We start from the raw sequence: 53359 nt of genomic DNA, 5'->3' as shown, positions 1-53359 counted from the left end.
GGTCGATCTGCCCTCGGCCAGCATGACCGTGGCCTCCGCGAGCACCGGGTTCTGCCGGACATGCAGGCCCTGCTGCTCGATGTAGGCAATGGCGCAGGTCAGGGCGGTTCGTTTGTTCGCATCGTTGAAGACATGCCCTCGGGCGATGGCCTCGGCGTAAAGAGAGGCCATGCCGATCACGTCGCGATCACGTCGTCCAGACCGGCGTACAGGGCGTGGCTCGCTACGCGCTGCAACGCGGACTCTACTGCTCCCCTGCCACCACCGGCGAACCCGGCCAAGCCGCCGAATTCCAGAATGATCTCGTCGTGGACCGTGATGACGAAATCGACATCCAGCAAATCAGCGGTCCTTCAGGATCAGCGGTCTTTCAGGGCCAGCAGCACGGCGTGGTGTTCGCTGATCACCCGGCGGACGACCTCGGTCACGATGCGCTTTTGCTCTGGCGTCCTGGCTTGCACGGCCACCTTCGGGCGAATCATGGTGCGCTGATGCGTTGCGGCTTGCTGTTCCAACGTAAGCATGTGATTTTCCTGGGGGTCATTCTGTCAACGATGACAGGGTGGTCGATCCCCGCAATTGTGCCCTGAAATGGGTTTTCCAAAAGACGGGGCCTTGTCTGGACTTGTTGCCGAACCCGGGCGCTGTCACAGCTTGCGCAGCCGCTCCAATGCCGCTCGCAGCGTCTCGTCCTTTTTCGCAAAGCACAGGCGCACCACGCGCTGATCGAACCCGTCGCCATAGAACGCCGACAGCGGGATCGCGGCCACCCCCACTTCGCGCGTGAGCCATTGGCAGAAGTCGGATTCGTTCAGTGCGCTCACGGAGGAGATGTCGACGCACTGAAAATAACTGCCCGCGCTGGGCAGCAGTTTCAGGCGTGTGTCTGCCAGTCCTTGGCGAAAGAGGTCGCGCTTGGCCTGGTAGAAAGCGGGCAGTCGCAGGTAGGGTGCGGGGTCTTTCAGGTAGCTCGCCAGGCCATGCTGCATCGGGGTGTTGACGGTGAACACGTTGAACTGGTGCACCTTGCGGAATTCGGCCGTCAAAGCGGCGGGGGCGGCCATGGTGCCGACCTTCCAGCCGGTGACGTGGAAGGTCTTGCCAAAGCTCGACACGATGAACGCGCGTGCCGCCAAGCCCGCAAAGCGCGCTGCGCTCTGGTGCTCGGCGCCGTCGAACACCATGTGCTCGTACACCTCATCGCTGATCAGCAGGATGTCGGTGGGCGCCAACAGCGCTTGCAGTTGGCGCATTTCGGCAGCGCTCCAGATGGTGGCGCTGGGGTTGTGCGGGCTGTTGATGATGAGCGCGCGCGTGCGCGCCGTGATGGCGGCGCCGATTCTGGCGAAGTCCGGGCGGAAACTGCCGGGCGTCAGGGGCACGCGCACGGCGCGGCCGCCGGCCAGGACGATATTGGGCACATAGCTGTCATAGCAGGGGTCGAGCACGATGACTTCGTCGCCGGGGTGCACGCAGGCCAGGATGGCGGTGATGATGGCCTGCGTTGCACCCGCAGTGATGGTGATCTCGGTGTCGGCGTCGTACTGGCGGCCATGGAGTGCCTCGATCTTGGCCGCTACTGCGGCGCGCAATGGGCGGATGCCGGGCATCGGCGGGTATTGGTTGTGGCCCGCCCGCATGGCCTCGGTCACGGTGTCCAGCAAAGCGGGGTCGCAGGCAAAGTCAGGAAAGCCCTGGCCCAGGTTGACGGCGTCGTGCTCGGCGGCCAAGGCCGACATGACGGTGAAGATGGTGGTGCCCACCTGCGGCAGCTTGTTCGGCAAGGCCGGTGTGCGGGCGGTCGGGCTGGCTTGGGTGGCTTCAGTCATGGGGCGTGGCGGCGTGGAAGTCAGAGTTCGTAGTCATTGGCCTGCCCGCTCATCGCCTGGGCGATGAGTTCGCGGCTCAGGCGCTCACTGATCAGTTCGGCGAATTTATAGACGAAGTTGCGCAGATAGGCCCCGCGCTTGAAGGCCACGCGCGTGACGTTCTGGCCGAACAGGTGCCCCACGGGTCGCACCGCCAGATCCCCCACCGGGTCTTCGCGCATGGCCATTTCGGCCACGATGCCGATGCCCAGGCCCAGGCGCACATAGGTCTTGATCACGTCGGAGTCTATGGCTTCGAGCACGATGCGCGGTTGCAGCTTGCGGGCGCCGAAGCTGTGGTCGATCTTGCCGCGACCGGTGAACGACGGGTGGTAGGTGATCAGCGCTTCGTGGGCCAGGTCGTCCAGGCCAATGCGCTCCTTGTGGGCCAGCGGGTGATCGCCAGGGAGCACCAACACATGCTGCCATTCGTAGCAGGGCAGCGTGACCAGTTCGGGGTAATCGGCCAGCGACTCGGTGGCCATGCCGATGTCTGCCACTTCGTCGATGACCATGCGCGCCACTTCCTGCGGCGTGGCCTGGTGCAGGCTGATGTTGACCTTGGGGTAGGCGTCACGCAAACGGGCCACGGGGATGGGCAGCACGTAGCGGGCCTGGGTGTGGGTGGTGGCGATGCTCAGGGTGCCGCTGTCTTGCGCGCTGAACTGCTCGCCAATGCGTTTGAGGTTGCCCAACTCGCGCATGATGACTTCTATGCTCTTGAGAACATGCTGGCCGGGCTCGGTGATGCGCTTGAGGCGTTTGCCATGGCGCGCAAAGATGTCCACGCCCAGTTCTTCTTCCAGATCCAGGATGGCTTTGGAGACGCCCGGCTGCGATGTGTGCAGGGCCTTGGCGGCCTCGGTCAGGTTCAGGTTGCGGCGCGCAGCCTCTTGGACGAAGCGAAATTGGTGCAGGTTCATGGCAGTTCAGAAAGGTTTCGACTCCGGCGGGGCCTCGCACGCGATGTCCGCCATCAATGCGGTGACGCGCGGGTCTGCGCCAATGGCCGCCTGCACGTCAAATTGCACGCCCGGGTGGGCGCCGCGCAGTTGCTGCACGAGCAGCGGCAAATCCTCGCGGACATGCCGGCCGGCACCGAGGAACATCGGCACCACGGTGACCTGTGTCGCACCCCGGGCCACGAGTTGGCCGGCGGCGTCGGCCAGGGACGGGGCGCACAGTTCCAGATAGGCGCAGCGCACCTGGCGGCCGGGCTTTTGCGCGGCAATCCGGGCCGCCACGGCCTGCACCGGGGCGCGCCACAGCGGATCACGGGAGCCGTGGGACAACAAGACGATGGCGTGGTTCATGGGTTGGGTGGGGCAGGGGTCAGCGCCTGAGCACCAGCCAGCCAAAGGCCGCCAACGAGAGCAGCGAATAGATCAGTCCCGGCGCCGCAGCGGTCAGCCAGGGCGACCAATTTTGCAGGTTGCCGGCGTAGCCGAAGACATTGTTCAGCAGAAAGAAACTGATGCCGGCCATCACCCCGCCAAACACGTAACCCGCCGTGCCGCCGGAGCGCAGATGCAGATAGGCAAACGGCAGCGCGAGCACCACCATCACCAGGCAGCTCAACGGATAAAACAGCTTGCGCCAGAACTCGATCGCATAGCGCTGGGTCGATTGGCCGTTGGCGTTCAGGTGCCTGATGAACTGAAACAGGTCCAGCGTGGCCATGCGGTCGGGCTTGAGCAGTGATGCGGCCACCATGTCGGCGCTGATGCGGGTGGGCCAGCGCAGGGCGGGGGCATCCAGGTGCTCCACGCGCGCATCGTCCTGGCCGTCGCCGCGTGCAAAACGGCTGCGCCGCACCTGCGCCAATTCCCAGGCGCCATCGGTGGCGAACCGGCCTACCGTCGCCCGGGTCTGCGTGACAAGGCGGCCTTGGTCGTCAAACTCGAAGATGCGCACGTCCCGCATGCCGCCATTGGGCGTCAGGGCGCGCACATTCACGGCGAAAGAATGCCGGTCCTGGCGCTCCTTGAGCCAGGCGCCGGTGGCGCCCGAAGTCAGGCCCCCGAGCGCATGCGCCTTGATGCGCTGGGCCGTGCGGTCGGTCCATGGCGCCAGGTAGTCGCCCACCGCAAAAGTGAGCAACACGAAGAACCCGCCCAGCGTCAGCAAGGTGCGCAGCGCGCGCCAGGGGCCCATGCCGCTGGTGCGCATGATGGTGAACTCGGAGCTTTGCGCCAGACGCGCCATCACGAAGATGGTGCCGATGAGCACCGTGATCGGGAGCAGCTCATACAGGTGACTGGGAATGCCCAAAGCCACGAACAGCAGCGCGTGCGACAGATGGTAGCCCTCGCGCCCGGCCAAGCCGACCCAGCGCAGTTCATCGATCAGATCGAAAAAGAAGAACAACGCCAGAAAACCGGCCGTGACGAAGCAAACGGCCGACAGGGCCTCGCGATGGATCAGGCGGCGAATGGTTTTCATGCACGGCCCCGGCCTGCTTGCCACAGGTTTGGCAGGCGCCATTGGTGATGCCGCACCGCCAGAACCAGCAGTGCCAGCATCAGCATGCCGCCATGCAGTAGCAGCATGAAACTGCCCAGACCGAGCCGACCCACGCCAACCCAGCTCTGGCCCAGGGTCATCAGGTTGTAGTAGACGATGAAGGCGAACAGCGCAAACAACATGCTGGTGCTGCGCGCTGCGCGCGGGTTGACACTGGTCACGGCCAGCCCGAGCAGCACGAAATTGAGCGCGGCCAAAACCAGCCCCAGGCGCCAGCCCAGTTCGGCGCGGTAGGCCGGCAGGGACTTGAGCAGCAACTCGTGGGTCGCGCGGGTCTTGACCGCCAAATCTTCGGCCGCGCCTGGCGGGGCAGAACCGATGTGCATCACATATTCCGAGAACTCGCTGATCTTGAGCCCGGGCCGGTCGTGCGAAGTTTCCAGCCGCTGCCCGTCGCTGAGCACGGCCATGCGCTGCCCATCTTGCAGTTGCAAACGCGCGCTGCGGGCCGATGTCACCGATTCCTGCCGGCCATCGCTGGCGGCGATGAAGATGTTGCTGCCCGTCTGCGCGGCGTCATTGCCCGCCAGCGGGGCGGGGTTGCCCTTGTCGATGAAGAACACCCGGTTGCCATTGGACGACTCCTGGAATTCGCCTGGCGCGATCCGGTCGATGTCGCTGCGCTGCTCGTACCGGGTCTTGAGCTGCTGGATCTGCGCGTTGGCCCAGGGCCAGACCAGCAGCGACAACACGGCAATCACCAGCATCACCGGCCAGGCAAAGCGCAGCAAGGGCCTGACCAGGCTGGCCAGGCCCCGGCCGCTGGCAAACCAGATCACCATCTCGCTGTCGCGGTACATGCGCGACAACGTGCCCACCACGGCAATGAACAAACTCAGGCTGGCAATGGTGGGCAATTGGCCCACCACGGTAAAGCCCATGACCAGCATCACGTCCGAGGGGCTGACGCTGCCCCGCGCGGCCTGGCCCAGAGTGCGGATGAGCATCATGGTCATGACCACGGTCACCAGCACCACCAGCGTCGCACCGAAGCTGCGCGCCAATTCCTTGCGGATCGATGAATCGAATAACATTGGCTGAATGAAACACCCCGAGTCGCCTGCGGCGCCCGCCCGTCGAGGAGGTTGCGCCAGCGGCCGGGCGTGGGCCGCGCCCGTCTCATGGGTGACGCATCGCCTCATGGAAAAAGGAAAGCGCCGATTATGAACTTCGATCTCAAAACCCTTGAACTGGCCGCAGCGGCAGCCGAGAAATGCGACCTGCTGCTCGTGCTGATCCCCGAGGGTTTTACGCCCGGCCAGGATGCACTGTCCACGCTGGCCGCGCTGGCGCTCAAGAACGGCGACCTGCTGCTGAAAGCGGGCAAGCACTTGCAGTTGTACCAGGTGCCGGCGGTGGCTGCGCGCCGGGTGATTCTGCTCGGTGTTGGCGACGGCACGGCCCGCGCGGTGCGCCAGGCCCTGCTGGCGCTGGGAGCCGAGATCAAAAAACCCCAGACCAAGCGCCTGGTGCTGTGCTTTGCGGCTGCGCTCAAGGCCGGCGTCGCCAGCGCCGCCGTGCAGGCGGTGGCCGAAGCCAGCTACGTCTACACCACCACCAAGTCCAAGGCCGAGGCGCGCAGCCTGAGCCGCTGCGTGCTGGGGGTGCCCGATGCCGCCGGGGCGCGCCCAGGGTTCGACTGCGGCGTGGCCCTGGTGGCGGGTGTGGAATTCGCGCGCGAATGGAGCAACCGGCCGGCCAACCATGCCACCCCCAGTTTGTTGGCCGATGCCGCCAAAACGCTGGGCCGGCTGCCTCATATCCAGTGCAAAGTCCATGGCCCGGCCCAGGTCAGGCGCCTTGGCATGGGCGCATTCGTGGCCGTGGCGCGCGGCTCCGAGCAGCCGCTGCGCTTCATCGAATTGCGCTACAGCGCAGCGGCAAAAGACCAGGCGCCTATCGTGCTGGTGGGCAAAGGCATCACCTTCGATAGCGGCGGCATCTCGATCAAACCCGCGCCCGAAATGGACGAAATGAAGTTCGACATGTGCGGCGCGGCCAGCGTGCTGGGGGTGTTCCGGGCCTTGGGCGAACTCCAGCCGGCGATCAATGTGCTGGGGTTGATCCCCGCGTGCGAGAACCTGCCCGATGGGCGTGCCATCAAGCCCGGCGACGTGGTCACCAGCATGAGCGGGCAGACCATAGAGATCCTCAACACCGATGCCGAAGGGCGGCTGATCCTGTGCGACGCGCTGACCTATGCCGCCCGCTTCAAGCCCGCCGCCGTGATCGACATTGCCACGCTGACCGGCGCCTGCGTGGTGGCGCTGGCAGGCGTGCGCAGTGGACTGTTTGCCAATGACGATGACCTGGCCGTCAGCCTGTATGAAGCGGGCGAAGCGGCGCTCGATCCTTGCTGGCGCATGCCTTTGGACGACGACTATGCCGATGGCCTGAAGAGCCATTTTGCCGACATGGGCAATACCGCCGGCCGTTCCGGCGGCGCGATCACCGCCGCCAAGTTTTTGCAGAAATTTGTCGCTGGCATGCGCTGGGCGCATCTGGACATTGCCGGCATTGCGTACAAGAGCGGCCCCGCCAAAGGAGCCACGGGGCGCCCGGTGGGCCTGCTGGTGCACTACCTGCTGGCCCAGGCCGAGGCCATGGCCCAGCAGGCACCCGTTGCACCTGCCGCACCTGCTGCACCTGCTGCACCGGCCGCCAGGCCCGCAGCCAAGCGCACGGGCCGCAGCCAAGGCGGCCTGAAGCGCACAGCGCCATGACCGAGGTCGCTTTCCACTTCAACGCACCGGACAAACTGGCCTACGCCTGCCGCTTTGCGCGCAAGGTGCAGCGCAGCGACGCCCGCCTGGTCATCGCTGCGCCCGCGCAGATGCTGGCGGCCCTGGACCGCATGCTGTGGGCGCTGGAGCCCCAGGACTTCGTGGCCCATTGCCGCGACGACGCAGACCAGGAACTGCTGGCGGCCTCAGCGGTGCTGCTGGCGCAGGATGCGCGCAGCACGGCGCACCACGAGGTGCTGCTGAACCTGCAACCCCAAGTCCCGCAAGGCTTTGAACGGTTTGACCGGCTGGTCGAAGTGGTCAGTGCCCAAGACCCGGCCGACCGCACCGAGGCGCGCGCCCGTTGGCGCCACTATGCATCATTGGGGCTGGCCATCACGCGCCATGACCTGGTGCCGAAAGCTCTTTGATGGTGCTGCCGCCCAAAACGCCGCCGCGCTTCGTGCCCACACTCACCGAAGTGGTGCCGCAGACCGACGCTGCGCCGGCCGCAGCCCCGGCCCGCCCATTGCCCGAGGACAGGCAAGAGCAGCTGTTGCAGCGCGTGCTGCAGCATGTGGACAAACTGCTGGAACAGCGCCTGCGCGAAACGCTCGCCGACACGGTGCTACCCGGGCTGCGCGCAGAGATCGAAGCCATGGTCCGCGAGGCGGTGGCCGATGGGCGGGCCGCTGGCGCCGCAGGACTCAGTGGCGCCAGCGGCGCCATGGGCACCCGTGGTGCATCCCCTGATGCCAAGGGGTGACAAAGGCAGACAGGGCGGTGGTGCGCCCCTGTCGTCGGGTTTTGACGATCGGGCTTGCAAATTGCGATACGTCCGCTTCCCGTTCAGACACGGGATGGATACTCAGCGTTTTTTTTCACTGGAGGTTTGATGATGCAATTGAAGTTGAAACTGATCGTGCTGGCCGCCGCCGTGGCGGCAACTGCAGGCGTGGCCTTGGCACAGGAGCAGGTGGTCAAGATCGGCCATGTGGCTCCGCTTTCCGGCCCCCAAGCCCACTACGGAAAGGACAACGAAAACGGCGCCCGCATGGCCATCGAAGAACTCAACACCCAGGGCATCAGCATCGGGGGCAAGAAAATCAAATTCGAGTTGCAGGCCGAAGATGACGCGGCCGACCCCAAGCAGGGCGCAGCCGTGGCGCAAAAACTGTGCGACTCCCATGTCGCTGGCGTTATCGGTCACCTGAACTCCGGCACCACCATTCCGGCGTCCAAGATCTACAACGACTGCGGCATTCCGATGGTGACAGGCTCGGCGACCAACCCCAACCTGACCAAGCCGGGCTACAAAACCACCTTTCGCATCATCGCCAGCGACAGCACCCTGGGGGCAGGTCTGGCAGACTACGCGGCCGAGCAGCTCAAGCTCAAGACCGTCGCCGTCATCGACGACCGCACCGCTTACGGCCAAGGTGTGGCCGAGGTGTTCAAAAAGACCGCCATCGCCAAGGGCATCAAGGTGGTCGACGAGCAGTTCACGACCGACAAGGCCACCGACTTCATGGCCATACTGACCGCCATCAAGGCGAAAAATCCCGACGCCGTGTTCTACGGCGGCATGGACCCCCAGGCCGGCCCGATGCTGCGCCAAATGGAACAGTTGGGCATGGTCCGCATGAAGTTCTTCGGTGGCGACGGCGCCTGCACGATCGAACTCATCAGGCTGTCGGGCAATGCCAAGACCCTGGACAACGTGATCTGCGCCGAAGGCGGTGCTTCGCTGGCCAAGATGCCTGGCGGCCTGGCCTGGAAGGCCAAATACGACGCCAAGTACCCCGGCCAGTACCAGATTTACGCCCCCTACGTTTATGACGCCACGATGTTGATGGTCGACGCGATGAAGCGCGCCAACTCCGCCGACCCCAAGGTCTACCTGAACGAGTTGGCCAAGTCCAACTTCAAGGGCGTGACGACGACGATCGTTTTCGAACCCAATGGCGAGATGAAGAACCCTCCCTTCACGCTGTACTCGTTCAAGGGCGGCAAGAAGACCCCGCTGTAATTGCCGGGGGCGCGCACAAGGCTTCCGACGGGAAGCCTTTTTTGTTGCCGCATGTTCTCCGCGCTGCTGGCGCGCAGCGGTGCCCGACGGGCCGCGTAGCGGGGCCCGTGGCGCGATTTCTGCTGCCAAGGGCTGGCTCTGCATGTGCTCTTCGCCGCCGGTTCGCGCAGCGGTCCTTTGCAGCACGCTATATTCTGAAGGATATGACGGCAGCGGCGGGCACGCAGTCACCCCCATGGGCCTGGGTAGAGAAAACCGTCGAGCAGTGGGCAAGGAGACATGAAACAAGACCATGAACCCCGGGATGCCATCGATCTGCCGGGCAACGAGAAGCCGACCCCGGAGGATGGCGCGCTGTCCTCAAGCCCGGGGCCATCTTCCACGGCGTTGCAGACTGCGGGCAGCAAGGGCGGGGACGGCTTTGCCCTGTCGCTTGTCCGGTAGCCCGGAACGCAGGCCATGTTCATCAGACAATTGAATTACGTGGTGGCGCTGGCGCGGGAGCAGCATTTTGGCCGCGCTGCCGCTGCCTGCAATGTCTCGCAGCCGGCATTGTCCGGCGCCATTCGCAGCATCGAGCAGGAATTGGGCATCGTCATCGTTCAGCGCGGCCGGCGCTTCCAGGGCTTTACCCGGGATGGCGAGCGGGTGCTGGCGTGGGCCAGACGGGTGCTGGCCGATTGCGAAGGGCTGCGCCAGGATGCGCGGGCCGGGGAGAATGACCCGGTTGGCATTTTGCGCATGGGCGCCATCCCCGCTTCGCTGCCCCTGGTCCCGATGCTTACGCAAGCCTGCCTGCAACGCTTTCCCCGCATGCGGCACGCGATTCACACGCTATCGGCGGCACAGACCTTGCGCAAGATCGCAAACTTCGAGCTGGATTTGGGGCTGAGCTATCTGGATGATGAACGCCTGGGCGAGTTTGACAGCGTGCCCGTCTTTCGTGAGCGCTATATGCTGGTTGCCGCAGATGCGGCGATGTTCGAGGGCATGACATTCATGCCGTGGACGCAGGCGGCCACTTTGCCCCTGTGCCTGTTCACCGACAACTTGCAATGTCGCCGCGGCATGAACGCCGCATTTGCCGCCGCAGGTGCCGAGGCGGCCCCGGTTGTCGAAACCGACTCGATGACTGCGTTATGTGCCCATGTGCGGCATGCCGGCCTCTACAGCATCCTGCCGCACAGCGTGCTGTGTCTGGATGATTCAGAAAAGAGACTTTTTGCGCTACCGATGACCCCCCAGTTGCAACGGGACATCGGCCTCGTGCTGCTCAAACAGCAGGCGCACGGGCCTTTGCTGGATGCGGCGATGCGCAGCTTTCGCGAGCTTGATTTGCAGGGGTGGGTCGATGGCTTTCTGCCTTGATTTCAAACTGAATTTCAAACTGAATATGACACGGCACTGGCAATTTGGTCAGCGCTTCGGTACGATATCCCAAAACAGGATTGAACAGGATGCACCCATGACCGACACGCTTGTTGAACCGAAGAAGAACACGCCGACCAGCACGGTGGGCCGTGGCAGGTGGTCACGCTGGCCACGGCACCCAAGATAACGCGCTGGACTGACGGTGACGTTACTCTTTGCCTCGGCGACAGCCTTGAGCACTGCATGTAGATCACTTGACGACGGGGCGTCCCTCGTCACGAATATTGAATTGAATTTCCAACCCGCGCCTTATCGCGTCCTCATCGCCGTGCGCCAGCAGCCGTTTCCATGCTCCGATGGTATGCCCGTGGAATTCAGTCGCATAGACACGTTCCTTGAATGCTTCAATGTCCGCGTGAGCAATGCGGTCCATTTTGGCGAAGTTGGTATCCAGCCGGTACGGGAAGCGGTTCATCAACTCGCGCAGCAGTTTTTGATGCGCTGGCGCAGGAAGATAGGCAGCGCCGTTGCCCGCCCAGGATGGCACCAAGGCTTGCGCCTCGCGCAATGGCTCCGGCGTCCCCTGAAATTTGTATCTGTTCGTATTTGTCTGCTGCGGGTTGCTCGTGCGTGTCGTGGTATCGCCAGGCTCAAGCACGAGATAGTCCGGCGGATTGTGATTCCTGATCGTTTAAATACTCGCAGCTATTGAACTCAATCAAATTTCCTACTAGCGGAGAGAGCTTGGAAATAATCTTTGCCAAGTTGACAGCCACTGCCGGCGAGACCGGTTTGACGACTTCCAGAATGTCGAACCGATGACCAACCAAACCGCGCAAGTGTTCACGGGCGAGAGCGATGACTTCTTGCGTGTTCATTCGCCTACCTTGCTTTGCAGCTTGGCCAAAACGACATGCGGATCGACATCCAGAGCCTTGCAGACTTCAATGAACTCAAGCACATCCAATCGGCGTTCGCCTCCTTCATATTTGGCGACGAAGGACTGAGGGCGAGACAGGCGATTCGAAACTTCCGACGGGGTTAGCCTGGCTTTTTCGCGAACAGCGACCAAGAGCGTTCGGAAATATTCATATTCTGGAGTGTGGAGGGACTTGACCATCCGGGCATGATATATCCCGAAACGGGTTATCCCGATTCGAGATTATCATCCCGCACACGCCTTGGTGTAGAAATCGTGCAAGACGCAGGAAGCACCGAAGGAGCCGAGCACCCATGCGCCGCCGGTCGATAGGGCCAGCACGCCGATGCTGGTCAGCGCCAGGAACACGCCCAAACCGGCCAGCAGGATGCTGGCGATCTGGGTTGCACCGCGACACGCCGACCCGCTTGAGGGGCGTCGCGGATGAGACTGGCACGGAGCCTACTTCCTGAAGCGGGCGGCTTCTTCCGACCCCTTGGTCGCGTTGCCGGCGCTGTACGAGTGCGCGCCAACGCCAGCCAGCTTGCCACCTTGCACGATCAGGTATTCATCACGGATTGGCCGGTTCTCGAAGTAGCACTCCAGGATTTCGCGCGTGCCAGCGGCGTAGCGTGCTTGCGCCGACAGGCTGGTGCCGGAGATGTGCGGCGTCATGCCGTGGTGCGGCATGCTGCGCCACGGGTGGTCTTTCGGCGCGGGTTGCGGGAACCACACGTCGCCCGCATAGCCAGCGAGCTGGCCGCTCTCCAGCGCCGCCGCCACCGCATCGCGGTCGCACAGCTTGCCGCGTGCCGTGTTGATCAGGTAGGCGCCGCGTTTGAAGTTCTTCAGCGACTGCGCGTTGATCATGTGCTCGGTTTCGGGGTGCAGCGGGCAATTCAGCGAGACCACGTCACACACCTTGGTCAGACTTTCCAGGCTGCTGTGGTGCGTCAGATGGAGCTCTTTTTCGATGGCTTCCGGCAGGCGATGGCGATCCAGGTAATGCAGCTTGACATCGAAGGGCTTGAGCAGGCGCAACACGCGCAGACCAATGCGGCCCGCCGCAACGCTGCCGACCTGCATGCCTTCGAGGTCGTAGGAGCGCTGCACACAGTCGGCGATGTTCCAGCCGCCTTTGACGACCCGGTTGTACGAGGGGATGTAGTTGCGCACCAGGCTCAAGGTCATCATCACGACATGCTCGGCCACGCTGTTGCTGTTGCAGTAAGTGACTTCGGCCACGGTCACGCCACGCTCCATCGCGGCTTGCAGGTCGGTGTGGTCGGAGCCGATGCCTGCCGTCACGATCATCTTCAGCCTGGGCGCCCTGGCGATGCGCTCGGCGGTCATGTAGGCGGGCCAGAAGGGCTGGGAAATCACGATCTCGGCATCGTGCAGTTCGCGGTCCAGCACGCTATCGGCGCCGTCCTTGCTCGATGTCACGACCAGTTTGTGGCCGTTGGATTCCAGATACTTGCGCAGCCCCAACTCGCCAGACACGCTGCCGAGCAGGGTGCCCGGCTGGAAGTCGATGGCCCTGGGGGTGGGCAGGGTCTGGCCATCGGGGTAACGCTCCAGCCTGGGCAGGCTGTCACGGGCGTAGGTCTTGGGGTCGCCGGTTACGGGGTCGTCATACAGCACGCAAACGATCTTCGCCATGTTTTGTCTCCGGAAATAGTGATTCGAACGCTGCGGCGCCGGGCGGCGCCTGGCAGGAACGGCGCGGGCCGTTCGGGTGCCAATGGTTCGCCTTCGGGCAGATCAGTGCAAATCGTTTGATCCGATGTTTCGATCGGCATGGCTTATCACGCCTGCGGCAGGGGGCCTCTGAACGCCATTGGAGCGGTAGAACTAGTGTCGCGTCACCGGTCAGATGTCGTAGGCTGCGCGCAGCCATCGGAGCGCAGCGCAAGGCGCATCGCGCAGCCCATACCGAGCTGTATTGGCAAGCGATGCAACGCCGCGATGCGCTTCGATGGCCAGCGCAGACCGACAGATGATCGGTGACGCGACACTAGGCCCGTGCCAGGGCTTTGCCGAGGCCGGCCGGGCTTTTCACCGCCACGGCCATCCTGCCGTTTGCTGGTCTGTCCAATCGGCTCATTCAGGACTGGGCGGGCGATGCGACCTGTTGGGTGGGCCTGCAACAAGCAGGCGCCCATCTTTTGGATGCGCTCGACCGCGCCTTGCGTCAGCGGTGCCATTGGAGTCAATGGCACCGGCGCGCCTTCTGCTGCCAAGCACTGATCAGGGTATTCCCTTTGTGGTTTACCCTTGAAATCAAATGTTTTTCTTGATCATCCGGTCTGCAAACTGCGTTATGTTCACTTTTCATGGAGGCACGGAACGGATTCCCGATGTCTCTTTTCACCAAAGTTGGAGGGTTTATGCAATTGAAACTGAAACATCTGATGCTGGCCGCTGCGACGACCGTGGTTGGCACGGCCCTGGCACAAGAGCAGGTGGTCAAGATTGGCCATGTGGCTCCGATCTCCGGCCCCCAAGCCCATTCCGGCAAGGACAACGAAAACGGCGCCCGCATGGCCATCGAAGAACTCAACACCCAGGGCATCAGCATCGGGGGCAAGAAAATCAAGTTCGAGTTGCAGGCCGAAGATGACGCGGCCGACCCCAAGCAAGGCGCAGCCGTGGCACAAAAACTGTGCGACTCCCATGTTGCTGGCGTTATCGGTCACCTGAACTCCGGCACCACCATTCCGGCGTCCAAGATCTACAACGATTGCGGCATTCCGATGGTGACAGGCGCTGCGACCAACCCCAACCTGACCAAGCCGGGCTACAAAACCACCTTTCGCATCATCGCCAACGACAACACCCTGGGTGCGGGTCTGGCGTCCTACGCGGTGGACCATCTCAAGCTCAAGACCGTCGCTGTCATCGACGACCGCACCGCTTACGGCCAAGGTGTGGCCGAGGTGTTCAAAAAGACCGCCATCGCCAAGGGCATGCAGGTGGTCGACGAGCAGTTCACGACCGACAAGGCCACCGACTTCATGGCCATACTGACCGCCATCAAGGCGAAAAATCCCGACGCCGTGTTCTACGGCGGCATGGACCCCCAGGCCGGCCCGATGCTGCGCCAAATGGAACAGTTGGGCATGGTCCGCATGAAGTTTTTCGGTGGCGACGGCGCTTGCACGAACGAAATCGCCAAGCTGTCGGGCGGTGCCAAGACCCTGGACAACGTGATCTGCGCCGAAGGCGGTGCTTCGCTGGACAAGATGCCTGGCGGCCTGGCCTGGAAGGCCAGGTACGACGCCAAGTACCCTGGACAGTTTCAGGTGTACAGCCCCTACATCTATGACGCCACGATGTTGCTGGTCGACGCGATGAAGCGCGCCAACTCCGTCGACCCCAAGGTCTACCTGAATGAGTTGGCCAAGTCCAACTTCAGGGGCGTGACGACGACGATCGTTTTCGAGCCCAATGGCGAAATGAAGGACCCTCCCTTCACGCTGTACTCGTTCAAGGACGGCAAGAAAACCCCGCTGTGATTGCCGCAGGTGGCAGCGCCTGGGCGGGTCACGCGTGCGCGTCTGCGCCCGATGACCGCTGCATCAGAATCGCCGTCACCATCCCCCCGATGGACCCAAGAACCCGGGCGCCGCGCCGAAGGTGAAGGTGCTTCGGGGGCTTCAACGCCGCACCTGCAGCGCGCCCGGGTTCACGATATTGGTCGGGGTGCCCTTGATGAAGTTCACCACGTTGTCGAATGCCGCGCCAAAGTACAGTTCGTAGCTGTCTTGCTCGACATAGCCGATGTGCGGCGTGCAGATGCAGTTTTCGAGCCGCAAGAGGGCATGGCCTTGCATGATGGGCTCGCTCTCGAACACGTCAACGGCGGCCATGCCGGGGCGGCCGCGATTCAGTGCGGCGATCAGTACGTCGGGCTTGATCAGTTCGGCGCGCGATGTATTGATCAGCAACGATGTGGTTTTCATGCACGAAAGATCCTCCAGCGAGATGATGCCCTGCGTCTCGTCGCTCAGCCGCAGGTGCAGCGAGATGACATCGCACTGGGAGAAGAACTCCTCGCGTGTGCTGGCCGCCTGGTAGCCATCCGTCAACGCTTGCGCGCGTGAGGGCTCACGGCCCCAGATACGCACATTCATGCCAAACGCCCGGCCATAACCGGCCACGATCTGACCAACGCGGCCGTAGCCCCAGATTCCCAGCGTCTTGCCGCGCAGCACGCTGCCAATGCCGAAGTTGGTGGGCATGGACGCGCTCTTCAGGCCCGACTGCTGCCAGGCGCCATGCTTGAGATTGGCGATGTACTGCGGTAGCCTGCGCATGGCCGCCATGACCAGGGTCCAGGTCAGTTCTGCCGGGGCCACCGGGGAGCCCACGCCTTCTGCCACGGCAATGCCGCGCTCGGTGCAGGCAGCGACATCGACATGGCCTGCGATCTTGCCGGTTTGCGCAATGAGCTTGAGCCGTGGGAGCTTTTCGACCAGTTGGCGCGTGATCTGGGAGCGTTCCCTGATCAGCACGATGATGTCGGCATCCCTCAGGCGCACGGAGAGCTGGCCCAGCCCTTTGACCGTGTTGGTGTAGACCTTGGCGGTGTACGCATCGAGCCGGGAGGCGCAATGCAGTTTGCGCACCGCGTCCTGGTAGTCGTCGAGAATCACAATATTCATCCCGCCATTGTGCCTTGGCGCGGCCAGCCGTAGCGCGTCAGAGGCCCGCTTGGCGCGGCCGACATCGAGCCTGTAGCGCCTGGGCAGCGGCCAGCCGGCCCCGTTGCGCGCACACATCGGCCATGCGCCCGGTGATGACCAGGCGGTCCGGTGCCGGGGTCTGCCCTGTGGCGCAGTTCCCGGGCTGGCCGGGCGGTGGGAGCGGATGGTTGCGCCGGCGCTTCGGGGATATGGTCTGCCGGGGTCTGCCGGCCGGACCATGAAGGGCCAGTGGCTGCGCGCGGGTTGTAGTGGACGCTGTAATGGCGGCTGCGACGGCTGTTGGGGTGGGCGCAACCCCGCTACCAGGGCGTTGCGCTCATCGGTATGACCGTCTGCTTGCAGACAAACACGCCGACGAGCAGCGCGTGGCGGAACAAAAGCGCAAGACGGCGTTGGAGATCCAGCGGATGCGAGCAGGCGCGGGCGCGCCAGCACGGCTTTGACCTTCATGATTATGGCTTTCTCCAAGAACCGTTGATTTTCAAAGCGACAGGATTAATGATAAAACCACGTTCGAGGCACATGCAAAACCCAGTTAAATCATTTGACTGGTCATTGCAAAAATACCAATTGCGGTCTATGGATTCAGGAAGGCATCGAATGAACCTGAATTGGCAAAAAAACTTGCCGATAATGGGAAACTTGACGAATACGACATCAAAACTTGTCTGACACCGAATGACTGCCTGGTACGCCCAACAAAGTCAACACCGCCCGGGGTCTGCTGGTCGATGCCTTGGACGGCGAGGACGAAGACGAATACACGAAAAAGGCAAGAAGGAAACTTTCCCTCTTGCCTTCGGATTAGTCGCCTTCCATTATTGATTGCGGCTATGGTAAACTCCAGAAACCCATATTAACGGCCAGCGGGCTTGCCGTCCTGCTGCGGATCCTTCAGATGCTGCTGCTGCAAATTCTTCAGATGCTGCGCATTCAGCCGTTGCTGCAGCTCCATCTCCTGCCGCTCACTCTGCCAATTCTGCCACTGCCACCGCTCCTGCCGCAGATGCGGCGGCTGCTGCTGCTGTTGGCACTGCCAAAGTCGCTCACTCACTTCGTTGTACAGTTCTTCAGGAACATGGGTCTGTTCGAGGTCCTTCTTCATGTGTTCATTGAAGAATTGCCAGCCAGAAGTGTGGCCATTTTGCCAAGTTAGATTAAATGCCAACAAAACAGCCGCCGCGATGATGATGTAGATGATGATTTTTTTCACGATTTGCCCCTGCCATTGAAATCGGTTCCCAAATGAACCCCATTGAAAACACAGAATCAGCCGGCGCATTCGCAGCCAAGGTAAACCTGCCCGCCAGTGTTTTCGGTGGCGACCGTCTTTGGCATCGAACTATCGGATTTCGTCCTGATTCTTACGGCTATCTACACTTTCATGCTGATAGCGCTTAAGGCAGCGGTGTGGCCTTGCCTTGGGTTTACATCAGCATGGTGTTGCGGATCAGCCCGACGGCCAGGCCTTCGATTTCGAAAGGCTCGCCGGGCTGGACCACGATCACCGGGTAATCGGGGTTTTCGGGCAGCAGTTCGATGGTGCTGGCGGTGCGGCGCAGGCGCTTGACGGTGACATCGTCCCCCAGGCGGGCGACGATGATTTGGCCGTTGCGCGCCTCACGGGTGGCTTGCACGGCGAGCAGGTCGCCGTCGATGATGCCGGCGTCGCGCATCGACATGCCGCGCACTTTGAGCAGGTAGTCCGGCTTGTGCTGGAACAGGCCGTTTTCCACGCTGTAGGTCTGCTCTACATGCTCTTGCGCGAGAATGGGCGAGCCGGCTGCCACGCGCCCGATCAGCGGCAGCACCCATGGCGACGAACCGGGGTTGCCTGCGCCGGATGGGCCGGAGCGGGCGGCATGGATGGAGCGCAGCGTTTCGCTATGCAGGCGGATGCCGCGTGAGGTGCCGCTGACCAGTTCGATCGCGCCTTTGCGGGCCAGGGCTTGCAGATGCTCTTCGGCGGCGTTGGCTGACTTGAAGCCCAGTTCGGCTGCGATTTCTGCGCGGGTAGGAGGGGCGCCGGTGCGTGCCATGGTGTTCTGGATCAGGTCCAGGACTTGTTGCTGGCGGGCGGTGAGTTTCGGGTTGTCGAGCATGGGGGGCCTCCGGTGGTGTCGGTGACAGTGGCGTACAACTGTTTTTCAATCCAGTAGCTGTATTTTTAACCAGTTTTTCGGACACAGGGGATGAAACATGAATGATTTGTTGCTGCCAGGCCACGCCGAGATAGAACAAGCCGCCAAGCTCGTGTATGCCGCCATGCCGGCGACGCCGCAATATTCCTGGCCCTTGCTCAATGCCGCGCTCGGCACCGAGACCTGGGTCAAGCACGAGAACCATACGCCGACTGGCGCCTTCAAGGTGCGCGGCGGCCTGGTCTATCTGCAAGAGCGGCGTGCCAGCGGTGTGATTTCGGCCACCCGCGGCAATCACGGGCAGTCGGTCGGTTTTGCGGCGCGCCGCTATGGCATCGCCGCCACCATCGTGGTCCCGCACGGCAACAGCAAGGAAAAGAATGCCGCCATGCGCGCTCTCGGCGTGACCTTGGTCGAGCATGGCAAGGAATTTCAGGAAAGCCGCGAGCATGCCGTGATGCTGGCGCAGCGCGATGCCTTGCATATGATCCCCTCCTTTCACCGCGATCTGGTCTGCGGCGTGGCGACTTGCTGGATGGAGTTGCTGCGCGCGCAGCCTGATCTGGATGTGTTGTTCGTGCCGATTGGGCAGGGTTCGGAAATATGCGCTGCCGTGGCTGCCCGGCGCGCATTGAATCTGCGCACGCGCATCATCGGTGTGGTGTCGGCCCATGCGCTGGCGTACAAGCTATCGTTTGAGAGTCGCAGCAAGGTGGAGTCGCCGGTGACGACGCTCATCGCCGATGGCGTGGCCTGCCGCGTGCCGGACGAATCCTCGCTGGCAGTGATTTCCGATCAGGTTGAGGAAATCATGGCGGTGAGCGACGACGAAGTGGCCGCCGCCATGAAACTCTATTTCACCGCCACCCACAACGTCGCCGAAGGTGCTGGCGCGGCGGCGCTGGCAGCGGCCATGCAGATTCGCCCGCGCCTGGCGGGACTGCGCGTCGGCCTGGCATTATCGGGCGGCAATGTCGATCACGACATGTTTGCGCAGATACTCAGCCGCCCGGCTGTCAGGACGACATGACGACATGACGACATTGGCGCAAACACACCGCCTGCGCCTGGCTGCTGGTGCTGGTGCTGGTGCCGGACAAGCTGGCGCGCTGCCGTCGGTTGCCGGGTATGCAAGCGAGAGTCGCATCCGCCGGGGAATACGCTGGGGTCGGGCCGGAGTCGGGTCGGAGTCGGGCCGAAAATGGCGATGGCCTGGCTGGGCGGCAACCGGGCAGCGCGACGGGCCGATCGTCAGCGCATCGAGCGCCTTATGTACATATTTTGCACTTTAGACAACTAGGGAAAACGCTTATATTCATGCCGGGCTGAATTGAGAAGAATCCGCCCCAACGAGCAATCGTTACCAGTCATACGACACCCGCTGCCAATGCTGCCAGCGAGGCGTCGGGCAATAAAGCCCGAATCGGTTTCAACACCGGTTCGGGCTTTTTTGTTTTCTCGGTCGCATCGAAGCCCTTGCCAAACGGATGCGCGTCATCCAGTGGCGCAGCTTTGCCCGAAGAAAACCGGTGGCGTTCCAGGCTCGTTTGCAGCGGCCATGCGGCGGGAGAAGGCGCCCGATGCGCGGCTTCGAAGATCGGATGTTCCCGATGACCAGCGCCCACACAGAGCAAAGGAATTTGACATGACGAACCCCTTCAACCGCCGCCAGATCGTCAAGACCGGCGGCTCGATGATCGTGCTGGGCGCCGCAGGCGGTGTCGCCAGGCTGGCCGCCGCGCAGGACGGTGCCACCGTCAAGCTCGGGCTGCTGCATTCGCTGTCGGGCACCATCGCCATCGCCGAGGCTGCGCTGGTCGATGCCGAGAAACTGGCCATCGAACAGATCAACGCCGCCGGCGGCGTGCTGGGCAAGAAGATCGAGGCCGTGGTGGAAGACGGCGCCAGCGAGAACCCGGTGTTCGCCGAAAAGGCGCGCAAGCTGCTCGAGCGCGACAAGGTCGCGGCCATCATCGGCTGCTACACCTCGGCCTCGCGCAAGGCGCTGCTGCCGGTGCTGAGCCAGGCCAAGGGCTTGTTGTTCTACCCGACCTACTACGAGGGCCAGGAGCAGGACAAGCGCGTGTTCTACCCCTCGCAGGAGGCCACGCAGTCGGTGATCGCGGCGGTCCAATGGATGGCGCGCGAGAAGGGCAAGAGCTTCTTCCTCGTCGGCTCCGACTACATCTATCCGCGCACCTGCAACAAAATTGCCAAGCCGGCCATCACCAAGGCCGGCGGCAAGGTGGTGGGTGAGGAATATGCGCCGCTGGGCCACACCGAGTTCTCGTCGATCATCAACAAGATCAAGGCCGCCAGGCCCGACTGCATCTACAGCACGGTGGTGGGCGGCTCCAACGTGGCCTTCTACAAGCAACTGCGCGCAGCGGGACTCGATGGCGCCAGGCAGGTGCTGCTGTCGACCGTGGTGTCGGAAAACGAGATCGAAGGCATCGGCAAAGACAACGCCGCCGGCTACTACGCCTGCATGGGCTACTTTCAGAGCATCGAGTCGCCGGCCAACGAGAAGTTTGTGCAAGCCTTCAAGGCCAAGTATGGGTCGGAGCGCGTGATCGGCGACCCGATGGAGGTGGCCTACAACTGCGTGTATCTGTGGAAACTGGCGGCCGAGAAGGCCAAGTCGTTCGATGTCGACAAGGTCACGGCCGCCGCGGCCGGCGTGGAGATCGAAGCGCCCGAAGGCACGGTGCGCGTGCACGCCAGCAACCACCATGTATGGAAGAAGGTGCGCGTGGGCCGTGCGCGGCCCGATGGCCAGTTCGACATCGTGTGGGAATCGTCCGGACTGATCGAGCCCAACCCCTTCCCCAAGGTCTGACGGCCCAGCGCAAACCGGCAACCAGCGGCAGGCGACATGAACTTCGACATTGCGGTGATGCAGATGTTCAACGGCGTGAGCCTGTTCACCATCTTGCTGCTGATGGCCATCGGGCTGGCCATCGTGTTCGGCCTGATGGGCGTCATCAACATGGCGCACGGCGAGCTGATGGCGCTGGGCGCGTACATGACCTACCTGGCGGCGCGTTTCTTCGGGCACTTCGCGCCGGGCTGGATGGATCTGTACCTGTTCGCCGCGATCCCGTTCGCGTTTGCCGTGACCTTCGCGTTCGGCTATCTGCTCGAGCGCGGCTTCATCCGCTTTTTCTACGACCGGCCGCTGGACACGCTGCTGGCCACCTGGGGCCTGAGCCTGATGTTGCAGCAGTCCTACCGCTCCATCTTCGGCGCGCAGGAGGTGAGCGTGCCGCTGGCCTCGTGGCTCGCGGGGGCGTGGGAGCCGACGGCGGGCATACAGTTGCCGCTGACGCGCATCTTCATCGCCGGGCTGACGGCCGTCGTCGCCATCGGCGTGTACCTGCTGCTATACCGCACGCCGTGGGGGCTGAAGGTGCGCGCGGTGACGCAAAATCGCGCCATCGCCGGCGCGGTGGGCATCGACACCCGCCGCGTCGATGCGATGACCTTCGCGCTCGGTTGCGGCCTGGCGGGCATCGCGGGCGCGGTGTTCACGATGATCGGCTCGACCAACCCCGGCACCGGCCAGCTCTACATCGTCGACGCGTTCATCGTGGTGGTGTTCGGCGGCGTGCAAAGCCTGATCGGCACGGCCCTTTCGGGCTTTGCCATCGCGCAGGCGCAGACCTGGCTGGAGTACCTGATGAGCGGCTCGATGGCCAGGGCCACGATTTTGCTGCTGGCGATTGCGGTGCTGTGCCTGCGGCCCAACGGGCTGTTCGCGATACGGTCGCGGGGTTGACGGCATGCGCAACCGGCTTTGTGCTGAACGCAAGGGCGATCTCGCCGGCATGGCCGCCGTGCTGCTGCTACTGGCCGTCGTGCTGCCGGCCACGCTCGACCCCTTCCGGCTGAACCTCGTGAGCAAGTACCTGGCTTTCGCGTTCGTCGCGGTCGGCGTGGTGCTGACCTGGGGCTACGGCGGCGTGCTGAGCCTGGGCCAGGGCATGTTCTTCGGCCTCGGCGGCTACATGATGGCCATGTTCCTCAAGCTCGAAGCCTCGGCGCCCGAACTGCCGGACTTCATGGTGTGGAGCAGCGTCGAGCAGTTGCCCTGGTGGTGGATTCCATTTCACTCGCTGGGCTGGACTGTCGCGGGCATCCTTGCGATTCCGGCCGTGCTGGCGTATCTGTTTTCCTACGCGATTTTCAAGCGGCGCGTGAGCGGCGTGTACTTCGCGATCGTCACGCTGTCTCTGGCGCTGGCGCTCACCGTGGTGGTGGTCGGCCAGCAGGGCGAGACCGGCGGCGCCAACGGCATCACCGATTTCCGCACGCTGCTGGGCCGGGACATTACCGGCGACGATGCCAAGCGCGTCATGTACTTCGTCGAGGTGCTGGCCATCGCGCTGGTGATGGCCGTGTCGCTGGTGATCGTGCGCAGCCGCTTCGGCAAGATCCTGATCGCGATTCGCGACAAGGAAGACCGCGTGCGCTTCAGCGGCTACGACACGGCGCACATGAAGGCCTTCGTGTTCGCGCTGGCCGCCGTGCTGTCGGCCATCGGGGGCGCCTTCTACAGCCTGCAGGTGGGGTTGATCGCGCCGGGCGTGATCGGCGTGGTCGCTTCGGTGGAGATGGTGATCTATGCGGCGGTCGGCGGGCGGCTGTCGATTCCGGGCGCGGTGATCGGCGCGCTGCTGATCGGTTTTCTCAAGTCGTACCTGTCGGAGACTTTTCCCGAAGGCTGGCTGTACTTCCTGGGTGCCGTCTTCATCCTCGTGGTCTGGGCCATGCCGAACGGCCTTGCCGGCCTGGGCCGGACGTTGCTGCGTAGATGCAGCGCGCAGGCCGCGCCATGAGCATCGCGCTGGCCATGCCCGGCGGCAGCTTGCCGCAGGCGGCTGCGGGGTTCGCCGATGCGAACGAGCAGATTCTGCGTGTCGAGGGGCTCACGGTCTCCTTCGACGGGTTCAAGGCCGTGGACGGCCTGAGCCTCTCGGTCGAGCGCAACGAGCTGCGCGTGATCATCGGCCCGAACGGCGCGGGCAAGACCACGCTGCTGGACATGATCTGCGGCAAGACCCGGCCGAGCGCGGGCCGGGTGCTGTTCAACGGCCAGGACCTCGGCCGCCTGAACGAGTATGAGATCGTGCGCACCGGCGTGGGCCGCAAGTTCCAGACGCCCTCGGTCTATGAGGACCTCACGGTGTTGGAGAACTTCGAGCTCTCGCTGCCGCGCATGCACGGCCTGCTGCAGTCGCTGGGCTTTCGCCGCACGCCGGCACTGCGCGCGCGCATCGATGCGATGGCCGGGCAGGTCTTTCTGAGCGAGCGCATCGGCGACCGCGCCGGACAACTCAGCCATGGCCAAAAGCAATGGCTGGAGATCGGAATGCTGCTGATGCAGGAGCCGGAACTACTGCTGCTCGACGAACCGGTCGCCGGCATGAGCGCGCGCGAGCGCGAGCAGACCGGCGACCTGCTGCGGCGCATCTCGGCCGGCAAGTCGGTGGTGGTGATCGAGCACGACATGGATTTCGTCAAACGCATCGCGCACCGTGTGACGGTGCTGCACCAGGGCCGGTTGCTGAGCGAAGGCACGGCGGCCGAGGTGCAGGCCGACCCGCGCGTGATCGCCGTGTACCTCGGCCATTGAAGGAGATGGCAAAGATGCTCGAAGTCTGCGAACTGAACGTCGCCTACGGCGAGTCGAATGTCATCCGCGATTTGTCGCTGCGTGTCGCGCCGAACGAGGCGCTCGCCATCATGGGGCGCAACGGCATGGGCAAGACCACGCTGCTGAAATCGCTCATCGGCCTCTTGCCCGCGCGCGCCGGCAGCATCCGCCTGGACGGCGCCGACATCACGAAGCTGCCGAGCTACCAGCGTGTGGCGCAGGGCCTGGCCTTCGTGCCGCAGGGGCGCATGGTGTTTCCGCTGCTGACGGTGGAGCAGAACATCCTCTCGGGCGCAGCGAAGTCGGGGCATCGCACGGTGCCCGATGACATCTACCGCTTCTTTCCCGTGCTCGAGGACATGAAACAGCGCCGCGCCGGCAACCTCTCGGGCGGCCAGCAGCAGATGCTGGCGCTGGCGCGCGCGCTGATCTCCAGGCCCCGGGTGCTGATCCTCGATGAGCCGACCGAGGGCCTCCAGCCTTCGATCATCGAGGAGATCGCGCAGACGCTGAACCTGCTGCGCGCCGAGCGCGGCTTTGCCATCGTGGTGTCGGAGCAGGTGCTGAGCTTCGCGCTCGACCTGGCCGACCGCTTTCTCGTCATCGACCGCGGACGCATCGTGCACGACGCAGCGCGCTCAAACCTCGACCAGGACAAGGTCAGGTCCTTCCTGACCGTGTGACCCCTTGCATTTTTTCCCAACCACCCTTTCAGGAGCAGCGTCATGAGACATGGTGATATTTCGAGCAGCAACGATTGCGTCGGCGTCGCGGTCGTCAACTACAAGATGCCCCGCCTGCACACCAGGGCCGAGGTGCTGGACAACGCCCGCAAGATCGGCGAGATGCTGGTCGGCATGAAAAAAGGCCTGCCGGGCATGGACCTGGTGATCTTTCCGGAGTACTCCACGCACGGAATCATGTACGACGCCAAGGAGATGTACGACACCGCCGCCACCGTGCCCGGCGAAGAAACGGCGATCTTCGCGCACGCCTGCCGCCGCGCCAGCGTCTGGGGCGTGTTCTCGCTGACCGGCGAGCGCCATGAAGAGCACCCGAACAAGGCGCCGTACAACACGCTGATCCTGATGAACGACAAGGGCGAGATCGTGCAGAAGTACCGCAAGATCATGCCGTGGGTGCCCATCGAAGGCTGGTATCCGGGCAACTGCACCTACGTCAGCGAAGGCCCCAAGGGCATGAAGATGAGTCTGATCATCTGCGACGACGGCAACTACCCCGAGATCTGGCGCGACTGCGCGATGCGCGGCGCCGAGCTCATCATCCGCTGCCAGGGCTACATGTACCCGGCCAAGGAGCAGCAGATTCTGGTGTCCAAGGCCATGGCCTTCATGAACAACACCTATGTGGCGGTGGCCAACGCGGCCGGTTTCGATGGCGTGTACTCGTACTTCGGCCACTCGGCGCTGATCGGCTTCGACGGCCGCACGCTCGGCGAATGCGGCGAGGAAGAGATGGGCATCAACTACGCCGAACTCTCGATGGGCCTGATCCGCGATGCGCGCAAGAACGGCCAGTCGCAGAACCACCTGTTCAAACTCGTGCACCGGGGCTACACCGGCACCATCCATTCGGGCGACGGCGACAAGGGCCTGGCGGCCTGCCCCTACGACTTCTACACGCAGTGGATCAACGACCCCGAGGGCACGCGCCAGATGGTGGAGTCGTTCACGCGCACCACGGTCGGCACGCCCGAGTGCCCGATCGATGGCCTGCCGAACGAGCCGGCCAGGCACCGCTGAACCCCGGCGCGATCGATCCATGGACTACGGAAACACCTGCTTGACCGCCCCCAGGGAACTGCTTGCCACGCCATGAACGCCGCCAGCCCCGATCTGCTTGCCAGCTACCGCATCGACCGCGAGCCTTTCTACCGGCCTGCGGGCAATGAGGTGGCGCTCTACGAGCAGGCGTACCGCCACCGCATGCCGCTGATCCTCAAAGGCCCGACCGGCTGTGGCAAGACCCGCTTCGTCGAGCACATGGCGTGGTCGCTCGGGCGGCCACTGGTCACGCTGGCGTGCAACGAAGACATGACGGCCTCCGACCTCGTCGGGCGCTATCTGCTCGACGCCAATGGCACGGCCTGGCATGACGGCCCGCTGACACTGGCGGTGCGCCACGGCGGCATCTGCTACCTCGACGAGGTGGTCGAGGCGCGGCAGGACACGACGGTGGTGATCCACCCGCTGACAGACGCGCGCCGCATCCTGCCGCTCGACAAGAAGGGCGAACTGGTGCGCGCGCACCCCGACTTCCAACTGGTGGTGTCGTACAACCCCGGCTACCAGAGCAGCGCGAAGGACATGAAGCCTTCGACACGGCAGCGCTTCGCGGCGCTGGAGTTCGACTACCCCGACAGCGGCCTCGAAGCGGAGATCGTCGCGCATGAGGCCGGGGTCGGAACCGACCTGGCCGCGAAACTGGTGGCGATTGCGCGCTGTTCGCGCGCGCTCAGGCAGCGCGGGCTCGACGAAGGCATATCGACGCGCATGTTGATCTACGCCGGCTTGTTGATCCGCGATGGCGTGTCGCCACGCGACAGTTGCGACATGACGATGGCACGCGCGCTCACCGATGACCCTGACATGGCCAGCGCGCTGCAGGGCTTCGTCGCCGCGCAGTTCGAATGAGCCACGGCCACGCCCTCACCTTTGACGCGCTGGGCCTGCTGGCGCGCGGGCTGGCCGGTGTCGACATGGCGGTGCAGCCGCTGGCCACCGTGCCGGGCAGCGCAAACCGGTTGCCGCTGAACGCGCTCGCGCCGCTTGCGCGCGCCGTGCTCACGCCGAAGCGGCTGCTGTTGCCCGAAGGCAGCGACGCCCGACTGCACCGCGCGATGGTCGCCCATGCGGCGGCGCATCTTCGGCACTCGGCGCCCGCCAGGCCGGCACGCCCGCTCGGGCCCATGGGCATCGCGCTGGCATCGGCCATCGAGGACGCCCGGGTCGAACAACTGCTGTGCCGCGACTTCCCCGGTGTCCGGCGCTGGTTCGTCGACGCTTTGGCGCCGCCGCCCGATGCGTCCGACCTGGGCTTTGCGGCATTCATCGCGCGCATGGACCGCCTGCTGATGCTGCCCGCCTGGCAGGACGACAACCACTGGGTCAACAAAGCGCGCCGCCTGTTCGACGCGACCGTGGCCCGCGCAGGGCTGGAGGACTACGCCGCCTTCCGCGCCATCGCCTCGATCCTCGCCAACGACCTCGGCCAGATGCGCGTGCGCCTGGACCCGCAGCACTGCGCGGTGCCGGCGCCCTGGCGCGACGACAACAGCTACCTCTGGGATTTCGGCGCGGCCCAAACGCCGCCGGACGACACCATCGCGCTGCAAGCCTCGGGCGCATGGCCGCCGCCGCCGGCCGAAGCCACCGGTGACGGCAGCGGCCCGTCCCCCGCAGGCGGCGCCGAACTGGAACTGGGCCGCTACCGCTACCCCGAATGGGAGCGCCAACAGGAACGCCTGCGGCCCGGCTGGTGCACGGTGATCGAGAAGATGCCGGCATGGCAGGGCCTTTCGTCGATGCGCGAACAGAGGGCGGCGAACGACGAACGTCTCACCCCGCCCGCGCTGCCACGCGCGCGCCACCTGGAGCGCACGCGCCGGCTGCGCCGCCAGTGGGAAGGCGACGATGTCGATCTGAACGCGGCCATCGAGGCGCTGGTCGACCGGCGCCTGCGACTGCGGCCTGATCCGCGCCTGTTCATGCGCTCCGGCAAGGTGCTGCGCGCGACCAGCATGCTGGTGCTGCTCGACCTGTCGGAGTCGGTGAACCACCCGGGGCCGGGCCAGACCTGTTCGCTGCTCGACATCGAAAAGCAGGCCGCACTGCTGCTGGCCGCATCGAATGCGCGCAACAGCGCAGACCGGCTGGCGATCCACGGCTTTTCGTCCAACACGCGCAACGAGGTGTACTACTACCGCCTGCTCGAATTCGGCAAGCCGCTCCAGGCGAACGAGCGCGCCATGATAGGCGCGCTGCGCGGGCGCTATTCCACGCGCATCGGCGCCGCGCTGCGCCATGCCAGCGCGCACCTGCGCACGGAGCCGGCCGGGCAGCGCGCGCTATTGCTGGTGACCGACGGCGCGCCCTCCGACATCGACGTGCACGACCCGCAGTACCTGATCGAAGACGCCCGCATGGCCGTGGCCGAAGCACGCGCCGCCGGCGTGCGCACCGGCTGCATCGCAGTGGACAGCGCGGCCGATGCCTGCATGCGCCGCATCTTCGGCTGGCACAACTATTGCGCTGTTCACGACGCGCGCAGCCTGCCGGCGCGCCTGGCACGCATGCATGCGCGGCTCGTGTGCCAGGGCAATGGCGGCGCGTAGCGCAGACGGGCTGGCGCGCATGCGCACGGTGAATGTGCCTCCGGCAAACCGGGGAAAAATGATGGCCCACACACCCAGGAGACACCCCAGTGGCTGACAAGGACCCCATTCGCGTCGGCATCCTCTACTCGGAAACCGGCGTCACCTCGACCATCGGGCTGTCGCAGTTGCAGGGCGCGCTGCTGGCCATCGGGGAAATCAACGCCGCCGGCGGCGTCGATGGCCGCGAGATCGTGGCCGTGCGCCACGACCCGCAATCGAACCCCGCGCGCTACGCCCAACTGGCCGAAAAACTGATCGTGCAGGACCGCGTCAACGTGATCTTCGGCTGCTACATGTCGAGCAGCCGCAAGGCCGTGATTCCGGTGATCGAGAAGTGGAACAAGCTGCTGTTTTATCCCACGCTCTACGAGGGCTTCGAGTACTCGGGCAACGTGATCTACACCGGCGCCGCGCCGAACCAAAACAGCGTGCAACTGGCCGAGTTCATGACCACGCACTTCGGTGCGCGCGTGTACCTGATCGGCTCGGACTACATCTACCCCTACGAGTCCAACCGCATCATGGGCGAACTGGTGCTGCAGCGCCCCGGCAGCGAGAAACTGGGCGAGCGCTATGTGGCGCTGGACGCCACCGAAAAGGACTACCGCGCCATCATGGACGACATCCGCGACAAGCGGCCCGACTTCATCTTCTCGACCGTGGTGGGCGATTCCACCGCAAGCCTGTACCGCGCGTATGCCGAGGCGGGCTTCGACCCCAAGGCCATGCCGATCGCGAGCCTGACCACTTCGGAGGCCGAGATCTCGCAGATGGGCCATGGCGTGGCCACCGGGCACTTCACGGCTGCGCCGTATTTCCAGTCGATCGGCTCGGCCGCCAACCGGATCTGCCTGGCGCGGCTGCGCGCACGCTTCGGCGACGGCTGCGTGCCCAACCTGTGCTGGGAGGCTGCGTATTTCCAGATGCACATCTTCGCCAACGCTTATCGGCAGGCGGGCAGCGATGGCATCGCGGAGATACTGCCGCACATCCTTGGCAGCGAGTTCGACGCACCGCAGGGCCGCGTGAAGATCGACCCGAGCAACCATCACACCTGCCTCTACCCGCGCGTGGGCCGGGTCGATGCGCACGGGCAATTCACCATCGTGCGGCAGGCCACGCGCGCGGTGTACCCCGACCCGTACCTCGTCACCCATTCGCTGGGCGACTGGACGGCCAGGCTCGACACACTGGAGGCCCGGGATGAACCCTGCCCCGACGAGGGAGCACAAGCCTGCCTTGGCGCGGCCCGGCGGGAGGTCTGAGCGTGGCGGACGGCGCAGCCCCGAAAAGACACACCCTGCGGGTGACCTCGCCGCAATTGAAAGAGCTGCGGCTGCTGAAGATCGCGGTGCTCCACCCCGACGACGCAGACGGGCGCCAACTGACGCAGCAGTTGCAGCGCATCGGCTGCCAGGTGCAAGTCTTCTGGCCGCCGGTGCAAGTCCTGCCCGAAGGCATCGATGTCGCCTTCATGGCGGTGCAGCCAGACTTCATCAACCTGCGCTTCGAGTGGGCGCACAGCGAAGACGCCCCTGCCATCATCGCGGTCGTCACCTACGAGAACCCGACCATCGTCGAAGCCGTGCTGGAGATCGGCGCCAAGGCGGTGCTGCCTTCGCCGGTGCGCTCGTTCGGGCTGCTGTCGGCGCTGGTGGTGGCGCGCGAGGCGCACAAGGAAAGCCGCTCGCTCGCGCGGCGCCTGCGCAAGGTCGAGGCCAAACTGCTCGGCGTGCGGCAACTCACCGAAGCCAAGGCCGTGCTGATGAAGACGCACAACGTGTCCGAAGGCCAGGCCTACGACCTGATCCGCGAACAGGCGATGAGCAAGCGCACGACCATGGAAGAGATTGCCGCCGCCATCGTCAACGCCAGCGAGATCCTCTCGCTGGGCGTGCACAAGGCCGGGCAGGGCTGAAAGCTGAAGGTTGAAGGCTGGAACGGCTGGCGAAAGGTCGTCGGCACTCTCGGCGCACTCTGCGTGGCGCGGTCCCTGCGGCGGGGACTGCCATCACTCAGTCGTCTGGACCTGCCTCGCCCTCTGTCGCGCTCTTGTGCGCCATGTTCCACCAAGGGTGAAAGACGAGATGCAACCCTAACCACCACGCATAAATGGCAAATGGCGAATGGAACGCTTCTTCGTCGAGCAGTCCATGGGCGAGTTCGTTGCGCAAATTGGGGCCGAAAGCATCGCAGAACAGTGCCCTGAGCTCAAAGGCGAGATTCCTGCCGAAAACCTGCTCGGCTTCTGGCAGATTCATCAAGGTACTCATCCCGTTTTCGTTTTCAATCCCATCCTTGTCGAGATTCGTTGTCTTGGCCCCTGCTTGTTTGAGGTGTACGCGAACCAAGTGCTCGATCTGCGGCAGCAATAGGTGCAGCGCCGTGACAAAGTCTCGGTCGAAGCCCGCGAACAATGCCTTGCCGAAAAGCCCGGCTCGTCCTTTCGGGACGATGGGTGATTGATTGGCGATATCGACGAAATCGGCCTCGCGCAACCGGTGTTCAAGCAACAGGACTTCGAGAGCCGGCAAGATGATGCCATGGGCCGCGATACCGACATTCTTGCTGTAGAGATGAATCATCTGATAACGGATGGCGTCTTCGTTATCTTCCGTCGGCTTCGCATTGAAGTTCATCGGCGGCCGCTTTGCGATCACCCGACCGTCTTGACTCCTCACGGTCATTGCAACCGACCACTGAATAGGGAATTCTCGCATCTGTTCCAACGTGCGATTGCGCAATTCGTCCACCTTCGCTGCTCCATCACAGAGATGCGCAAAAACCAGGAGTGCCTCGGTAGCCGATTTCCCGCGGACAGATATACGAACCTTTTCGGCAAGTGAAGTGATGTCGATGCCCGGGGTGCTGATTCGCGTCATTTCACCCAGGGTCTTCTCTCCAGACTCATTCAGATGAGCGTGAAGCTCGGCGACCCTCTCATCAACTCGGTGCGCGGTACGCTCAGTTTTTGGAATCGTTCGATAAATCTGGATGGCATTTTCGTAAAAACTTGCTGCTGCCATGTGACTCGGATTGTCTGACGAGACCCGGGCGACGGCTTCCTTGACCCAGTTCTCGGCAACAAATACCGTCATCTCGGCTGATTTTGCCTTGTCAGGGACGGTTCTGTACCAGTCGGCGGATGCGGAGAAATACTTACGCGCATTGTACAAATTCCTTTCGCCATCGAATTCCCGAGCCAGTGTTTCCAGTTTCTGCGCGATATCGGTTTGATGAAGTCGTCCCCATCCGTTCGTTTTCAGCAGTCTCGCCAACCAGAGCCCGAGAAAATCATCTTGTCTCGTTGCGGCATTGAACGAAGCGACGATATGAGTCTCCATTTGCTCAAGCCGGTCGCCAGCGCTGACTTTGATCATCTGGGCCAGGCTGATGGCTCGCTCCCAACATTTCTCCCCATCGTGAACCCACGTCTCTGCGTCCAGCGGGATGTCACGATATGCGTCGATGGCCATGAGTGCGAACTTCACATTCCTGGGCTTTCCTTTTAACCAAACCAGATCGGCAAGACGCGCACGCAGCCGGATATCGGTCACCGTTTCGGCGATCTCGGCGAAAAATTCAACGTCGGTGGCGGTCAGATCGTCCGGAATCGCCGTACGACGACCATTGGTAAATATGATGGATGGCTTGAATGGTTCGTTCTGACTTGATGGCGACAGCATCATTGAGCAGACATCAGCAAGTAGCCAGAGCACCTTGCCGTGCTCGTTCCGATTCTCATCAATGGCCTTGCGCTCAGCGACTGAGAGTGCCTGCGACATCGCGTAGTAACCTTCAAGCGGCGTTTGATTCAGCACCACATCCCATCCGCTGTCAGCGAAGTCTTTTCTCGTGATCACCAAGTCGGTGGGGTAACGGTGGTCAGTCATGTGCCATATGTCCTGTCGTTCAGGTCCTCATTATCGGGTGCGGAGCCTGCGTCTGTCGTCGCAATCGTTGCTGCAAATTTGCGTGCATGGATTCCTGCGCGAGCGCTTTGAAAACCGCAGGTTCTCAATGGTCTGTGTTGGGCGCTTCGTCGTTCGGGCGAACCAGCTTGATGTCGGCAGCGCTGAGCGACGCCTGATCAGGAGCCAGCGCCTCGATCGTTTTCAAGTCGATTTCCAAGTTCCATCTCGTGATCTCGAACCAATGCCCGCGCCGCCAATGCAAGCCGTTGTTTGTGGGGAATATTGTAGCCCCGGCATTTCGATCGACCCGGCCAGCCCTTCCGCTGCCGGGCGGGCAGGGGGCTTGCACCCCGTGCAGCCGCAGCACCAGGGCCGGAGCATCAAATTTCCCGCAGATGAAGGATATTGGCGAGGTAGTCCGGGCTCCAGGCAGCGGCCTTGCGTTTTTTTGGCAGGCCCATGGCGCGAGAGTGGTCAGCACGAAACAGGTTCATGGCGGCGCGGCGCGGCAATGAGAAATTGAGTGCGGCATTGCGTAGCCGGATGGGGCAGGCGTCCTCTCCAAAGGTCACAGAATGAAAACAAACTTTGATGCTCCGGCCCTGTCATTTTCGTAAACGGCTCTTGAAATCATTTTCTCGAACCGATACCATGCAACGAGTTTCGATAAGGAACAGCAACATGGGTCAACTCAATCGCATCACCCAACAGCCCGAGGTCATGGGTGGCAAGGCGTGCATCTGCGGAATGCGCGTCACGGTCGGCATGGTCGTGGGCCAGATCGGCGCAGGTCGCAGCGCCGACGAAATCCTGACCGACTTCCCCTACCTGGAGCGCGACGACATCATGCAGGCGCTTCGCTACGCGGCATGGCGCGCCGATGAACGCGAGATCATGCTGGCCACAGCATGAAGCTGTTGGTTGATATGAACCTGTCGCCCCGTTGGGTCGATGTGCTGGCCGATGCAGGAATCGAGGCGGCACACTGGTCTGCGGTCGGAGCTTTCAACGCCCAGGACTCAGAAATCATGGCCTATGCCAGTGCGAGCAACTGTGTGGGGCTCACGCACGATCTGGATTTCGGCGCGATCCTCGCTGCCACCCACGGTGAAAAGCCGAGCGTGGTGCAGATTCGCGCGGAGGATGTCAGCCCGGACGCGATCGGCAAGCAAATCGTCATTGCCCTGCGACAAATGGCTTCCGAACTTGAAGAAGGTGCGTTGCTCACGGTCGATCCGAACCGCACGCGCTTGCGCCTGCTGCCATTGCAACTGAGGGGATGAGGGACGATGAGCATCTTCGAGCAACTCAATACAGCAGGCGGTGATCGAGCGGCCGGATTCTGGCGTCGTACTGAGGGATGGGCGCAGGAGGAACGCCTCTTGCGGGTCGTGCGAAAGATCGTGATCGATGGATCGACCGACCTGGTGCTCTGCCGTGGCAGCGCTGCACGCATGCTGGTGGCCAGCGAGGACCCGGAATGGCTCAGCCGCATCCACACCAATGTCGTCGGCGACAAGCTGCGTATCGAGCAAGACCCTATCGTGCTGGGCCGCACAAACATCACGAGGGGAAAAGGACGCCGGGTCACGCAGACGTTTCATGGGCCGATACAACAGGTGGTCTACGCAGCACCATTGCGGCACCACGGGCAGACTTGAACATGATCGGCGTTGCTGCGCCGGTTCCTGAACTTCCGCCGGCCTTGCCTGTTCTCCGCCGATGTCCCCGGCCCACGCAAACCCGGGCGCAGCAGATAGATATGTCTGCAGGTCGCCGAGTCGGATGAAAGCGCCCATCGCCCTTTCCCGCGCCCCGATATACTGGCCCGCTCTACCGCCGATCGCCTCGCTTGGCCTTGCCGATCCGGGGCCGTTTCAGACTCTCATACCTGAATTGGAAAAGACCGTGAGCAGGCAAAAAATTGTGGTTTTGGGCACCGGGGGCACGATTGCCGGCACCTCGGCACAGGCGGGGGACAATATCGGTTACACCGCAGCCCAGGTCGGGGTGGAGCAGTTGCTGGCGGCGGCGCCCGGTCTGCAAGCGCTTGCCGGCGGCGCGTTGCTCGCGGAGCAGGTGGCCCAGATCAACAGCAAGGACATGGACTGCGATATCTGGCGCGCACTGGCGCTGCGCTGTGCGCACCATTTGCAGGACCCGCAGGTGCGGGGTCTGGTCATCACCCATGGCACCGATACCCTGGAGGAGACGGCCTGGTTTCTGCACGCGGTGCTCGATGCCCGCAAGCCGGTGGTGCTGACCAGTGCGATGCGCCCGGCCACTGCGCTGACGCCCGATGGACCGCAGAACCTGCTCGACGCCGTTGCCGTGGTGCAGGCCGCCGGCGCGACGGGGGTGCTGGCAGTGGCTGCGGGCCGGGTGCATGGCGCGCAGCGGGTGCAAAAAATGCACCCGTACCGGGTCGATGCCTTCGGTTCGGGCGATGCAGGCCCCTTGGGCTGGGTCGAGGAGGGGCGGGTGCGCCTGGCACAGGGTTGGCCGCTGGCGCTTGAAAACAAACCATCGAACGCTCTTGAAAAGATAGCGAGTGCGAAAAGTTGGCCGAAGGTCGAGGTGCTCACCAGCCATGCCGGAGCCTGCGGGATGGTGGTGGACGCGCTGGTGCGCGCCGGGGTGCAGGGTCTGGTGGTGGCCTGTAGCGGCAACGGGAACATTCACCATGCGCTGGAAGCGGCGCTGCTGCGCGCTCAGGATGCGGGGGTGCGGGTGCTGCGCTGCACGCGCTGCCCCGAGGGGCAGGTGCTGGTCAAACCAGGCGATCGGCTGCCCGTTGCCCCGGGTGGGCTGTCGCCGGTGAAGGCGCGCATCGGGCTGATGCTCGATCTGCTGTGAGTCGGCGCCCCGTTCCATTCCTGAATCGTCCGCGCACTTTGCCGGCGTCGCTTGCCGCGCATCTGTCATCTGTACTGTCTGCGCTTCGCCTTCGCGAACGATTTGGCAATGGAATCAGCAGGCCAGCGCCTGCAGCGCGCGCGCGGTGATCTCATCGACGCGGCCTGTGCCGCTGATGCAGCGGTACCGGGGGGCGGCGGCGGGTTCGACCCGGGCCCAGTGGCTGTAGTAGTCCACCAGGGGGCGGGTCTGCGCGCTGTAGACCTGCAGGCGCTTTCTGACGGTTTCTTCCTTGTCGTCTTCGCGCTGTAGCAGTGCTTCGCCGGTCAGGTCGTCCTTGCCGTCGATCTTGGGCGGGTTGAACCGGACATGGTAGGTGCGACCGCTGGCCGGGTGCGAGCGGCGGCCGCTCATGCGCTCGATGATGGCCTCGAAGGGCACGTCGATTTCGAGCACGTAATCGAGCCTGACGCCTGCGGCCTTCAGCGCATCGGCCTGCGCAATGGTGCGGGGAAAACCGTCGAACAAAAAGCCTTGGGCGCAGTCCGGCTGCGCGATGCGCTCTTTGACCAGATGGATGATGATGTCGTCACTGACCAAGGACCCCGAGTCCATCACTGCCTTGGCCTGCAGGCCCAGTGGCGTGCCGGCCTTGACGGCGGCGCGCAGCATGTCGCCGGTGGAGATTTGCGGGATGCCGTATCGTTGGCAGATGAAGCCCGCTTGCGTGCCCTTTCCGGCGCCGGGGGCGCCCAACAGAATCAGTCTCATGGAAATCCTCAAAGGTTGTGGCGTACCAAGCCGCTGGATGCGCCCTGCGCCCGGGATGCGGTGCTGCGGTCGAGGATAGCATGTGGGCTGCGCTGGGATCCGTGGCCGGACGGGGCGGGTGTCGCGTCATCGGTCATCGGTCATCCGTCGGTCTGCGCTGGCCATCGGAGCGCAGCGCGGCGTTGCAGCGCTTGCCGATACGCTCGGTGCTCGGTATTGGCTGCGCGATGCGCTTTGCGCTGCGCTCCGATGGCTGCGCGCAGCCTGCGACATCTGACCGATGACGCGACACCAGACTCAGAGCAAAAGGCGGCGCACCCGTTCCAGGTCTTCGGGCGTGTCCACGCCCGGGCCGGCGGCGGCTGCGGTCAGGTGCACGGCGATGCGGTGGCCATGCCAGAGCGCCCGCAATTGTTCCAGCGCCTCGATGGTCTCGGTCGGCGCGGGCGCGAGTTGCGTCAATTGCCGCAGAAAGCCGGCGCGATAGCTGTAGATGCCGATATGGCGCAGCGGGGCATGGCCGGCCAATGTGCCCATGCCCGGCGCTGCGCCGGCGGAGCACCAGCCATGCTCTGCCGGGTTGCGCGCGAAGGGAATCGGCGCGCGGCTGAAGTACTGCGCCAGGCCGCGCGCGTCGAGCACCACTTTGACCACCTGGGGGTTGTGGTAGTCGGCCAGCGTTGCGATCGCATGTGCGGCCGTGCCCATGCCGGCTTCGGGCCGGGCGGGCAGCAGCGCCGCCACGGCATCGATGAGTTCGGGGGCGATCAGCGGTTCGTCGCCCTGCACATTGACGACGATATGCTGGTCCGCCAGCCCGAGCTGGGCGCAGGCCTCGGCCAGCCGGTCGCTGCCGCTGGCATGGTCGGCGCGGGTCAGGATCGCCTCCACGCCATGGGCGGCGCAGGCTTGCAGGATGCGGGCGTCATCGGTGGCCACCAGCACGCGGTCGGCTGCGCTGTGCACGGCACGCTTGGCCACCCGCACCACCATCGGCAGGCCGGCAAGGTCGGCCAGGGGTTTGCCCGGCAGGCGGGTCGATGCCATGCGCGCCGGGATCAGCACCGTGAAGCGGTCGTTCGCTGTCGAGTCCTGCGCGTCGGGCGCGGCGCTCACTGCTCCAGTTCCTCGTCGGTCAGCGGGCGGGCCTCGTTTTCCAGCAGCACCGGGATGCCATCGCGCACCGGGTAGGCCAGCCTGGCGCTGCGGGAGATCAGTTCCTGCGCTGCACGGTCATAGCGCAGCGGGCCTTTGGTGACAGGGCAGACCAGCAATTGCAGCAGTTTGGGGTCCATGGGGCGGTGGTTCTCCGGGAGGGTGGGTTCAGTCCCGGCGATGATAGCGGCGGCGTCGCTCCCCGGCGCGATTTCCGGCATGGCGCGCCGGGCCGGCAGCCAGGCATCGAGGGCGGCAAAAAAGCCGGGGTCGATGTGCAGCACCAGCGGCACGGCCAGCGCGTCCGGGTGCAAGGGCCACAGTTTGACCGCATCTTTTTCGGTGCAGATCAGCGTCAGGCGCGGGTCCGTCATGCGTTCCCAGCGCTGCAAGTCATAGTGGTCCGGCAGGGCCTCGGTATGCGCCAGCGTCAGTCCCCGGGCTTGCAGCATGGCAAAGAATTCGCCCGGCCGGGCCACGGCCGCCAGCGCATGCAGGGGCTGGCCTTGCAGCCGGGCCAGCGGCACTGCGGCTCCGTCCGAGCGCAATGCGCAGGGGGCCAGGCTGCGCTGCACGCCAAAGGCCGGGGCCGGCGATCCGCCGGGGGCGGCGCCGGCATGCAGCACGAAGTCCACGCTGCGTGGCCAGGGTTCGCGCAGCGGGCCGGCGGGCTGCAAAAAGCCGTTGCCAAGGCCCTGGTCGTTGAACACGCAAATTTCCAGATCCCGGCGCAGGGCCAGGTGCTGCAGGCCGTCGTCGCACAGGAGCACGTCGGTATCGGGGTGGGCGGCCAGCAGGGCGCGGGCGGCGCTGATGCGGCGCCGGGCGACAAAGACGGGGACGGCAGGCCCGTTGGCGAAATGGCGCGCGATCAGCGCGGGCTCATCGCCCACGGCGCTGGCCGGGCTGTCGGGCAGCACCGCGCGGCAGTCGCGGCGGCTGCGGCCATGGCCGCGTGCAATCACGCCAACGCGCAGGCCGCGCGCCTGCAGGTGGCGCGCCAGGGCGATGACCACGGGGGTCTTGCCCGCTCCGCCGGCAATCACATTGCCGACGACGATGACGGGGCGGCCCGGGTGCTGCGCCTTGAGCCATCCGGCCCGGTACAGCCCGCGCCGCGCTGCCACCAGGGCGCGATACAACTGTGCCAGCGGCCACAGCGCCCAGGCGGCCAGGCCGCGTTTTTGCCAGTACGCTGGCGCAACATGCCCTGCCGGCATGCGGGGCGGCTGCGGCCGCAAGGCGCCCATGCCGGTCAGCGACCGCTGGCCCGTGCCGAGGCCGAGGACTGCGTGGCAAACGTGATCTGGGCCAGGCCCAAGCGGCGCGCGGCCTCCATCACCGTGACCACGGACTGGTGCGAGGCCATGGCGTCGGCGCTGATGATCAGCACGCTGTCGCGGCCGGCCGGGGTGGCGCTGCGCAACGCTTGCACGATGGCCTCGAGGCTGCGCCCGTCGACGCCGGTCTGGTTGACCGCATAGCGGCCATTGGCAGCCACGGAAACGATCACTTCCCGGGGCCGGTCGCGCTGCTGCTCGGCGTCGGCCACGGGCAGCGTCAGTTGCAATTGCGTGAACTTGCTGTAGGTGGTGGTGAGCATCAGGAAGATGAGGACCACCAGCAGCACGTCGATGAACGGGATCAGGTTGATCTCGGGTTCGTCGCGGCAGAGGGTGCGGAAGTTCATCGCATTATCTGGCGCAGTTGCAGCATGTGGTGCACGAATTGCTCGGCGGCCAGTTCCAGCGTCAGCAGGTAGGCATCGACGCGGGCGCGAAAGTAGCGCCAGAAGATCAGCGCCGGGATGGCCACGATCAGCCCGAACGCCGTGTTGTACAGCGCGGTCGAAATGCCGTGCGCCAGCATGGCCGGGTTGCTGCCGCCGATGGCCTGGCCCATGTCGCCCGGGCCGGCCTGCGAGCCGAAGATCTCGATCATCCCGATCACGGTGCCCAGCAGGCCGAGCAAAGGGGCGGCGGAGGCGATGGTGGCCAGGGCCGGGAGGTATTTTTCCAGCCGGTGCGCCACGGCGCGCCCCGTGCCTTGCATGGCTGCGCGCAGCTCGGTTTCGCTGCACGCGGGGTTGCTGTTGAGGGCGCGCAGGCCGCTGGCCAGCACTTCGCCCAGGGCCGAATTCTGGGCGAGCTGGTTCACCACATCGGGGGGGGGCAGGGCCTTGAACGAGACGGTGATGGCTTCATCGAGCAATCGGGGGGGGGCGACGCGGGCTGTCTTCAGGGCCACGAAGCGTTCAAAAATCAATGCCAGTCCCAGGACGGAACACGCAATCAGGGGCCAGATGGGCCAGCCTGCAGCTTGTATGATGGACAGCAAATCTCACTCCCGCACAGATGAAAACAGTCGGCGATTATGACCCAGCCGGCGCGCCGCCTCGGGTCAGCAAACGTGACATGGCCGAGCATCTGTCTGCCGCCTCGTTCACCCACAAAAACAGTGGATAACTTTGTGGGCAACCCGGTTGGAGAACCTCGCGAAGCGGCGCCGCGCCGTGCTTGCAACAGATTGATGAAAAATCAGGCAGTGAAAAATCCATATAAATCAACAACTTACACGTATGCTGGTGTTTTTCGGACGGTTCCCGGGGCGGCATGGGGTATGCCCGCCGCTCGCCAGTTTCTGTGGAGTACTCGCATTTTGAACACCGCGCCAAAGCCCATCGGGTCTCATGTTTGAGCGCCCGGACCCCATCGCAGCGGCCCGTGTGTGGGAGGTTGGCGCGCTGTGCCGCGCCATTGCTGATGCGCTGCAGGTGCGCTTCAATCCCGTTGCGGTGCGCGGCGAGATTACGGGCTTGACGCGCGCATCCAGCGGGCATTGCTATTTCTCGATCAAGGACATGCATGGCCAATTGCGCTGCGCGATGTTCCGCCGCGCCGCCAGCGGGCTCGACTTTGCGCCGCGCGATGGACAATTGGTGCAGTTGCACGGTCGCCTCGGGGTGTATGAAGCGCGCGGGGAACTGCAGTTCATCGTCGAGGGCATGCAGCAGGCCGGGCAGGGGGCGCTGTTTGAGCAGTTCCTGCAACTCAAGGCGCGGCTCGAACTGCAGGGCCTGTTCGACAACGCGCGCAAGCGCCCGCTGCCTGCGCTGCCGCGTGGCATTGGCCTGGTCACATCGCCCGGGGCGGCGGCATTGCACGACGTGGTCACGGCATTGCGCCGGCGGGTGCCGCATATCCCGGTGCTGCTGGTGCCGGCGCAGGTGCAAGGCGTGGCCGCAGCGCCGACCATCATTGCGGCGCTGGCAAAACTGTATGGCCTGGCGCAGGCAGCAGCGGCGCCCGGAGCAGATACGCCGGCGATCGATGTGATCTTGTTGGTGCGCGGCGGCGGCTCGATCGAAGACCTGTGGGCCTTCAACGACGAGCAACTGGCCCGCATGATCGTGCAAAGCCCGGTGCCGTTGGTCAGTGGCGTGGGCCATGAGACCGATTTCACCATCGCCGACTTCTGTGCCGACCTGCGCGCGCCCACGCCCACGGCAGCGGCCGAACTGGTGGCCCAGCCGCGCGAATTCTGGCTGGCGGCGCTGGACTTGCTGGTCGGCCGCATCCGGGACGGCGCGCAGCGCCAGCTCGATGCGCGCCACCAGCGGCTCGACCAGGCGGCCGCGCGGCTGGGCCGACCGTCCGGCCTGGTCGCCGGCCAGCAGTTGCAACTGGCCCGCCTGGCCCAGCGCATGCGCCATGGCGTGCTGCTGAAAATGCAGCAGCTTGGGCAAACGCAGCAAGCGCTCCAGACCCAACTGCCGCAGCAACTGCGGCGGCGCCTGGGGCAACATGCCGAGCGGCTCGAACGCACCGCCTTGCACCTGGAACTGCTGGACCCGCGCCTGGTGTTGCAGCGCGGCTACGCGCTGCTGACCGACACCGGCGGACAGGCCGTGACCCGGGTGCGCCAAGCCCGGCCCGGCGCGGCACTGCGCGCCACGCTGGCCGACGGCACGGTGGATGTGACCGTGGCCCCGCGCAGCGGCGCTGGTGTGCCGTCCCGCCAATAGCCGCACCCCATGGAAGCCGATGCGTTTCGCGCCGGGGCAAGGCGCGCTGTCATGGCAGCGATGGCAGCGGTTGATCGGACGGCCCAACAGGCCCGGGGTGTTTCCCGAGCACGCGCCACCGCCTGCCGGCCGATCTTCCTACAATGCCCCCTTCAGGCCGCGTCCGGCGGCACGCCATTTCACACCACAAGGAAACCCCACCATGGAACACACCCTCCCTGCGCTGCCCTATGCCATCGACGCGCTGGCACCCCATTACAGCCAGGAAACCCTGGAGTACCACCACGGCAAGCACCACAACGCCTATGTGGTGAACCTGAACAACCTGCAAAAGGGCACCGAATTCGAGTCCATGGCGCTCGAAGAGATCATCAAAAAATCCAGCGGCGGCATTTACAACAATGCGGCCCAGATCTGGAACCACACGTTCTTCTGGCACTGCATGGCCCCGCAGGGCGGCGGCGAGCCTGCCGGCGCGCTGGCCGCAGCGATCAACGCCAAGTGGGGCAGCTACGCCGCTTTCCGGCAAGCCTTTGTCAAGAGCGCCGTGGGCAACTTCGGTTCGGGCTGGACCTGGCTGGTCAAAAAGACCGACGGCAGCGTCGACATCGTCAACACCGGCGCGGCCGGCACGCCGCTGACCACGCAGGACAAGGCGCTGCTGACCGTAGACCTGTGGGAACACGCGTACTACATCGACTACCGCAACCTGCGCCCGAAGTTCGTCGAGACCTTTTTTGACAAGTTGGTGAACTGGCAGTTTGCCCAGGCGAACTTCGCCTGAGGCCCGGCGGACGGCCCCAACGATGGCCCTGGTGCCGTAACCTGCCAACGACGAATGGCCTTTGGCCGCCCGCCGTCGTGGCCAAAGGCATGTGGCGACGGGGGGCGACCACATGCCGGCTGCCCATCGCGTCTTGCGGCTTGGCAAGCGGCACAACCGGCAGTCCGATGTCCGGATCAGGCCACGCCGCCGCACCCACCTGGACGCACTGGCGCGGGTGCGCGCTACGGCTTGGCGCCCGGCGCGTAGTGAACGGCGGTCGTTCGATCCGTCGATAGTCTTGGCAGCGTGGTTGCGCGCAAGCAGGGGGGCCTAGTGTCGCGTCACCGATCATCGGTCGGTCTGCGCTGGCCATCGAAGCGCATCGCGGCGTTGCATCGCTTGCCAATACGCTCGGTATGGGCCGCACGATGCGCCTTGCGCTGCGCTCCGATGGCTGCGCGCAGCCTACGACATCTGATCGGTGACGCGACACTGGGCTTTCTGCACGCATGGCGGGACTTCGAGCCGCCGCCTGCGCCCGCCGTCGCGCATGGTTCCGACCCGATGCTCTGGGCGCGGCGCCCGATCACCTGTGCGCAAACGGTGCGCCACCGAGCCTGGCCCCGGCCCTGATCCCCTTTTTGGCAAACCAGCCCTGGTTCATCTCCAGCACATAGCGCACGGGCTTGGCCGAGCAGTGCGAGTCCAGCGTCCGGGGCCGCATGTCCGCGAGGTTCACGATGGTGCCGTCATCGGCAACGAATGCGGCCGTCAGTGGCAGCAAGGTGTCCTTCATCCAGAAGCACTGCTGTGCCGGCTGCTCGAACACGAACAGCATGCCTTCGTGCTGCGGCATTTCCTGGCGGTGCATCAGCCCGGTCTGGCGCTCCTGTGGCGCCTGGGCTACCTGGGCCTCGATACGGTACATGCCGGCCGTCAGTTCGACCCGTGGCAGCGTCAGTTGCGCCCCCTCCTGGGCGGTGGCCAGCAGCGCCGCGAGCAGTGCCAGGCCCATGCTGGCGCGGCATACCCGGCGCGCGCGCCGGGTGCGACGCAGGGATGCGGGGTGCAAAGCGGTCATCGACGCAGATCGATCCCCGGCCTTTCAGCCGACCTTGTGGGCCGCCTTTTTCTTGGCCATCTTCTTGTGGGTTTTCTTTTTGGCGGTCTTGCCTGCCTTGCTGGCCCGGGCTGCCGGTGCCTGACCGGCGATTGGAGCGGCCATCGGAGCGGCCATCGGAGCGGCCTGCGGGGCCGCCGGAGCGGGCGTCTGTGCAAAAGCGCCGGCAGCGAACAGACCGAGCGCAAGGACAGCGAGGAGTTTTTTCATGGAGGACTTTCCGGTGGCATGCCAAAAGCCGTGCGCGAAGCCGAACGGCACCGCCCGCAACGATAACAGCGCCCGGGGCGTCGATCGAGGCATTTCAGCGATGTTGCAGATGATTACCGCGTCGACCGCAGGCCCTGGCCTGCGCTGAGCCGTCGCATCGGGAGCACCTCGGCCTGCACGATGCCCGGCTGCCCACCGGGCGCAGCGCCGGTTGCAACCAGACCGGGATGGCTTGCGCGCCGGCGATCGTCCAGCCGCGTATGGCGCACGCGGTGCTCAGCGCCGCCGGACGGAAAGCCCATGCCACCCCCATGCTCCGCATGGCCGCGTTGGCCACCTCCCGGCCGCGCCAGGCGGCACGGGAATTGGGGCCATGGCGCTGCCTCGTGCCGAGGGCCAACCATGTTCACACCCTCCGGCGCTGCGCGCGGCAGCCGCTGCCGGGCCTGCGTGGGCTTCATCGATCAGCACATCCCCTCACGAAACCGGTAAGGCCCTGCGTATGCGCCAACTACGCAGGTATGCGACACCAGCCGGCCTGCATGCCACAGGTGCAGTTGGTAGCCGGGCGGCTCCAGCACGAAGCAGTCCGGGCCGTCGGCGCGCAGGTCCAGCGCCACCTGGTGCGCGGGACTGGGACAGGTGGAGGCCAGCGTGCCCCCGAAGCGGCACTGGATGGAGCGGTGCAGATGGCCGCACAGCAGGCGCTCGACCTGCGGGTGCTGGCGCAGCAGTTGCGCCAGCGCGTCAGCGCCTTCCAGCCCGAGGGCGTCCATATGGGCAATGCCGGTGGCGAACGGCGGATGGTGCATGGCGATGACGGTGGGGCGGTCATCTTTGGCTAGTGTCGCGTCACGGATCAGATGTCGTAGGCTGCGCGCAGCCATCGGAGCGCAGCGCAAGGCGCATCGCGCAGCCAATACCGAGCGTATTGGCAAGCGATGCAACGCCGCGATGCGCTTCGATGGCCAGCGCAGACCGACAGATGATCAGTGACGCGACACTAGTCCACTGCATCATTGAATAAGCACCTGTCGAATGCGCCTTGATGGATCGTCGTACTTCCACTTGATGGGCTTGGGATTCTTGTTGTGTTCGCGGATGTAGCGCATCAGCTTTCGCCCCAAGTCCTTCACCGAGGTAAATACGCCGCGGGTTATGACATCACGCTGAATGCGCGAGAACCAGTTCTCCACCTGGTTCAGCCACGACGAGTACGTGGGTGTGAAGTGCATGCGCACGTTGCCGTGCTGTACAAGGAAGTCCCGCACGCGCTGGGTCTTGTGGCTGCTGACGTTGTCGCAGATGACATGGATCTCCTGCCGCTCGCACTGGCTGGCGACGATGTCGGTAAGGAAGGCGACGAACTGCTCGCTGGTGTGGCGCGCCACGGTCTTGCCCAGCACCTGGCCGGTGGCGGTGTTCAGCGCCGCGAACAAGCTCAGCGTGCCGTTTCTCTTGTACTCGAATCCGTGGCTCTCGGCACGCCCGGGCGACAGCGGCAGCATCCGGTCCTTGCGATCGAGCGCCTGGATGGCGGTCTTCTCATCGACGCAGAACACCACGGCGTGCGCCGGTGGATTGAGGTACAGCCCGATCACATCGGCCGCCTTGGTCTCGAAGTCCGGGTCGTTGGACACCATGTGTCGATCCAGCCTTTGCGGTCGCACGTTGTGCTTGCGCCAGATGCGCTGAACAGCAGAAACGGATACGTCGCCAAGTTCAGCCGACAACTTGTAGCTGCTCCAGTGCGTGGAGCCATCGCTCGGCTTGCGCCTGAGCGTGTAGTTGAGCACCCGCGCCTCCAGTTTGGCCGGCGGCTGCTTGGGCGCGCGTCCCGGATGCCGGGCGTACATGCCCGCCAGGCGCTCGCTGAGAAAGCGGCTGGACCAGCGGGAGATGAAACGCGAGTCGCATTCGAGCCTTTGCATGATGGTGTCGCGCGACTGACCCTCTTCGAGCATGAGGATCAGCTTGGCCCTGCGCACGTCCGCCACGCGCGCCGTGCGGCTACGCGTGGCGGTCAGCAATTTGTCTCGCTCGGCGTCGGTCAGATTCATTTTTCCCATGCGTTGCATTTAACCACAAATGGGGTGTTGTTTCAATGGTGCAGTGGACTAGGCGCTGCTCCAGCCAGGCCAGCCTTTGGCGGCACAACTGTCCGCGCCCTTCCTGCGGCACGACGGTATCGAGCACCAGCAGCCGCAGCGGCCCCAGGTCGACGGCGTACTGCAGGAACTCGCCGGTCTGCCCGAGGTAGTCGAAGCGCGGGCCGGCCAAGGCGCTGCGCAGGGCCTCGCGCTCGTTGTGGTTGCCGGCCACGAGGTACAGCGGCATCGTCAGCGGTGCCAGCAGTTCCTGCAGCAATGCGTACTCCTCGGGGCGGCCATGGTCGACCAGATCCCCGGTGAGGACGAGCAGGTCGGGGCGGGGATCGAGGCGCGCGACATCGGCCACGCACGCGCGCAGCAGGCCCGCAGTATCGACGATGCCGTAGGCGCGCTGGCCGCCGGTCTCGATGTGCGTGTCGGAGATTTGGGCCATCAGCATGGGGGGCTTTCAATCGAGGTGTTCATCCGCAAATCCACGACCTCTGCCGGCGCGGGGCGGGCGCGGGGCGAGAACCCAACCCGCCCGCCATGCCGGGCGCGCCGATGAAGTCGGTGATGAACCGGTGAGCACTGCGGTGATCGATGCAGTGATCGATGCGCTGGGGGTTCGAGTATCGCCGTTGATAATCGGGCCGTTGGCGGTTTGCTGTTTTTTCCCTTGGTTCAAAGCACCCATGGTCCTGACCTTTGATTCATCTGCCATCACCCATGGCATACAGTTGGCGCTGGCCCCGGTGTTCCTGCTGACGGCCGTCTCCGGCATGATCGGCGCGGTGGCCGGGCGGCTGGCCCGCATCATCGACCGGGCCCGCGTGGTCGAAGACCGCGCCCGTGCCTGCACCGAACCCGAGCCCGGGTTTCTGGCCCGGACCTACAAAGAACTGGCCGACCTGCGGCTGCGCGGGCGGCTGGCCAATGGCTGCATCGGGCTGCTCACGTTCTGCGCGTTTCTGATCGGCAGCACCATCATCTTGCTGTTCCTGGGCGAGACCACCAACTTTCAGTCCAACCGGCTGGCCGTGGCCGGTTTTCTGGCGGGGGTGGCGTCGTTTCTGCTGGCGCTGGTGTGCTTTCTGACCGAGACCTTGCTGGCCACCCGCTTGCTCGACTTTGACATGCTGCAACAAGCGCTGGAGCACGAGCCATGAGGACCCTTGCGGCCTGCTGCGCGCTGCCATCGGGTCGGGCTGGCCTTTGCCTTTGCGCCGTTGCCCGAGGCCGGTTGGTTGCGCAGGTGCTGGCGGGGCCGTTCAGTGCAGCACTTCCAGCAGTCGGTCCAGCCCGCCCTGGTTGATCGCCACCTTGGCCTGCGCGCGCACGGCGGGCTTGGCGTGGTAGGCCACCGACAGGCCGGCGGCGGCCATCATCGGCAGGTCGTTGGCGCCATCGCCGACGGCAATCGTCTGCGCGGGTGAAATGCCCATCAGCGATGCCAGTTCCAGCAAGGTGCGGCGCTTTTCTGCGCCGTCGCACAGGTCGCCCCAGGTTTGCTCCAGCATGCGGCCGGTGAGCTGGCCGTTGTCCAGTTCCAGCCGGTTGGAGCGGGCAAAGTCTATGCCCAGGATCGCACGCACATGGTCGGCAAAAAAGCTGAAGCCGCCCGACACCAGCAGCGTGCGCAGGCCGGCGGCCTTGACGGCGGTGACGAGTTCCTTGGCGCCGGGGTTCAGGCGCAGGCGTTCGGTCAGCAGTTGCTGCATGCGCTGCACCGTCACGCCCTTGAGCAGGGCCACGCGCTGGCGCAGGCTTTCCTTGTAGTCGGTGACCAGGCCCTGCATCGCCGCCTCGGTGATGGCAGCCACTTCGGCCTTGCGGCCTGCGGCGTCGGCGATTTCATCGACGCACTCGATGTTGATGAGGGTCGAGTCCATGTCGAACGCGATCAGCTTGTAGCTCGACAGGGACAGCGGGGGCGCGATGCCCTGGACGAGCAGGCCGGGGGCGAATTCGCGCGCGCGCGAGTGGGCCGCCGGCCCTGGTGCCGTGGGGTCAGACCTGCGCGCACGGGTGTCGCGGGGCGAGAAGGCTTCAATGGTGCCGATCATGCTCGGAGGGTGGAAGAAGGTACAGGGCAACGGCGCCAGCGCAGGGCCTGGGCCTGCGGGCCGCAACGAGGGGGCATTGCACGCCCGATTCCGCGCCCGGTTGGCGTTTGCTGCGCGCCTGCGGGGTGCCGATCGGGACCGGGGGTGGCTCAGGCGCCGCTGCTTGCCGGCCGGGCCAGCCACTCCTGGGCCAGTTTGACCCAGTAGGTCGCGCCGAGCGGGATCAGTTCGTCGTTGAAGTCATAGCTCGGGTTGTGCAACATGCAAGGCCCGCCGCCATGGCCCATCTCGCGGTGGGCGCCATCGCCATTGCCAATGAAGCAGTAGGCGCCCGGCTTGACCTGCAGCATGTAGGAAAAGTCTTCCCCGCCCATGGTCGGCTCTTGCACCAGGGTGCGCTCCGGACCGACGATGCCGGCGATGACCTGGCGCACGAACTCCGTCTCGGCGGGCGAGTTGATGGTCGGCGGGTAGTTGCGCACGAACTCGAACTCGCAAACGGCACCATGCGCCGCGCAACTGTGCTCGGCCACCTGCCGCATGCGTTTTTCGATCAGGTCGCGCACCTCGATGGTGAAGGCGCGCACCGTGCCCCGCAGTTCGCAACTGTCGGGTACCACGTTGGTGGCCTCGCCCGCATGCACCATGGTCACCGAGATCACGCCTGCATCCACCGGCTTTTTGTTGCGGCTGATGATGGTCTGGAAGGTCTGCACCATCTGGCAGGCAATCGGCACCGGGTCGATGCCCGTATGCGGCAATGCGGCATGGCCGCCCTTGCCCCGGATGGTGATCCGGAATTCGCTGGTCGAGGCCATCACGGGGCCGGGGCTGACGGCAAAACTGCCGACGGGCATGCCCGGCCAGTTGTGCATGCCGAACACGGCCTGCATCGGAAATTGCTCGAACAGGCCGTCTTCGATCATCACGCGGGCGCCGCCGCCGCCTTCTTCTGCGGGCTGGAAGATCAGGTACACGGTGCCGTCGAACGGGCGGTGCTGCGCAAAGTGCTGCGCCGCAGCCAGCAGCATGGCCGTGTGGCCGTCGTGGCCGCAGGCGTGCATCTTGCCCTGGTGCCGGCTGGCATGGGCGAAGCTGTTGAACTCTTGCATCGGCAGGGCGTCGATGTCGGCGCGCAGGCCAACGGCCCGACCGCTGGCGCCGCCATCACGCCCCTTGACGATGCCGACCACGCCGGTCTTGCCCAGCCCCCGGTGGATCGGAATGCCCCACTCGGTGAGCTTTTGCGCCACCACATCGGCGGTGCGCCGCTCTTCGAAGCACAGCTCGGGGTGGGCGTGGATGTCCCGGCGCACTGCGGCAATGCTGGCCGCCTGGGTGACGATGGAGTCAATGACGTTCATGGCAGTTGTCCTCAACGGTCGCGCAGTCTAGCCCGATGGCCGCAGATATGCCAGCCCGGGGGTTTACCCATCAGGGCCGGAGCATCAAATTTCCCGCAGATGAAGGATATTGGCGAGGTAGTCCGGGTTCCAGGCAGCGGCCTTGCGTTTTTTTGGCAGGCTCATGGCGCGAGAGTGGTCAGCACGAAACAGGTTCATGGCGGCACGGCGCAGCAATGAGAAGTCGAGTGCAGCATTGCGTAGCCGGATGGGGCAGGCGTCCTCTCCAAAGGTCACATCCAGGCACCAGTGCAAGCCATTTTCAATGCCCCAGTGCATGCGCACAGCGTGCAAAATGCGCTCACTGTCGGCGGGCAATGAACTGATCACATAGCGCCGATCAGTCTCGGTCTTGCTGCCGATCACGCGGCTGGAGTCGATACCGGCCACCGAAGTGATCTTCTTCCAGTGTTCCTTGAGCCCCAGGGTAGCTAGCCAATCCAGATCGCCCACCGCCGTGCAGCGACGGGTTTCAATGCGGCCATGGCCCTTGTCCAGCGTTTCATGCACGCAGGTCTGTCTGACCGGGTCGCCGGGCGCATCGAGCGTGCCAAAGAAGTCGCGCAAGGCGTGGGCCAGATGTGGTTGGTTGTCCTTGACGGCAAGCACGTAATCGCCACCACCGCCTACGATCTGCTCGGCAATCGCGCTCTGGCAGCCGATGGCATCGATGGTGACAACCGCTCCCTCGAGCGCCAGCGTTGGCAGCAACTCGCCAATGGCCGTGATTTCGTTGGACTTTTCTTGGCAGGCCAATGGCCCCAGCGTCAGGCCATATTCGGCGGCGTAGGCCGATACCTGATGCAGCGCGCGCAACCCGCAGGCCGGACATGCCGCCCCGCGCAGACTCTTGCCATCGATGGCGATGACCAGGCCGCCCACCGCAGGGCAGACTTGGCGCCATCCAGGAACTCAAGCAGGCCGACAACTGACTTGGCGAGAGCGCCTCAAATACCCGACGGATGGTGTCGTGCTTTGATGCTTCGGCCCAACCTGAATGGGCGGGCTCGTGACGCACATCCCCTCATTCCCGTATAGGCGTCTTTCGGCGGCTGGCGGATCTAGCGCGCGCTGGATATGGCTGACCCGCTGGCCCGGTGGAGGAACGCTAAGGCGTCACTCACGAGTTGGCCGAGGTGGCTTCGGGTAGACAATGAGTGGGCGAGCCGCCGAACCGTGCGCCGGATAGGCGCGCCGGGGTCGCACTGCGGTCCCATCTGTGATAGCTGTGGAGATGGCCTCAAGCCCGCCGGAGAAAACGATGTCTGAGAAGGAAGAGTTTAACGCTGACCATGCCCAGCGGCTGTTGATCGCCTGGAAGGCGCTGAAAGCCGAAAATATGAAGGTCGCCCCGCACCTTGAAAGGCAGGCTGCGGAATTCATGGCCGCACCGCTGCTGCTGAGCGGCCTTGTCGATACAAGCGGCCTCTCGGACGATGCCGTCTTGTTTGGCCGCATGGCCGGAATGGGCGTCAGATTCTTCGAGTCACAGAGCGAGAAGACGAGCGCAGAACCAATGCCTGTCAGAGATGCTCAAGTGGAGCTATTTCGACTCTTCGCCCAACTCTTCGGCGCGTTGACCGGACGGGAAGTTGGACTGATCGCAGACGAGGCTGAAATCCGCGAACGGATGATGTGGCGCATAGAGCACGACGACGCCGAGATGGCTCCACGCGTGAATGCCGCGGCAGAAGAACTCGAGGCGTTCTACGCCGCGAACGCGCATGCGGCCTTCGTGTACGCCAAGACGCTCGGCGGGATGCGCTTGGTCACGGGTGGTCAGCGAACCTTCGGGCCCTCAGCCCTCTCTGGTGTGCGCATTACCGGGCTCTATGCCGACACGCAGTTGATCCCGGATCCGGTGCATCCGTTCTTTACGTCTGATCTGCATCTCAACGCAATGCACCTTCAGCTTGCGCACGCGCTGTTCTATATCCTGCAACTGCGTCCGCTCGTAGAGCCTGGGTTTCTGGTGCCGCCCGTGTTCGTCTTCCCGAGCTTCGAGCAACCTCTGCAAGACAACGACGCGCACACGATGCATGGAATGGAGCAGCTTGCGCTGCGCCTCGTCGGTCCGCTCTGCGACGGCACCGTTGCATCACTGGGCGATCTGCGCGACTATGCCCGCAAGCGCGAGGACGCATTCGTGCAGGCGGTATTGGAGAACCGGTTGTTCGTGCCACCGGGCGGAGATCCGAATCGCTTTCTACAACCCGGCGACGCCGTTCAGGAGTACATCGCGCAACTCGAAGGGATCCGGTCGAATGAGGCTCTCGACCTGCTGAAGAAGCTGCCAGCCGGCGTGGTGATTTTGAAAGGCGTACTCGAAAGGCTGGCCCCTCAATACCATCTGATCGAAAACGCAAACGAGCTTGGCGCGCAGCCGCTCCTCTCTCAGGCCACGCACTGGCATTATTTCGAGAAATGCGCAGCGGCAAATGCGGCGGACCTGCGCCGCCGGAAAGTGCTCTCGGAGCAAGCCTTTCAGACGCTCCGCGCCGTCCAAGATGACAGCTTGTCGTGGCTTGCGAACATCCCCGTGGACGGCCTTCGCGAACTGATAGCCAACAACGAACATCGCTGGCTCCGCGAAGAGCTCAATAAGTACACCAGCCAGCTCGCGGGCGCGGGCGAAATCGACACCAGTGAAATGGTGCGTGAGGTTAGTCACGGCCTTGCCTCGCTCGTTCATCGACAGCAAAAGGCGATGAACGACATCGAGAAAAAGTACGAACCGAAGAAGTGGGCGGCCTATCTTGGCGGCGGCGCTGGATTGGCTGTGGCCGGAGCCGCCATGCTCCCGATCTTGTCGCCGTTCCTCGGTGTGGCGGGTCCCGCCGTCGCTGCAGCGGCTGCTATTGGCGGCGGCGCTCTGGGATTCGGCAAGGAAAAGCTCGGCGAGCTCACTGAAAAGCGGCAAGCACAACACTCGATGATCGGCATGCTCGCCACGGCGCGCACAAAGTGAGAGGCCTTTGTGTGCGGGGTCGGCCACTGCATCGGCGTGAACTCAGGCCAGACTACGATGTCCAGATCTTCCGCGCAGATAGTCTTGGACCGCAAAGATCGAGTGACCGGTGACAGAGGTGCTGTGGGTGTACAGAGGGTAGGCCGACGAATGTCCGGTGACGGACGTCGCCAACATTGAGAACGGCGACAGCGAATAGCCGCGCCCAGCCTGAAGGCGGCAAGCGCAGGCAGGGCAATCGCATGAGGGCGCCCAGCCTACTTGGGTAGTGGTCTGTTGGGTCGATTTTTGCGCGTACGCTCCTGAAAAAAGGCGTTCACTCTTGATTCTTGCGCAAAAAATGGAAGATACCCCGATTTCCCTGCTGACAGCCTTTGATGACCTGCCGGACCCGAGGAGGCGCGAATGCCCGCACCGGCTCGATGAGTTGTTGCTCGCGGCGATCTGCGGGGTGATCAGCGGCGCGGAGAGTTGGACCTCGGTGGTTCAATGGAGCCAGACGAAGCTCGACTGGCTGCGGCACTATCTGCCGTATGCCCATGGCATTGCCTCGCACGACACCTTTGGCCGTGTCTCCTCGCTGCTTGACGCCAGCCGGTTCGAGCATTGCTTCATGCGCTGGATTGGTGGCCTGTGTCCCTCGCTGGAGGGGGCCAGCATGTGGCCATCGATGGCAAGTGCTTGCGCGGCTCGCATGACGGCGCGCGTAGCCCGATTCATCTGGTGTCGGCGTGGAGCAGCACGGTCGCTCTGACGCTGGGCCAAGTGCGCACGGCTGACAAGAGCAACGAGATCACCGCCATCCCGGAGTTGCTGCAAGCGCTGGACATTCGAGGCAGCACCATCACCATCGATGCCATGGGATGTCAGCACGACATCGCCGAGCAGATTGTCCGGCGCGGTGCCGACTACGTGCTGAATGTGAAGGGCAATCAGCCGAATCTTGCCGAGGCCATCCAGACCTGGTTTGACGCCGCCGACGCTGGCACCTTGGAGCGGCCATTCTGGCAGCACAGCCAGACGGACAAGAACCATGGCCGCATTGAAACCCGGCGCTGCGTGGCGACCAACGATGTGGCCTAGCTGCAGCAGCAGGAACAACACTGGCCGGGCCTGCAAAGCCTGGTCATGGTCGAATCGAGCCGCGAAGTCATCGGCCGCCACGGTACCTCATCCGTGGAGCGGCGCTACTACATCAGCAGCCTGCCGGCCAAGCCTGCGGCGCTGGGCAAAATCGTGCGTGCCCACTGGGGCATTGAAAACAGCATGCACTGGGTGCTGGATGTTGCCTTCGGCGAGGACGAGTGCAGAATTCGTGCCGGCAATGCGGCACACAACTTGTCTATCCTGCGCCGAATCGCCTTGAACCTTCTCAAAAACGAGAAAACCTGCAAGCTCGGTGTCGCTGCCAAGCGCCTCAAAGCAGGCTGGGATGTGCGATATCTCGCAAAGCTACTTGGGCTCCCTCCCTGAGGCTTCATGCGATTGCCCTGTCGTAAGTCGTTGAATGAAAACAAACTTTGATGCTCTGGCCCTGATTTACCCATCCACGCCGATGGCGCCGACCCATGCGCTGGCTCAGGTGCGCATGCGCCCGTCGCCGGTCAGCATCGACATTTCGACAAACTTCGATCCGACATGGTCGGTGGCGCTGAACGACACCGCAAAGCCCGCGATCGAG

Annotated in this window: 65 protein-coding genes and 3 pseudogenes (2 of these 68 running past the window's edge); 31 read left to right on the top strand and 37 right to left on the bottom strand. The window is 64.3% G+C overall.

The annotated features are described in order from the left end of the window. From VEIS_RS23905 to lptF, 8 genes are all read right to left on the bottom strand, one after another. Positions 1–171 carry the 5' portion of a hypothetical protein gene (locus VEIS_RS23905; protein ID WP_332253994.1) on the bottom strand. The gene continues 192 nt to the left of window position 1, outside the view, so 171 of the gene's 363 nt are visible here — the first part of the coding sequence; its start codon is at positions 169–171; the stop codon falls past the left edge of the window. 5 nt (positions 172–176) lie between these two features. Further along, entirely contained in the window at positions 177–341 is a 165-nt protein-coding gene (locus tag VEIS_RS30995; RefSeq protein ID WP_232287794.1) for a hypothetical protein, read from the bottom strand. Positions 342–359: 18 nt separating this feature from the next. Further along, entirely contained in the window at positions 360–524 is a 165-nt protein-coding gene (locus tag VEIS_RS29420; protein WP_157048659.1) for a hypothetical protein, read from the bottom strand. 123 nt (positions 525–647) lie between these two features. Then, entirely contained in the window at positions 648–1829 is a 1182-nt protein-coding gene (locus tag VEIS_RS23900; protein WP_011812593.1) for a pyridoxal phosphate-dependent aminotransferase, read from the bottom strand. A gap of 20 nt (positions 1830–1849) precedes the next feature. Next, positions 1850–2791 carry a CysB family HTH-type transcriptional regulator gene (locus tag VEIS_RS23895; protein WP_011812592.1) on the bottom strand — a complete coding sequence of 314 codons (942 nt, stop codon included), beginning with the start codon at positions 2789–2791 and terminating at the stop codon, positions 1850–1852. A 6-nt stretch (positions 2792–2797) separates the two neighbouring features. Beyond that, positions 2798–3181 (bottom strand): sirohydrochlorin chelatase, encoded by a 384-nt coding sequence (locus VEIS_RS23890; protein ID WP_011812591.1) that lies wholly within the window; start codon positions 3179–3181, stop codon positions 2798–2800. Between the two features lie 19 nt (positions 3182–3200). Then, positions 3201–4310, bottom strand: a complete 1110-nt coding sequence (gene lptG / locus VEIS_RS23885; protein ID WP_011812590.1) for an LPS export ABC transporter permease LptG — start codon at positions 4308–4310, stop codon at positions 3201–3203. Further along, the gene (gene lptF / locus VEIS_RS23880) at positions 4307–5425 is read right to left on the bottom strand and encodes an LPS export ABC transporter permease LptF (RefSeq protein ID WP_011812589.1); all 1119 of its coding nucleotides are present in this window, start codon (positions 5423–5425) and stop codon (positions 4307–4309) included. The genes lptG and lptF overlap by 4 nt, the downstream gene beginning before the upstream one ends. Positions 5426–5554: 129 nt before the next feature. Between lptF and VEIS_RS23875 the strand changes: the two genes are divergently transcribed. The 6 genes from VEIS_RS23875 (at position 5555) to VEIS_RS23855 (ending at position 10511) form a co-directional block, all read left to right on the top strand. Continuing rightward, positions 5555–7114, top strand: a complete 1560-nt coding sequence (locus tag VEIS_RS23875) for a leucyl aminopeptidase (RefSeq protein WP_011812588.1) — start codon at positions 5555–5557, stop codon at positions 7112–7114. Continuing rightward, entirely contained in the window at positions 7111–7545 is a 435-nt protein-coding gene (locus VEIS_RS23870) for a DNA polymerase III subunit chi (protein WP_011812587.1), read from the top strand. The genes VEIS_RS23875 and VEIS_RS23870 overlap by 4 nt, the downstream gene beginning before the upstream one ends. Then, on the top strand, positions 7545–7880 hold the full coding sequence (locus VEIS_RS27355) for a hypothetical protein (RefSeq protein WP_011812586.1): 336 nt from the start codon (positions 7545–7547) through the stop codon (positions 7878–7880). The genes VEIS_RS23870 and VEIS_RS27355 overlap by 1 nt, the downstream gene beginning before the upstream one ends. A 132-nt stretch (positions 7881–8012) precedes the next feature. Further along, a complete protein-coding gene (locus tag VEIS_RS23860; protein ID WP_011812585.1) occupies positions 8013–9143 on the top strand; it encodes a branched-chain amino acid ABC transporter substrate-binding protein in 1131 nt (376 codons plus the stop codon). Positions 9144–9422: 279 nt separating this feature from the next. Then, on the top strand, positions 9423–9587 hold the full coding sequence (locus tag VEIS_RS30070; protein ID WP_198137933.1) for a hypothetical protein: 165 nt from the start codon (positions 9423–9425) through the stop codon (positions 9585–9587). 15 nt (positions 9588–9602) lie between these two features. Beyond that, complete coding sequence (locus VEIS_RS23855; protein WP_011812584.1) at positions 9603–10511, top strand: LysR family transcriptional regulator; 909 nt, start codon at positions 9603–9605, stop codon at positions 10509–10511. 48 nt (positions 10512–10559) lie between these two features. Here the strand turns inward: VEIS_RS23855 and VEIS_RS30065 are convergent, their stop codons facing one another. The 7 genes from VEIS_RS30065 to VEIS_RS27915 all read right to left on the bottom strand — a co-directional run bounded on the left by VEIS_RS30065 (position 10560) and on the right by VEIS_RS27915 (position 13451). Beyond that, positions 10560–10754: a hypothetical protein gene (locus VEIS_RS30065; protein WP_198137932.1), complete on the bottom strand. Its 195-nt coding sequence runs from the start codon at positions 10752–10754 to the stop codon at positions 10560–10562. 10 nt (positions 10755–10764) lie between these two features. Beyond that, positions 10765–11172: a hypothetical protein gene (locus tag VEIS_RS30060; RefSeq protein WP_198137931.1), complete on the bottom strand. Its 408-nt coding sequence runs from the start codon at positions 11170–11172 to the stop codon at positions 10765–10767. After that, the gene (locus VEIS_RS30055) at positions 11165–11392 is read right to left on the bottom strand and encodes a hypothetical protein (RefSeq protein WP_198137930.1); all 228 of its coding nucleotides are present in this window, start codon (positions 11390–11392) and stop codon (positions 11165–11167) included. The genes VEIS_RS30060 and VEIS_RS30055 overlap by 8 nt, the downstream gene beginning before the upstream one ends. After that, on the bottom strand, positions 11389–11634 hold the full coding sequence (locus VEIS_RS27345; RefSeq protein WP_011812582.1) for a helix-turn-helix domain-containing protein: 246 nt from the start codon (positions 11632–11634) through the stop codon (positions 11389–11391). The genes VEIS_RS30055 and VEIS_RS27345 overlap by 4 nt, the downstream gene beginning before the upstream one ends. A 45-nt stretch (positions 11635–11679) precedes the next feature. Beyond that, a complete protein-coding gene (locus VEIS_RS31295; RefSeq protein WP_265259782.1) occupies positions 11680–11802 on the bottom strand; it encodes a hypothetical protein in 123 nt (40 codons plus the stop codon). A gap of 93 nt (positions 11803–11895) precedes the next feature. After that, positions 11896–13095, bottom strand: a complete 1200-nt coding sequence (locus VEIS_RS23845) for an NAD-dependent formate dehydrogenase (RefSeq protein WP_011812581.1) — start codon at positions 13093–13095, stop codon at positions 11896–11898. A gap of 203 nt (positions 13096–13298) precedes the next feature. Beyond that, on the bottom strand, positions 13299–13451 hold the full coding sequence (locus VEIS_RS27915; RefSeq protein ID WP_157048417.1) for a hypothetical protein: 153 nt from the start codon (positions 13449–13451) through the stop codon (positions 13299–13301). A gap of 372 nt (positions 13452–13823) precedes the next feature. On the opposite strand from VEIS_RS27915, the gene VEIS_RS23840 reads away from it, so the two are divergent. Further along, complete coding sequence (locus tag VEIS_RS23840) at positions 13824–14951, top strand: branched-chain amino acid ABC transporter substrate-binding protein (RefSeq protein WP_011812580.1); 1128 nt, start codon at positions 13824–13826, stop codon at positions 14949–14951. A gap of 141 nt (positions 14952–15092) precedes the next feature. On the opposite strand, the gene VEIS_RS23835 is transcribed toward VEIS_RS23840, so the two are convergent. The 3 genes from VEIS_RS23835 to lexA form a co-directional block, all read right to left on the bottom strand. Continuing rightward, positions 15093–16100 carry a D-2-hydroxyacid dehydrogenase family protein gene (locus tag VEIS_RS23835; RefSeq protein WP_011812579.1) on the bottom strand — a complete coding sequence of 336 codons (1008 nt, stop codon included), beginning with the start codon at positions 16098–16100 and terminating at the stop codon, positions 15093–15095. Positions 16101–16998: 898 nt separating this feature from the next. Next, on the bottom strand, positions 16999–17355 hold the full coding sequence (locus VEIS_RS25045; protein ID WP_157048658.1) for a hypothetical protein: 357 nt from the start codon (positions 17353–17355) through the stop codon (positions 16999–17001). A 214-nt stretch (positions 17356–17569) separates the two neighbouring features. Further along, entirely contained in the window at positions 17570–18244 is a 675-nt protein-coding gene (lexA, locus tag VEIS_RS23825; protein ID WP_011812578.1) for a transcriptional repressor LexA, read from the bottom strand. A 97-nt stretch (positions 18245–18341) separates the two neighbouring features. On the opposite strand from lexA, the gene VEIS_RS23820 reads away from it, so the two are divergent. Next, positions 18342–19313 (top strand): threonine dehydratase, encoded by a 972-nt coding sequence (locus tag VEIS_RS23820; RefSeq protein WP_011812577.1) that lies wholly within the window; start codon positions 18342–18344, stop codon positions 19311–19313. 337 nt (positions 19314–19650) lie between these two features. Here VEIS_RS23820 and VEIS_RS23815 read toward each other — a convergent pair whose 3' ends face one another. After that, positions 19651–19908 (bottom strand): hypothetical protein, encoded by a 258-nt coding sequence (locus VEIS_RS23815; protein ID WP_041950322.1) that lies wholly within the window; start codon positions 19906–19908, stop codon positions 19651–19653. A 20-nt stretch (positions 19909–19928) separates the two neighbouring features. Here VEIS_RS23815 and urtA point away from each other — a divergent pair, with 20 nt between their 5' ends. The 10 genes from urtA to VEIS_RS23765 all read left to right on the top strand — a co-directional run bounded on the left by urtA (position 19929) and on the right by VEIS_RS23765 (position 30253). Beyond that, positions 19929–21122, top strand: coding sequence for an urea ABC transporter substrate-binding protein (gene urtA, locus VEIS_RS23810; RefSeq protein ID WP_011812576.1), 1194 nt, complete (start codon positions 19929–19931; stop codon positions 21120–21122). Between the two features lie 36 nt (positions 21123–21158). Further along, positions 21159–22061: an urea ABC transporter permease subunit UrtB gene (gene urtB, locus VEIS_RS23805; RefSeq protein WP_011812575.1), complete on the top strand. Its 903-nt coding sequence runs from the start codon at positions 21159–21161 to the stop codon at positions 22059–22061. Positions 22062–22065: 4 nt separating this feature from the next. Beyond that, complete coding sequence (gene urtC / locus VEIS_RS23800) at positions 22066–23121, top strand: urea ABC transporter permease subunit UrtC (protein WP_011812574.1); 1056 nt, start codon at positions 22066–22068, stop codon at positions 23119–23121. Between the two features lie 14 nt (positions 23122–23135). Further along, the gene (urtD, locus tag VEIS_RS23795; RefSeq protein ID WP_049774122.1) at positions 23136–23918 is read left to right on the top strand and encodes an urea ABC transporter ATP-binding protein UrtD; all 783 of its coding nucleotides are present in this window, start codon (positions 23136–23138) and stop codon (positions 23916–23918) included. A 14-nt stretch (positions 23919–23932) separates the two neighbouring features. Further along, the gene (gene urtE / locus VEIS_RS23790) at positions 23933–24622 is read left to right on the top strand and encodes an urea ABC transporter ATP-binding subunit UrtE (RefSeq protein ID WP_011812572.1); all 690 of its coding nucleotides are present in this window, start codon (positions 23933–23935) and stop codon (positions 24620–24622) included. A 42-nt stretch (positions 24623–24664) separates the two neighbouring features. Further along, positions 24665–25702, top strand: a complete 1038-nt coding sequence (locus VEIS_RS23785; protein WP_011812571.1) for an aliphatic amidase — start codon at positions 24665–24667, stop codon at positions 25700–25702. A 72-nt stretch (positions 25703–25774) separates the two neighbouring features. Then, positions 25775–26593: a CbbQ/NirQ/NorQ/GpvN family protein gene (locus VEIS_RS23780; protein WP_011812570.1), complete on the top strand. Its 819-nt coding sequence runs from the start codon at positions 25775–25777 to the stop codon at positions 26591–26593. Continuing rightward, a complete protein-coding gene (locus VEIS_RS23775; protein WP_041950321.1) occupies positions 26590–28293 on the top strand; it encodes a VWA domain-containing protein in 1704 nt (567 codons plus the stop codon). The genes VEIS_RS23780 and VEIS_RS23775 overlap by 4 nt, the downstream gene beginning before the upstream one ends. A gap of 89 nt (positions 28294–28382) precedes the next feature. Continuing rightward, positions 28383–29600, top strand: coding sequence for an ABC transporter substrate-binding protein (locus VEIS_RS23770; protein ID WP_011812568.1), 1218 nt, complete (start codon positions 28383–28385; stop codon positions 29598–29600). A 2-nt stretch (positions 29601–29602) separates the two neighbouring features. Further along, complete coding sequence (locus tag VEIS_RS23765) at positions 29603–30253, top strand: ANTAR domain-containing response regulator (protein WP_011812567.1); 651 nt, start codon at positions 29603–29605, stop codon at positions 30251–30253. Positions 30254–30350: 97 nt separating this feature from the next. Here VEIS_RS23765 and VEIS_RS23760 read toward each other — a convergent pair whose 3' ends face one another. Then, positions 30351–32228 carry a DUF4209 domain-containing protein gene (locus VEIS_RS23760; protein WP_011812566.1) on the bottom strand — a complete coding sequence of 626 codons (1878 nt, stop codon included), beginning with the start codon at positions 32226–32228 and terminating at the stop codon, positions 30351–30353. 702 nt (positions 32229–32930) lie between these two features. On the opposite strand from VEIS_RS23760, the gene VEIS_RS23755 reads away from it, so the two are divergent. The 4 genes from VEIS_RS23755 to VEIS_RS23740 all read left to right on the top strand — a co-directional run bounded on the left by VEIS_RS23755 (position 32931) and on the right by VEIS_RS23740 (position 35105). Next, a complete protein-coding gene (locus VEIS_RS23755; RefSeq protein ID WP_011812565.1) occupies positions 32931–33161 on the top strand; it encodes a DUF433 domain-containing protein in 231 nt (76 codons plus the stop codon). Further along, on the top strand, positions 33158–33532 hold the full coding sequence (locus tag VEIS_RS23750; RefSeq protein ID WP_011812564.1) for a DUF5615 family PIN-like protein: 375 nt from the start codon (positions 33158–33160) through the stop codon (positions 33530–33532). The genes VEIS_RS23755 and VEIS_RS23750 overlap by 4 nt, the downstream gene beginning before the upstream one ends. A 6-nt stretch (positions 33533–33538) precedes the next feature. Next, positions 33539–33910, top strand: coding sequence for a hypothetical protein (locus VEIS_RS23745; RefSeq protein ID WP_011812563.1), 372 nt, complete (start codon positions 33539–33541; stop codon positions 33908–33910). A gap of 247 nt (positions 33911–34157) precedes the next feature. After that, positions 34158–35105, top strand: coding sequence for an asparaginase (locus tag VEIS_RS23740; protein WP_041951252.1), 948 nt, complete (start codon positions 34158–34160; stop codon positions 35103–35105). Between the two features lie 114 nt (positions 35106–35219). On the opposite strand, the gene adk is transcribed toward VEIS_RS23740, so the two are convergent. The 7 genes and pseudogenes from adk to VEIS_RS23715 form a co-directional block, all read right to left on the bottom strand. After that, complete coding sequence (adk, locus tag VEIS_RS23735; RefSeq protein WP_011812561.1) at positions 35220–35876, bottom strand: adenylate kinase; 657 nt, start codon at positions 35874–35876, stop codon at positions 35220–35222. 133 nt (positions 35877–36009) lie between these two features. Further along, positions 36010–36168 carry a hypothetical protein gene (locus VEIS_RS30050; RefSeq protein WP_198137929.1) on the bottom strand — a complete coding sequence of 53 codons (159 nt, stop codon included), beginning with the start codon at positions 36166–36168 and terminating at the stop codon, positions 36010–36012. 5 nt (positions 36169–36173) lie between these two features. Then, complete coding sequence (gene kdsB, locus VEIS_RS23730; RefSeq protein ID WP_011812560.1) at positions 36174–36992, bottom strand: 3-deoxy-manno-octulosonate cytidylyltransferase; 819 nt, start codon at positions 36990–36992, stop codon at positions 36174–36176. Beyond that, a complete protein-coding gene (locus VEIS_RS30990) occupies positions 36989–37171 on the bottom strand; it encodes a Trm112 family protein (protein ID WP_232287982.1) in 183 nt (60 codons plus the stop codon). The genes kdsB and VEIS_RS30990 overlap by 4 nt, the downstream gene beginning before the upstream one ends. 96 nt (positions 37172–37267) lie before the next feature. Further along, positions 37268–38251 (bottom strand): annotated as a pseudogene (lpxK, locus tag VEIS_RS23725) (tetraacyldisaccharide 4'-kinase); the annotation flags it as partial. 35 nt (positions 38252–38286) lie between these two features. Beyond that, positions 38287–38721 carry an ExbD/TolR family protein gene (locus VEIS_RS23720; protein ID WP_011812558.1) on the bottom strand — a complete coding sequence of 145 codons (435 nt, stop codon included), beginning with the start codon at positions 38719–38721 and terminating at the stop codon, positions 38287–38289. Then, complete coding sequence (locus VEIS_RS23715) at positions 38718–39368, bottom strand: MotA/TolQ/ExbB proton channel family protein (protein ID WP_011812557.1); 651 nt, start codon at positions 39366–39368, stop codon at positions 38718–38720. Before VEIS_RS23715 ends, VEIS_RS23720 begins: the two co-directional genes overlap by 4 nt. 352 nt (positions 39369–39720) lie before the next feature. Here VEIS_RS23715 and xseA point away from each other — a divergent pair, with 352 nt between their 5' ends. The 3 genes from xseA to VEIS_RS29410 all read left to right on the top strand — a co-directional run bounded on the left by xseA (position 39721) and on the right by VEIS_RS29410 (position 42454). Then, positions 39721–41055: an exodeoxyribonuclease VII large subunit gene (gene xseA, locus VEIS_RS23710; RefSeq protein WP_011812556.1), complete on the top strand. Its 1335-nt coding sequence runs from the start codon at positions 39721–39723 to the stop codon at positions 41053–41055. A gap of 202 nt (positions 41056–41257) precedes the next feature. Next, on the top strand, positions 41258–41839 hold the full coding sequence (locus tag VEIS_RS23705; protein ID WP_011812555.1) for a Fe-Mn family superoxide dismutase: 582 nt from the start codon (positions 41258–41260) through the stop codon (positions 41837–41839). Between the two features lie 315 nt (positions 41840–42154). After that, positions 42155–42454 carry a hypothetical protein gene (locus VEIS_RS29410; RefSeq protein WP_157048655.1) on the top strand — a complete coding sequence of 100 codons (300 nt, stop codon included), beginning with the start codon at positions 42155–42157 and terminating at the stop codon, positions 42452–42454. Here VEIS_RS29410 and VEIS_RS23700 read toward each other — a convergent pair. Both VEIS_RS23700 and VEIS_RS23695 read right to left on the bottom strand, forming a co-directional pair. Next, positions 42408–42902 (bottom strand): DUF192 domain-containing protein, encoded by a 495-nt coding sequence (locus tag VEIS_RS23700; protein ID WP_011812554.1) that lies wholly within the window; start codon positions 42900–42902, stop codon positions 42408–42410. The two genes, VEIS_RS29410 and VEIS_RS23700, sit on opposite strands and share 47 nt — an antisense overlap. A gap of 24 nt (positions 42903–42926) precedes the next feature. After that, positions 42927–43151, bottom strand: a complete 225-nt coding sequence (locus VEIS_RS23695) for a hypothetical protein (protein WP_041951250.1) — start codon at positions 43149–43151, stop codon at positions 42927–42929. Between VEIS_RS23695 and VEIS_RS29405 the strand changes: the two genes are divergently transcribed. Then, positions 43150–43299 carry a hypothetical protein gene (locus VEIS_RS29405; RefSeq protein WP_157048654.1) on the top strand — a complete coding sequence of 50 codons (150 nt, stop codon included), beginning with the start codon at positions 43150–43152 and terminating at the stop codon, positions 43297–43299. The genes VEIS_RS23695 and VEIS_RS29405 overlap by 2 nt on opposite strands. A gap of 316 nt (positions 43300–43615) precedes the next feature. Here VEIS_RS29405 and VEIS_RS23685 read toward each other — a convergent pair. The 4 genes and pseudogenes from VEIS_RS23685 to VEIS_RS29400 form a co-directional block, all read right to left on the bottom strand. Further along, positions 43616–43981, bottom strand: a pseudogene (locus VEIS_RS23685) (phosphodiesterase); the annotation flags it as partial. A gap of 186 nt (positions 43982–44167) precedes the next feature. Continuing rightward, entirely contained in the window at positions 44168–45229 is a 1062-nt protein-coding gene (locus VEIS_RS23680) for an IS630 family transposase (RefSeq protein ID WP_011812552.1), read from the bottom strand. Continuing rightward, positions 45162–45701, bottom strand: coding sequence for a metallophosphoesterase (locus VEIS_RS23675; protein WP_083758707.1), 540 nt, complete (start codon positions 45699–45701; stop codon positions 45162–45164). Before VEIS_RS23675 ends, VEIS_RS23680 begins: the two co-directional genes overlap by 68 nt. Before the next feature lie 9 nt (positions 45702–45710). Continuing rightward, positions 45711–45938, bottom strand: a complete 228-nt coding sequence (locus VEIS_RS29400; RefSeq protein ID WP_157048653.1) for a hypothetical protein — start codon at positions 45936–45938, stop codon at positions 45711–45713. Here VEIS_RS29400 and VEIS_RS23670 point away from each other — a divergent pair. Next, positions 45937–46410, top strand: a complete 474-nt coding sequence (locus VEIS_RS23670; RefSeq protein ID WP_011812551.1) for a DUF2721 domain-containing protein — start codon at positions 45937–45939, stop codon at positions 46408–46410. The genes VEIS_RS29400 and VEIS_RS23670 overlap by 2 nt on opposite strands. Before the next feature lie 102 nt (positions 46411–46512). Here VEIS_RS23670 and serB read toward each other — a convergent pair whose 3' ends face one another. From serB to VEIS_RS23655, 3 genes and pseudogenes are all read right to left on the bottom strand, one after another. Beyond that, positions 46513–47307: a phosphoserine phosphatase SerB gene (gene serB, locus VEIS_RS23665; RefSeq protein ID WP_011812550.1), complete on the bottom strand. Its 795-nt coding sequence runs from the start codon at positions 47305–47307 to the stop codon at positions 46513–46515. A 149-nt stretch (positions 47308–47456) separates the two neighbouring features. Beyond that, positions 47457–48671, bottom strand: a complete 1215-nt coding sequence (locus VEIS_RS23660; protein WP_011812549.1) for a M20 aminoacylase family protein — start codon at positions 48669–48671, stop codon at positions 47457–47459. A gap of 84 nt (positions 48672–48755) precedes the next feature. After that, positions 48756–49595, bottom strand: a pseudogene (locus VEIS_RS23655) (ISAs1 family transposase); the annotation flags it as partial. Between the two features lie 376 nt (positions 49596–49971). Between VEIS_RS23655 and VEIS_RS23650 the strand changes: the two are divergent. The 4 genes from VEIS_RS23650 to VEIS_RS30975 all read left to right on the top strand — a co-directional run bounded on the left by VEIS_RS23650 (position 49972) and on the right by VEIS_RS30975 (position 53151). Beyond that, positions 49972–51678 (top strand): hypothetical protein, encoded by a 1707-nt coding sequence (locus VEIS_RS23650; protein WP_011812547.1) that lies wholly within the window; start codon positions 49972–49974, stop codon positions 51676–51678. 322 nt (positions 51679–52000) lie between these two features. After that, positions 52001–52432: an ISAs1 family transposase gene (locus VEIS_RS30985; RefSeq protein WP_232287793.1), complete on the top strand. Its 432-nt coding sequence runs from the start codon at positions 52001–52003 to the stop codon at positions 52430–52432. Continuing rightward, entirely contained in the window at positions 52339–52761 is a 423-nt protein-coding gene (locus VEIS_RS30980; RefSeq protein WP_011812546.1) for an ISAs1 family transposase, read from the top strand. The genes VEIS_RS30985 and VEIS_RS30980 overlap by 94 nt, the downstream gene beginning before the upstream one ends. Before the next feature lie 45 nt (positions 52762–52806). Then, positions 52807–53151, top strand: coding sequence for an ISAs1 family transposase (locus VEIS_RS30975; protein ID WP_011812545.1), 345 nt, complete (start codon positions 52807–52809; stop codon positions 53149–53151). Positions 53152–53256: 105 nt separating this feature from the next. Here the strand turns inward: VEIS_RS30975 and VEIS_RS23635 are convergent, their stop codons facing one another. After that, positions 53257–53359, bottom strand: partial view of an ABC transporter substrate-binding protein gene (locus VEIS_RS23635; RefSeq protein WP_011812544.1) — the end only. The gene runs 1034 nt beyond the window's last position; the window shows 103 of its 1137 coding nt (coding positions 1035–1137); its start codon lies off the right edge, out of view — the gene reads right to left on this strand; its stop codon occupies positions 53257–53259.

The organism is Verminephrobacter eiseniae EF01-2 (assembly GCF_000015565.1).
GTDB classification, from domain to species: domain Bacteria; phylum Pseudomonadota; class Gammaproteobacteria; order Burkholderiales; family Burkholderiaceae_C; genus Acidovorax; species Acidovorax eiseniae.
Note: the sequence above shows the minus strand (reverse complement) of the source record. Positions and strands in the feature narration are given on the sequence as shown.

Excerpts from the sequence above, each read along its gene's own strand:
- VEIS_RS29420 (WP_157048659.1), bottom strand. The coding sequence starts at position 524 with ATGCTTACGTTGGAACAGCAAGCCGCAACGCATCAGCGCACCATGATT.
- VEIS_RS23900 (WP_011812593.1), bottom strand. The coding sequence starts at position 1,829 with ATGACTGAAGCCACCCAAGCCAGCCCGACCGCCCGCACACCGGCCTTG.
- VEIS_RS23895 (WP_011812592.1), bottom strand. The coding sequence starts at position 2,791 with ATGAACCTGCACCAATTTCGCTTCGTCCAAGAGGCTGCGCGCCGCAAC.
- VEIS_RS23890 (WP_011812591.1), bottom strand. The coding sequence starts at position 3,181 with ATGAACCACGCCATCGTCTTGTTGTCCCACGGCTCCCGTGATCCGCTG.
- lptG (WP_011812590.1), bottom strand. The coding sequence starts at position 4,310 with ATGAAAACCATTCGCCGCCTGATCCATCGCGAGGCCCTGTCGGCCGTT.
- lptF (WP_011812589.1), bottom strand. The coding sequence starts at position 5,425 with ATGTTATTCGATTCATCGATCCGCAAGGAATTGGCGCGCAGCTTCGGT.
- VEIS_RS23875 (WP_011812588.1), top strand. The coding sequence starts at position 5,555 with ATGAACTTCGATCTCAAAACCCTTGAACTGGCCGCAGCGGCAGCCGAG.
- VEIS_RS23870 (WP_011812587.1), top strand. The coding sequence starts at position 7,111 with ATGACCGAGGTCGCTTTCCACTTCAACGCACCGGACAAACTGGCCTAC.
- VEIS_RS27355 (WP_011812586.1), top strand. The coding sequence starts at position 7,545 with ATGGTGCTGCCGCCCAAAACGCCGCCGCGCTTCGTGCCCACACTCACC.
- VEIS_RS23860 (WP_011812585.1), top strand. The coding sequence starts at position 8,013 with ATGCAATTGAAGTTGAAACTGATCGTGCTGGCCGCCGCCGTGGCGGCA.
- VEIS_RS30070 (WP_198137933.1), top strand. The coding sequence starts at position 9,423 with ATGAAACAAGACCATGAACCCCGGGATGCCATCGATCTGCCGGGCAAC.
- VEIS_RS23855 (WP_011812584.1), top strand. The coding sequence starts at position 9,603 with ATGTTCATCAGACAATTGAATTACGTGGTGGCGCTGGCGCGGGAGCAG.
- VEIS_RS30055 (WP_198137930.1), bottom strand. The coding sequence starts at position 11,392 with ATGAACACGCAAGAAGTCATCGCTCTCGCCCGTGAACACTTGCGCGGT.
- VEIS_RS27345 (WP_011812582.1), bottom strand. The coding sequence starts at position 11,634 with ATGGTCAAGTCCCTCCACACTCCAGAATATGAATATTTCCGAACGCTC.
- VEIS_RS23845 (WP_011812581.1), bottom strand. The coding sequence starts at position 13,095 with ATGGCGAAGATCGTTTGCGTGCTGTATGACGACCCCGTAACCGGCGAC.
- VEIS_RS23840 (WP_011812580.1), top strand. The coding sequence starts at position 13,824 with ATGCAATTGAAACTGAAACATCTGATGCTGGCCGCTGCGACGACCGTG.
- VEIS_RS23835 (WP_011812579.1), bottom strand. The coding sequence starts at position 16,100 with ATGAATATTGTGATTCTCGACGACTACCAGGACGCGGTGCGCAAACTG.
- lexA (WP_011812578.1), bottom strand. The coding sequence starts at position 18,244 with ATGCTCGACAACCCGAAACTCACCGCCCGCCAGCAACAAGTCCTGGAC.
- VEIS_RS23820 (WP_011812577.1), top strand. The coding sequence starts at position 18,342 with ATGAATGATTTGTTGCTGCCAGGCCACGCCGAGATAGAACAAGCCGCC.
- urtA (WP_011812576.1), top strand. The coding sequence starts at position 19,929 with ATGACGAACCCCTTCAACCGCCGCCAGATCGTCAAGACCGGCGGCTCG.
- urtB (WP_011812575.1), top strand. The coding sequence starts at position 21,159 with ATGAACTTCGACATTGCGGTGATGCAGATGTTCAACGGCGTGAGCCTG.
- urtC (WP_011812574.1), top strand. The coding sequence starts at position 22,066 with ATGCGCAACCGGCTTTGTGCTGAACGCAAGGGCGATCTCGCCGGCATG.
- urtD (WP_049774122.1), top strand. The coding sequence starts at position 23,136 with ATGCCCGGCGGCAGCTTGCCGCAGGCGGCTGCGGGGTTCGCCGATGCG.
- urtE (WP_011812572.1), top strand. The coding sequence starts at position 23,933 with ATGCTCGAAGTCTGCGAACTGAACGTCGCCTACGGCGAGTCGAATGTC.
- VEIS_RS23785 (WP_011812571.1), top strand. The coding sequence starts at position 24,665 with ATGAGACATGGTGATATTTCGAGCAGCAACGATTGCGTCGGCGTCGCG.
- VEIS_RS23780 (WP_011812570.1), top strand. The coding sequence starts at position 25,775 with ATGAACGCCGCCAGCCCCGATCTGCTTGCCAGCTACCGCATCGACCGC.
- VEIS_RS23775 (WP_041950321.1), top strand. The coding sequence starts at position 26,590 with ATGAGCCACGGCCACGCCCTCACCTTTGACGCGCTGGGCCTGCTGGCG.
- VEIS_RS23760 (WP_011812566.1), bottom strand. The coding sequence starts at position 32,228 with ATGACTGACCACCGTTACCCCACCGACTTGGTGATCACGAGAAAAGAC.
- VEIS_RS23755 (WP_011812565.1), top strand. The coding sequence starts at position 32,931 with ATGGGTCAACTCAATCGCATCACCCAACAGCCCGAGGTCATGGGTGGC.
- VEIS_RS23750 (WP_011812564.1), top strand. The coding sequence starts at position 33,158 with ATGAAGCTGTTGGTTGATATGAACCTGTCGCCCCGTTGGGTCGATGTG.
- VEIS_RS23745 (WP_011812563.1), top strand. The coding sequence starts at position 33,539 with ATGAGCATCTTCGAGCAACTCAATACAGCAGGCGGTGATCGAGCGGCC.
- adk (WP_011812561.1), bottom strand. The coding sequence starts at position 35,876 with ATGAGACTGATTCTGTTGGGCGCCCCCGGCGCCGGAAAGGGCACGCAA.
- VEIS_RS30990 (WP_232287982.1), bottom strand. The coding sequence starts at position 37,171 with ATGGACCCCAAACTGCTGCAATTGCTGGTCTGCCCTGTCACCAAAGGC.
- VEIS_RS23720 (WP_011812558.1), bottom strand. The coding sequence starts at position 38,721 with ATGAACTTCCGCACCCTCTGCCGCGACGAACCCGAGATCAACCTGATC.
- xseA (WP_011812556.1), top strand. The coding sequence starts at position 39,721 with ATGTTTGAGCGCCCGGACCCCATCGCAGCGGCCCGTGTGTGGGAGGTT.
- VEIS_RS23705 (WP_011812555.1), top strand. The coding sequence starts at position 41,258 with ATGGAACACACCCTCCCTGCGCTGCCCTATGCCATCGACGCGCTGGCA.
- VEIS_RS23700 (WP_011812554.1), bottom strand. The coding sequence starts at position 42,902 with ATGACCGCTTTGCACCCCGCATCCCTGCGTCGCACCCGGCGCGCGCGC.
- VEIS_RS29405 (WP_157048654.1), top strand. The coding sequence starts at position 43,150 with ATGGAGGACTTTCCGGTGGCATGCCAAAAGCCGTGCGCGAAGCCGAAC.
- VEIS_RS23695 (WP_041951250.1), bottom strand. The coding sequence starts at position 43,151 with ATGAAAAAACTCCTCGCTGTCCTTGCGCTCGGTCTGTTCGCTGCCGGC.
- VEIS_RS23680 (WP_011812552.1), bottom strand. The coding sequence starts at position 45,229 with ATGCAACGCATGGGAAAAATGAATCTGACCGACGCCGAGCGAGACAAA.
- VEIS_RS23675 (WP_083758707.1), bottom strand. The coding sequence starts at position 45,701 with ATGCTGATGGCCCAAATCTCCGACACGCACATCGAGACCGGCGGCCAG.
- VEIS_RS23670 (WP_011812551.1), top strand. The coding sequence starts at position 45,937 with ATGGTCCTGACCTTTGATTCATCTGCCATCACCCATGGCATACAGTTG.
- VEIS_RS29400 (WP_157048653.1), bottom strand. The coding sequence starts at position 45,938 with ATGGGTGCTTTGAACCAAGGGAAAAAACAGCAAACCGCCAACGGCCCG.
- serB (WP_011812550.1), bottom strand. The coding sequence starts at position 47,307 with ATGATCGGCACCATTGAAGCCTTCTCGCCCCGCGACACCCGTGCGCGC.
- VEIS_RS23660 (WP_011812549.1), bottom strand. The coding sequence starts at position 48,671 with ATGAACGTCATTGACTCCATCGTCACCCAGGCGGCCAGCATTGCCGCA.
- VEIS_RS23650 (WP_011812547.1), top strand. The coding sequence starts at position 49,972 with ATGTCTGAGAAGGAAGAGTTTAACGCTGACCATGCCCAGCGGCTGTTG.
- VEIS_RS30975 (WP_011812545.1), top strand. The coding sequence starts at position 52,807 with ATGGTCGAATCGAGCCGCGAAGTCATCGGCCGCCACGGTACCTCATCC.